This is a genomic window from Aeromonas simiae (assembly GCF_014892695.1).
GTDB classification, from domain to species: Bacteria; Pseudomonadota; Gammaproteobacteria; order Enterobacterales; family Aeromonadaceae; genus Aeromonas; species Aeromonas simiae.
The window spans coordinates 643285-700955 of sequence record NZ_CP040449.1 but is presented as its reverse complement, the minus strand read 5'-3'; the positions used below and the strand labels follow the sequence as shown (position 1 = coordinate 700955).

Below are 57671 nucleotides of genomic sequence, written 5' to 3'. Positions count from 1 at the left end.
TCGCCGGCCGTGCTGGCTGCCTTGACCACCACCAGCTCACGCTGGTTGTCATGGTCATAGCTGGAGATGCACAGGGTCTCTACGTTGCGAATGCCCAGCTCGCGGGCCATCAGGGCGGCCGGAACCAGACCGCCGCGGCTAACCGCGATGATCCCTTTCCACTGGCTGGCTGGCATTTGACGACGGGCAAGGCGGCGCGCTTCGCGCTGCAAGTTGTCCCATGAGACGTAGAACTTCTTCGGCATGATGACCTCGGGGGGCGGCAAAAGCGCTCATGGCGCGTAATACAGACTCCTGCGGATACGAAAAAAATCCGGCACTGACAAGCAGGCTGGTTTTCATCGAACAACGGCAGGGGAAAAGTTGTGGCGCAATATTATAGTGACCGTCCCCCATATTGCCAGCCCGATATCTCTCCTCCCCATACAAAAACAGCAGGCTGGTAGCCTGCTGTTACGATCCCGGCGCCGATGGCACCTACCGTCAACGACGGTTGAAGGGATTGGGGTACTGGAAGCCCTGGGTATACAGGGAGTGGGCAAACCAGTATTGAGCGTTGCTGCTAACCATCATCGACTCCTTAATGCATCACAAGTAACGGACCTTAGGTGGCGGGCTTTTCCTTAAGCAGTAACTCGGTTCCTTGGAGGCGCGCACTTGTCTGGCGATAGCGATTGAGGCTTTGATCCTGCCTCAATGTGTGACATTTATCACACTGGGTACTCTAAATCGTCCCGAGTCCCTAGCACAAGAGGTGCCACGAAATGCAATTCGTTTGCGCATAAAAAAAACGTCACTAATTCGGCTTTACGCCCACGTTCGGCACGAATGAGCCGCGATGACTCACGTTTTTGCCGCACTGGCTGTATTATCGTTAGCTCTGCGCATAACCTCTTCCCGCCGTAAGGAGTCCGACGTGGCACAACTAAGTTCCCTCTCTCCCTCCCTGGTGTGGCACTTCTTTGACAAGATCTGCTCCATCCCCCACCCCTCTAAGCACGAGCAGGCCCTCGCTAGCTGGATCACCGAATGGGCCCGCTCCGAAGGGCTGGCGGTGAAGCAGGACCAGGTCGGCAACCTCTTCATCAAAAAGCCGGCCACGCCGGGCATGGAGCAGCGCAAGCCGGTGGTGCTGCAAGCCCACCTCGACATGGTGCCCCAGGCCAACGCCGACACGGCGCACGACTTTACCAAAGACCCCATCGATGCTTACGTCGACGGTGAATGGGTCACCGCCCGCGGCACCACCCTGGGCGCCGACAACGGCATCGGCATGGCGGCTTGCCTCGCCGTACTGGCCGACAAGAGCCTCAAGCACGGCCCGCTCGAGGTACTGCTCACCTCCGACGAAGAGACCGGTATGACCGGCGCCTTCGGCTTGGAAGCCGGCTGGCTGGAGGGGGAGATCCTCATCAACACCGACTCGGAAGAGGACGGAGAGGTCTACATGGGCTGCGCCGGCGGCGTCGACGCCAATATCCGCTTCCCGCTCGAGCTGAGCGCCGCACCGGCGGGCGAGGCGTTCGAGTTGCAGGTGAAGGGGCTGGTCGGTGGCCACTCCGGTGGCGATATCCACCGTGGCCGCGGCAACGCCAACAAACTGCTGGTGCGCCTGCTCAAGGCGACCCAATCCCTGAACGTGGAGCTCGCTGCGATCCACGGCGGCACCCTGCGTAACGCCATCCCGCGCGAGGCGCGCGCCACCTTGTTGGTGCCAACGGCCAACGTCGCCGAGTTCAAGGCCCTGGTCGATCGCTTCACCAGCATCTACCAAACCGAGCTGGCCGCCACCGAGCCGCACCTGACCGTGCTGCTGAGCGCCACCGAGACTCCGGCCCAGGTGATGGCGGCCTCCCTGCGCGATCGCCTGCTCGATGCTCTGATGGCCTGCCCCAACGGGGTGATGCGCATGAGCGACAGCATGAGCGGCGTGGTCGAGACCTCCACCAACCTCGGCGTCATCAAGACTCTGGATGGCGAAGTCTACGTCCAGTGCCTGATCCGCTCCCTCATCGACTCGGGCCGCGATCAGATTGAGCAGATGACCCGCTCCCTGTTCACCCTGGCCGGCGCCAGCTGCGAGTTTACCGGCGCCTATCCGGGCTGGGCTCCGGACGTCAACTCCCCGGTGATGGAGCTGGTGCGCAGCACCTATCAGGAGCTCTTTGGCAGCCGCCCCAACATCATGGTGATCCACGCCGGCCTTGAGTGCGGTCTGTTCAAGAGCGCCTACCCGCAGTGGGACATGGTCTCCTTCGGCCCGACCATTCGCGGCGCCCACTCCCCGGATGAGAAGGTGCACATTGTGGCGGTCGAGCGCTTCTGGCAGTTGCTGACCCGTGTGCTGGAGCAAATCCCGGCCAAATAAGGGATGACAGACATAAAAAAACCGGGCTGTAGCCCGGTTTTTTTATGTCCCGCCTTGTCAAACGTCGTCATCGAGGCGAAAGCGGTGGATGATCTGGTTGCTGCTGCCGCGCCACACCAGACCGGGATCGGCCAGCGCCTGCTCGAAGCGGCCATCGATCAGGGCATCAATCAGGCTCACCACCTCCTGCTGGGCGGGGCTCAGCTCCTCCAGACGGTAACCCGTCCAGCACCAGATGTCCTTGCCAGGACACTCGGCGCGTACCCGCTTAACCAGCGCCAGCACGTCGGCCAGGTTGGCCGGATGCAGCGGATCGCCGCCGGAGAGCGAAAGGCCGCGCCGCTTGATACGGGGGTCATTGAGATCGGCGATCACCCGGTCGCTCATCGCCTGATCGAACGGGTGCCCGCTGTCGAGGCGCCAAGTGGACTGGTTGTAGCAGCCGCGGCACTGGTGCTCGCAGCCCGACACGAACAAGGTGGCGCGGGTGCCGGGGCCGTTCACCACATCGACCGGGTAGTATTGGTGATAATGCACGGCGCACTCCTCTCTTAACCGCTGCATGAAAAAGGCCCCTTTCCGTCGCGGTCAGGGGCCCTCGGGTCACTTACCGCCGCTTACAGATGCTTGACGCGGCGCTTGACCTCTTCCTGCTTGCCGGCATTGAAGGGGCGCGCATCCGGGCTGCCGAGGTAGCCGCACACCCGGCGGGTCACCGACACCTTGGCCGGATCGTGGTTGCCACAGCGCGGGCAGGTGAACCCCTTAGAGGTGCACTCAAATTCACCAGTAAAACCGCACTCGTAGCACTCGTCGATCGGGGTGTTAGTGCCATAGTAGGGCACCTTGTCATAGCTGTAGTCCCACACATTCTCCAGCGCCTCCAGGTTATGCTGGATGTTGGGGTACTCGCCGTAGCAGATGAAGCCACCGCTGGCGATAGGCGGATAGGGGGCTTCGAAGTCGAGCTTGTCGTAGGGGTTCACCTTCTTCTCCACGTCGAGGTGGAAGCTGTTGGTGTAATAGCCCTTGTCGGTGACGCCAGCGACCACGCCAAACTCCTTGGCGTCGAGGCGGCAGAAGCGCGAGCAGAGGTTCTCACTCGGGGTGGAATAGAGGCTAAAACCGTAGCCAGTCTCGTGTTTCCACTCATCCACGGCATCGCGCAGGCGCTGTACGATGGCCACCGCCTTCTGGCGCAGGGTCTCTTCATCGAACACATGGGTGCCATCACCAAACAAGGCCTTGATGGTCTCATGCACGCCGATGTAACCCAGTGAGATAGAGGCGCGGCCGTTTTTGAAGATCTCGCTGATGTTGTCGTCAGCCTTGAGTCGAACCCCGCACGCCCCTTCCATATAGAGGATGGGGGCAACCCGCGCCTTGACGCCGTTGAGGCGATCGATGCGGTACATCAGCGCCTTCTTGGCGACGCGCAGCATGGCGTCGAGGCGATCGTAAAAATCGGCTTCGTCACGCGATTGCAGGGCAATGCGCGGCAGGTTGAGGCTCACCACACCCAGGTTGTTGCGCCCCTCGTGGATCAGCTCGCCGTTCTCCTCGAATGCGCCGAGGAAGGAGCGACAGCCCATGGGGGTCTTGAACGAACCGGTCACCTTGACCACCTGGTCATAGTTGAGGATATCCGGATACATCCGCTTGGAGGCACACTCCAGCGCCAGTCGCTTGATGTCGTAGTTAGGATCGCCCTGCTTGTGGTTGAGGCCATCCTTGATGGCGAACACCAGCTTGGGGAAGACCGCCGTCTTCTTGTTTTTGCCCAGCCCCGCGATGCGGTTTTCCAAAATGGCGCGCTGGATCATGCGCGACTCCCAGCTCTCGCCAAGGCCAAAGCCGAAGGTGACAAACGGCGTCTGTCCGTTGGCGGTGTGCAGGGTGTTGACCTCGTACTCGAGGGACTGGAAGGCATCAAAGCACTCCTTCTCGGTACGGGACATGGCATAGGCCTCCACATCCGCAATGCCCCACTCCTCGGCCACCTGGCGGTGCTTGTGCCAACTGATGGTGACATAGGGGGCCAGCACCTCATCGATGCGGTTGATGGTGGTGCCGCCATAGATGTGGCTCGCCACCTGAGCGATGATCTGGGCCGTCACGGCCGTGGCGGTACTGATGGATTTGGGGGTGTCAATCTCGGCATTCCCCATCTTAAAACCGTGGGTCAGCATGCCCTTCAGGTCGATCAACATGCAGTTGAACATGGGGAAGAAGGGGGAGTAGTCGAGATCGTGGAAATGCATCGCACCGCTGTCGTGGGCCTGTACCACGTCGCGCGGCAGCATGTAGGTGGTGGCATAGTGTTTGGCCACGATACCCGCCAGCAGGTCACGCTGGGTCGGGATCACCTTGGAATCCTTGTTAGCATTCTCGTTGAGCAGGGCCGCGTTGGTCTGCTCGACCAGACCACGGATCTCGCGGGCCAGGTTGCCACGGGTTTCGCGCTCGCGATCCCTGTCGTGACGGTATTCGATGTAGATACGGGCGATCTCCTTGTGATCGGAGCTCATCAGGTGATTCTCAACCCGGGTCTGGATCTCGTGGATATCGACTTCGCCACGCCCCTCGAGTTCAACGCTCACCTGCGCGGCGATGTTGTCCGCCAGACCGCGCTGGGGCATGCCCACCGCTTCGCTGGCACGATAGACCGCCTCGGCAATCAGATGGGCATCGAACGGTGCGCGGCAGCCGTCACGCTTGATCACAACCGGTTTCATGAGTCACTCCCCGTAAAAAGCCGGCCCACAAGGCCGGCATTACCCTGAAATAAGCTCCCGCCATCTTCCTTGACGCTGGACGCAGGCCAACCGCACCCGTCGATGTCGATCCCAGGTACAGCAAGGGCAGGAGACGTTTATACACAACTTATAAACACAAGATATAGGAGTAAATTTGAATGCAGCACCTATATGTTGTGGCCTATTAGGCCCCAAAGCGCAATGCTGAATATTGATCCAGAACAGGTTTTCGCGACCCTGGCGCCCCCTTAATCAGACTCAATAAGAGCCAAATCCCATGGAGCCCGCGCCACACGCCATGGCAAGGGAAATGTCGAGCAAGAGGTCAGTCCCTGACGCGAGGATAAACCGTTATGCTGTCATAAACCGACCATGGAGGGACGCATGCTGATCCGACTGTTATTAATGCTGTTGCCGACTCCCCTGTATGCGGGAACCCTGCTCATCATCAGCAGCTACCATCCGCAATACCTGTGGGATATCAGCTACAACCAGAGCTTGCAGAGCCATCTAGCAGGCCACCCCGACGTGCATTACTTCTACCTCGACACCAAGCGATTACCCCGTGAGGCCTTCGACAGCCGGGCCAATGAGGCGCTGCGGGTCTATAACCGGCTCAAGCCGGACTGGGTGCTGCTGTCCGACGACAATGCCATCAACTACCTGGCCCACCCCATCGCCGATGCGGGGACACCCGTGGTGTTTCTCGGCATGAATGAGAACCCGCGCTACAAGGGTCTGATTGGCCATCGTAATGTCACCGGCGTATTGGAGCGCCCCCTGCTCAAACGCAACATCCAGGAGATGGCGCGCATGATGGGGGGGCTGGATCGGGCACTGGTGCTGTTTGACTCGAGCAACGTGTCGCTGGCGGCCATTGAGGATGAGTTCGATGCCCAGACCGAGCTGCGGATAGGTCGAACCCGGGTCACCAGCGAGCTTTATGAGGATTACAGCCTATGGCAGGAGGCGGTACTCAAGGCCAAACAGAACGGCTACCGGGCACTGTTTATCGGCCTCTACCACACCCTGAAAAATAGCGCCGGCGAGCACGTCGACGAGAAAGAGGTGCTGGCATGGACCGCGCGTAACAGCCCGGTGCCGGTCTTCTGCTTCTGGGAGTTCGCCGTCGGCCAGGGGCAGGCCATCGGAGGTTTGGTGCTCGATGGTCACGAACAAGGAGTGCGCGCCGCCGAACTGCTCAACGCCATCATGGCCGGCGCCCGGCCCGAGAGCATGGCGCCACGGGCCGCAGAGCGGGGCAAGTACAGCTTCAGTCGCAGCGAGCTGGCGCGCTGGCATCTCCAGCCCCTGCCCCAGTGGCAGGAGAAAATTGAGTGGCGCCCATAGTGAAAGGCCCCGCAAGCGGGGCCTTTCACTGTTTATGGAACGCGGTCACTGCTGCCCGGCTAGCGCCTGTTGCAGCTCATCTTCGCTCCAGACTGTGATGCCCAGCTCCTGAGCCTTGGCAAGCTTTGAGCCCGCCGCCTCACCCGCCACCACAACATCGGTCTTGGCCGATACCGAGCCCGCCACCTTGGCCCCGAGGGCCTGCAACGCCGCCTTGGCATCGCTGCGCGACAAGCTGGTGAGGGTGCCGGTCAGCACAAAGGTCTTACCGGCAAAGGGCTGATCGCTTACCTCTCTCTTCTCGATGGCCGGCCAGTGGATCCCGGCGGCCAGCAGGGCCTCCAGCACCTCGATGTTGTGGGGCTGGCGCAGGAAGTAGTAGACATGCTTGGCCACCACCTCGCCCACATCCGGCACCACCAATAACTGCTCAACCGAGGCGGCGCGCAGGGCCTCCAGGGTGAGGAAGTGGTTGGCCAGGTTCAGGGCCGTGGCCTCCCCCACCTCGCGGATGCCGAGGGCAAACAGGAAGCGTGGCAAGGTGGTGCTGCGCGCCTTGTCGATGGCCTCGACCAGATTCTGCGCCGATTTCGGCCCCATCCGCTCCAGGGCAGCCAGGGTATCGGCCTCGAGGGCAAACAGATCGGCCGGGGTCTGCACCAGCTCTTTTTCCACCAGTTGATCGACGATCTTGTCCCCCAGCCCCTCGATATCCATGGCGCGGCGCGCGGCAAAGTGCTTGAGGGCGGCGGCGCGCTGGGCGCCGCAGAACAGACCGCCTGAGCAGCGGGCCACCGCCTCCCCCTCGATGCGCTCAATGGCCGAGCCGCACACCGGGCAGGCATCCGGGAACAAGATAGGGCGTACATCCGCCGGACGTTTGGCCTCGACCACCGAGACCACCTGCGGGATCACGTCACCGGCGCGGCGCACGATCACCGTGTCGCCGATCATCACGCCAAGGCGTTCAATCTCATCGGCATTGTGCAAGGTGGCGTTGGAGACGGTGACGCCGCCAACAAAGATGGGCCTGAGCTTAGCCACCGGCGTGATGGCGCCGGTACGTCCCACCTGGAACTCGACGTTCTCCAGCTCGGTCATCTCTTCCTGGGCTGGGAACTTATGGGCGGTCGCCCAGCGCGGGGCCCGTGCCACGAAGCCAAGCTGCTGCTGCAAGGCGATGTCATCGACCTTGTAAACCACGCCGTCGATCTCGTAGGGCAGCGCCTCGCGCCGCGCCAAGATCTCATCGTGGAAGGCCTGACACCCCGCCGCCCCTTCGGCCAGTTTCACCTCGGGGCAGATCGGCAGCCCCCACAATCCCAACTGCATCAAGCGGCCATGGTGGGAGCCCCCCAGCTCGTCGCCCCCCACCCCGACGCCATAGGCATAGAAAGCGAGCGGGCGGGAGGCGGTGATGCGCGAGTCGAGCTGGCGCAGGCTGCCGGCAGCGGCGTTGCGCGGGTTAACAAACACCTTCTCTCCCTTCTCGAGGGCACGGGCATTGAGCTTCTCAAAGCCGGCTTTGGGCATGAACACCTCGCCACGCACCTCGAGACGCTCAGGCCAGCCCGCCCCCTTGAGGCGCAGTGGAATGGCGTGGATGGTGCGCACGTTCTCGGTGATCTCCTCCCCCGTGGTGCCGTCTCCTCGGGTGGCGGCCCGCGTCAGCAGGCCGTTCACATAGAGCAGGCTGACGGCCAACCCATCGAGTTTGGGCTCGCAGCAGAAGGTAAAGGTCTGCGCTTGCTTGAGCCTGTCTTGCATGCGCTGGTCGAAGGCTTGCAGCTCCTCATCGCTGAACACGTTGTCGAGGCTCAGCATGGGAAGCTCGTGGGTCACCTGGGCGAACGCAGAGAGCGGCATGCCCCCTACCCGCTGGCTCGGAGAGTCGGGGGTACGCAGCTCGGGGTGCTCAGCCTCAAGCGCCAGCAGCTCGCGCATCAGGCGATCATATTCAGAGTCGGTGACGGTGGGGTTATCTAGCACATAGTACTGATAGCCATAGTCGCTCAGTTGCTGACACAGGGTCTGGTGACGGGATTGGTATTCGCTCATGGGGCTCTTGTCCGAGATCCAGAAATGACGATGCGGTACCAGGTACCGCATCGTAGGGGGTGAGTAGGAGGAAGCGGCTTAGTCGCGGCTCGCCTCGTAGGCAGCCAGCTCGCGGCGATAGCGAGTGATCGTATCTTCACACAGCGGGCTGCGCTCCATATCGGTCAGCATGGCATCCAAATCGCTGGCCAGTTGATCGGCGGTGCGCAGCATCTCTTCAAACGCCAGGGCCGTGTTGCTGCGCAGCGGCAACTGCATGAAGAGCGACACGCCGGGGGTGGAGAACTGCTCCATCCGGTACGGGTTGAAGGTGCCGGGTTTGACCATGTTGATGATGGAAAACAGGATCTCGCCGTGGCCATCGCGATCTTCGTGGCGATGGAAGATATCCATCTCACCAAACTTGAAGCCGGTGGCCAGTAAGGAGGAGAGCAGCGTCGCCCCTTCCAGCTCACGACCGGGGCGCGCCATCAGGTTCAGCACATAAACATCCTGCCACACCTTCTCAACCGGGGCGCGGCGCGGCTCAGGAATCGGTTCCGGAATCGGCTCGTAACGGGGCTCGGTACGCAGGACCGGCTCCTCACGATAAACAGGCTCAGGCTCATAGGCCGGCTCGGGCTGCGGCTCATAGGCGGGCACCTGCGGCTCGTCATCGAGCGGGGCAGTCATGATCGGCTCACGCTGGGAGCGGGTACGCGGCTGCACCGGGGTGCGGCGGATCACCGGAGAGGGCTTGCGAACCGGCTGCGGCTCCTCTTCTTCTTCCGCGGCAAAGACGATGGGCTCGGCCACTCGAGGGGCCGGCTGGACATAATCAGGCTCGGGAGCATAGGCCGGCTCGGCATGCGGCAACGGCAGATCGTCATCCGCATCGTCTTCCTGGCGGCGATAGATGGGGGCCGAGGAGCGGCGCATCGCCTTGGGCTCTTCCGGCTGGATCTTAGGCTCGGCGCGACGATTGCTGACCACACGCACCTGACCGATGCCATCGTCGTCGAAACTGTCGTCACCTCGGGAACGGGTCTCGACCCGGCCAAGTGGCTTCTCCTTGATGGGAGTCTTGCGGTTCTTTCTGTTGGTCCACAGACCGTGAATGAGCAATGCCGCAATGGCAATTCCGCCCAAGGCAACCAAGATGTAACGCAATTCCTGCATTAGCTGCTTCTCTTTCTAGTTTTGCTCAGCCAGAGCGACGGCTTCACCAATATCAACCGAGACGATGCGGGAAACCCCGGGCTCTTGCATCGTCACGCCGACCAGCTGCTCAGCCATCTCCATGGAGACCTTATTATGACTGATGTAGACGAACTGTACTGTGCCCGACATCTCTTTGACAAGAGCGCAGAAGCGACCCACGTTCACTTCATCGAGCGGTGCATCCACCTCATCCAGCATACAAAAAGGTGCCGGATTGAGTCTAAAGATGGCGAAGACCAGTGCCAAGGCAGTCAAGGCCTTCTCCCCCCCAGACAGCAGGGCGATGGTAGCATTCTTTTTACCGGGAGGTCTCGCCATGATGGTGACCCCCGCCTCCAAAAGATCGTCAGAGGTGAGTTCAAGCCATGCATTCCCCCCTCCAAATACTTTTGGAAACAGGGATTTTAAATCTTCATTGACCTTATCGAAAGTGTCTCGGAAGCGGATTTGTGTCTCCCGATCGATTCTTTTTATCGCCTGCTCGAGGGTCTCCAGTGCCTGCTCGAGATCCTGACACTGGTTTTCCATATAAGTGGCTCGGGTTCGCGCCTCCTCAAACTCCTCCAGCGCAGCCAGGTTGATGGCACCGAGTGCCGCCACCTGCTCCTCCAACGCCTGGATCTCCTGCCTCAGCTTACTGCGGTCGGCCTGTAGCAGCGCCCCCTGGTCAAGCTCGGCGAAACGCACGCCGAGTTCCTCAAGCTGCTCGTGTAGCGCCTGCCTTCGCGTAAGCAAACGCTCACGTTCAAGCCGCAGTTGTGCCAGCGTCTCCTGTAGGGCCACCAGATGCTTATGATCGCCCTGGCGCCGCTTTTCCAGCTCACCCAGCTCACTTTCAAGCTGGCTGAGTACCTGGTGAGTGGCCAGTTGCTCCGCCTCTAGGCGGCGCTGGGTCTCGAGCAGCGGCGCTAAATCGACGGCCTCAGTGGCATCCGGCGCCTTGAGCTGCATCAGCTCACCACGCACCCGCTCTAGTTCGGTGCGATGCAGCTCCCCCAGTTGCCGGCGCTGCTCCTGCTCCAACTGCCCGCGCTGGCGCTCGGCGCGGGCTAGCTCACTGCCGTTGCGGGCGGCGGCCACTGCGGCCTCCAGCGCCTGTTGCCGCTCTTGCGCCTCACGCAGGCGCTCATCGTGCTCACCCCCCAGCGCCTGCCAGTGAGCAAGCTGCTCTTCGAGCTCAAGGATCAGCGCCTCACGATCTTCAAGGCGGGTCTGCTCCTCGGCAAGCTGCGCCCCCAAGCGCGCCAGCTCGGCTACGATCTCGGCCTGACGCTGCCCCCGCTCGGTCAGCCTGCCCTCCTGCAACCGCCACGCCTCACGCGCTTGCTGCAAGGCAAGCTCTGCCTGTTGCAACTGGGCCAGGGCCCCCTCCTGCTCTTCAAGGAGAGTAATTCGTGTCTCTTCACGTTCGGCCAATGACCGTGATAGCGCCTGTTCCTGTCGCGACAGGGTGGCGATGGCCTCACGCAGATGCTCCTGCTCCGCCAGCATCGCCAGGGTGCCAAGCCGTTTGCCATCGGCACGATCCACCCAGTTCACCCCAAACCAGTCACCCGCCGGCGTGATCACCGACTCGCCCGGCCCCAGCGTTGTGGCGCGTTGCCGCGCCGCCTCGAGATCCGGCGCGGTAAAGATGGCGTTGAGAAACGCGGGCAGATGCGCCCCTTGTACCCAGCAGGCCAGCGTGCCTGTCACGGCGCGGCCCGCAGGCCCCACCACCCGGCCACTTTCGACCTGCTGCCAGCGATCGTCCCCTCGGGCGGTGAGCCAGTGGCCAAGCACCTTGTCGAGCGCCGGCGCCCACTGCGCATCCAGCGTCAACTGCTCCCCCAATACGCCCTCCTGCCGCTCGCCTAACAGCTCGGTCAACGCTTGCAGACGAGCCTGCCGTTCACGTAGGGCCGTTTGTGCTTGATGCCACTGCGCACGCAGGGCCGGCAGGGCCGCCTCCAGCGCCTCATGTCGCTGGCGCAGCGACCCCTGATGCTCGGATGCGGCCGCACGGGCGTGTTCGAGCGGGGCAAGATCGGGCAAGGGCGGCTCATCCCCACGCGACTCTCGTTCATCTTCCAGCTTGAGGCGAGCCAGACGGGTGCGGGCCAGCAGCTCATGCTGGTGCTGTCGCTCGCCCCTTGCCTGAGCCAGCGCACCTTGCTGCATGGCCAATTGCTGTTGCCACTGTTCGCGGGCCGCGCGCCACTGCTCCACCTGTTGCCCGCCCTCCTGTTGACGGGCCAGGCCCTCCTCTTGGCGCGCTTCGGCCAGCTCGAGGCGCACCTCGGCCTGCTCCAGCGCTAGGGTGGCCTCAGCCAGCGCCCGCTCTTCGCTCTCCAACTGCAACTGCAACGCCGCCATCCGCTCGCCCAGCGCCGCACGCCGGCTCTGCCACTCGCGTCCCTGCTCGGCCTGGTGCAGCCCCTGCTGCTCTAACCGAGCGATAGCTTGGCCACCGAGGAACAATTGCTGCTGACGATCCGCCTGTTCCGCCTGCCGCTCCTGACGTGTGGTGGCGAGGATGAGGCTCCTGGCCTCATCCTGAGTGCGCCGGGCATCAAGCTCGGCCAATGCCCGCTCGTGTTCACTCAGCGCCCCCTTGATCTCAACCAGCCGGCTCTCAATGCCCCATAGCTCGGAGCCGACCAGCTCACTGCGCGCCGCCCGACTGCGCGCCTTGAGCTGGCGATAGCGCTCGGCAGTCTCGGCCTGTTGGCGCAGGTGCTCCAGTCGCTCCCCCAGCTCGCCGCGAATGTCGCCAAGGCGTTCGAGGTTGTCACGGGTGTGGCGGATGCGCTGCTCGGTCTCACGCCGACGCTCCTTGTAGCGCGATACCCCTGCGGCCTCCTCGAGAAACAGCTTGAGGTCGGCTGGGCGCGACTCCACCAGCCGACTGACGGTGCCTTGCTCGATGATGGCGTAGCTGCGCGGGCCGAGGCCAGTGCCAAGGAAGAGATCGGTTACGTCCTTGCGCCGGCACTTCTGGCCGTTGATGAAGTAGTGGTTGCTGCCGTCACGAAAGACTTCGCGACGCACCGCTATCTCGGTGAAACGCCCGAATTCGCCCGGCACCCGGTTGTGGGGATTGTCGAACACCAGCTCAACCGACGCGCGCGAATGGGGCGGCCGGTTGGTCGAGCCGTTAAAGATGACATCGGTCATGTTCTCGCCGCGCAGATGGCGCGCCGAGCTCTCTCCCAATACCCAGCGCACCGCATCGATGACGTTGGACTTACCACAGCCGTTGGGGCCGACCACGGCCGTCATATCCGCAGAAAGGCTGATTTTGGTCGGCTCCACAAACGACTTGAAACCGGCAAGCTTGATCAATTTCAGGCGCATGGGAGGGGGAGGTGATCTCGATAGGTGTGGCCGGCAACTTTACCAAATCAAGGGCTTGTTTGTAATATGCGGCTATCTTCGCTCATTTGATGGACACCCCATGACACAACCACTGATGAAGGACTCGGTTGGCGGCGCCGACTATTTTCTGCGCGGCTTCGCCCTGATCCGGCGCCCAGGGATCCGCGCCTTCGTGCTGATCCCCCTACTGGTCAACTTCGTGTTGTTCGCCGGGGCCTTCTATGCCCTGCTGCTGCAACTCGACAAGCTGTTTGCCTGGCTGCATGGCATGATCCCCGAGTGGCTCTCCTGGCTCGACTATCTACTCTGGCCTCTGGCGCTGATCACCGTGCTGGTGCTCTTCTCCTTCTTGTTCAGCTCGGTCGCCAACTGGATTGCCGCCCCCTTCAACGGCCTGCTGGCCGAGAAGGTCGAACAGGTACTGACCGGGGAGAGTGCCGCGGACACCGGGATGCTGGACGTGGTCAAGGATATTCCGCGCACCCTGAGCCGTGAGTGGATCAAGCTCAAATACTACCTGCCCAAGGCCATCGGCTGCCTGATCCTGTTTCTCATCCCCGTGGTCGGACAGACGGTGGCTCCCGTGCTCTGGTTCCTGTTCAGCGCCTGGATGATGGCGATCCAGTATGTCGACTACCCCTTCGACAACCACAAGATCGACTTCATCACCATGCGTGAGGCTCTCAAACAACGCCGTGGTAAATGCTTAAGCTTCGGCGCGCTGGTCACGCTGTTTGCCTCCATTCCGGTGGTGAACCTGTTCGTCATGCCAGTCGCCATTTGTGGTGCTACGGCCATGTGGGTCGATCACTACCGCCCGGCCTACCGAAACACAGGAACCCCCTGACAGCCGAGCATGAAAAGGGGCGTAATACGCCCCTTATTCATTAGAAAAACTAACATGAATTTTTTAACGTTGTCCCGTCATTCCTTGGTTGATAGCATTCGCGCTTTCTATTAACCCTGGGATTCCTCATGCTTTACGCCCTCTTTATCATCGGCCTCGTCGCCGAAGGCATGACCGGTGCCCTGGCGGCCGGTCGCCGGCGCATGGACCTGTTCGGCGTCATCATCATCGCCTCGGCCACCGCGATCGGCGGTGGTACCATCCGTGATGTGCTGCTCGGCCACTACCCGCTCTTGTGGGTGGAGCATCCCGAATACGTGGTTCTGGTAGCGGCCGCCGCCATGGTCAGCGTCGCCTTCGCCCCCCTGATGCGCTACCTCACCAAATTGTTCCTGGCGCTGGATGCTCTGGGGTTGGCGGTCTTCTCCATCTTCGGGGCGGCGCGAGCACTGGATATGGGGCACGGCATGGGGATCGCCTGCATCATGGCGGTGGTGACGGGGGCCTTCGGCGGGGTACTGCGGGATCTGCTCTGCCAACGCTTGCCGCTGGTGTTTCGCCGCGAGCTGTATGCCGCCGTTTCGCTCATCACCGGCATGCTCTACTGCGTCGCGCTGGATCAAGGTCTGCCGAAGGATTGGGCCACTTTTGGCGCGATCGGGATCGGCTTCGTCTTGCGTCTGCTGGCGGTACGCTTCAAATGGGGCTTACCCACCTTCCACTACCAGTTCGTGACCCATTGAGATCAAAAAAGCGCCCCACAGGGCGCTTTTTTCATGTTGTTTCGCTCAGTTGATCCCTTCCGAGCTAAACAGGGCCGCCTTGCCGGCGATAAATTTGACCTGGATGTTCTTCTTCTCCTTGCCCCAGATGCAGCTGGAGGTGCCGAGCACATCGTCACAACGATCGGCTTTACCCAAAATGGTGGCCACCTCGTCATAGGTCATGCCCATCTTGAGCTGCTCGTAGTGCTCACGATCCAGCTTGCCGCAGCCGGCAAGCAACAGGGCCAGCATGGCGGCCAGTGCGATACGCATTATTCAACTCCTACTGAGTACGAAAGTACCGATAGGGTAATGGCAGAAGAGGGGGATAGCCAGTGCGCAAGAGCCCTTTGACTACCAGCGGCGCACCGGACCGGTATCGAGGTGAACAAAATTGTCGTTCGGGTAGTAACCTACCCCACCCACGCTCAGTTGGAGTGCCGCCTGACGCAGATGAGTCAGCTGCACACCCGGCATGCGGATATCCACCGCCTGCCCCAGTGTGTGGTAGCTGCGCTTGGCCACACCACGGCTGTGGCGACGTTTCTGGTTATTGGTAGCCAGTGAGCGGTAACCGGAGATGAGCTCGATCTGCCCCTTGCGCCCTAGCTTGTGCTGCAACAGAAAGAGTTGATCGAACAGCTTGCGATCGATGTCGAACACTTCGTTGCGACGGTGATCGCGCAGGATGTGGTTGAGCTCGGCCAAGCCATCCGGCAGATAACGACCATTTTCCCAGTAACTAGCCCTGACTTTTTCGCCGGTGTTGAGGTTATGGATAACCAACTCGCGGCTAGTGGTGCTGCGGCTAGCCTGGGCAGTCTGCGGCAGCAGGCCGGCGGTGAGCAGCAGGCCGCTCCCGAGCAGCAGTTGTCGACGGCTGATCCCTTTGTCCAACATGGCGATTTTTTACCCTAAAAGATGTAACAACCGTCCGACACTACCCGCCAGAGCGGTGAACTGTCAAACCCGAGGCTCAAAAAATGACACCCGGCAGCGGCCGGGTGTCACAAACGTGATAATGGTCACGACGTCTTTCGTCACAACACGCTCTTAAAGCTGCCCTTGTCGAAGCCGTAGATATCGTTACGGAAGTGCTGCTTGCCCTCACCGTCGATCCAACTGCTCCAGTAGACGGTGAACACCGGCACCGGCGTCGAGAGCGGCATCCAACGGGTGGTGGTCTGCTTGAGCAGGCCATTGATCTCCTGCTGTTTGCGCGGGGTCGGTGCCAGCAGCAGTTGCGCCAGATTCTCCGCCTTCTCGACCCGCACACAACCGGAGCTCAGTGCCCGCGCTCCCTGCTCAAACAACCCCTTCTTCGGGGTCGAGTGCAAATAAATGGCATCGTTGTTTGGCAGGTAGAACTTGTAGCGGCCGAGGGCATTGTGATCGCCCGGCTTCTGGCGCAGGCGATAGGGGAAACCGGAGGCAAGCGCGTGGCTCCACCCCTCAGGGGAGAACTGCACCGGATTGCCTTGGCCGTCGATCACCTCGATCTGCTGACGGGAGAGGTAACCGGGATCGCGCGCCAGCTTAGGCAGAATGTCTTTGCGCATGATGGAGGTCGGCACATTCCAAGAGGGGTTGATCACCACGGAGCGGATCTCGCTGGCCAGGATAGGGGTGGCCCGCAGTTGCTGGCCGACGATGACACGGCTGGTGAAGATCTCGCGCCCCTGCTCGACCACGCTCAGGTGGTAATCGGGAATGTTGACCAGTACGTAGCGCTGCTCAGGCAGGCGGTCGACCACATCACGCCGCCACAAGTTGCGCAGCAGCAGGCGGGCACGCGCCTCCGGGCCGGTGCTGAGCCAGCTCTGGGTCTGCCGGCCTATGATGCCATCGGCAGTCAGGCCATGACGGGACTGAAACGCCTTGATGGCGCTCAGGGTCTCACCGTCATAGATGCCCTCGCTGTCATGATCCTGCTGCATGTCACCGAGCACCACCAAGATCCTGCGGATCTCGGCCAGAGAGGGGGAGCTCTCCCCCTCACGCAGGGTCGGAATGGAGAGAGCAGGCCAGCGATCAGCCATTGGCAATGCCAGTAGCTTTTGCACCTCGTTGCGCACGATGGCGTATTCGGACACCGAGGGGCGCAGCGCCGTCACCGCATCGAGCAAGCCCTTGGCCTCGATGCTGGGGGCCGCCTTGGAGAGATCCACCGTCATACTGCCGATCTGTTCACGCGAGACGAAATCGAGCCCGCGCCAGATATGCTGGAAGCGGCTCAACTTGCGAAATGCCTCATCATAGAGGGGGCCACGCTGCTCTTCAGGCGTGGTTTGCAGCGATTTCCACAAATGGACGAAATCGGGATGGAACTGGGCCAGCGCGGCCTCAAACAGCTGTTGCTGTAACTCTTCGCGGGCCGCGACCTCGCTTCCCCAGTCATGGGAAACCCTGTCAGTAGCCGCAACCACGGCAGACACCTCATTGGCCTGCACCGCGGTAACCGGCCAGCATCCCAACCAGATCAGATTGGCCAATGCCAGCCATAACCTCATACCCATATCTACCTCAAACCCTACATGGCGGCAGACCAGCTGCCTTCGCAAAAGCCGAAAAACGAAGTATCCCCATATTACGGGCGCACCCCTACCGGCGCGTAGCGGCGCAGAAGCGCATCATACTCTCGGTCAGCCTGAAAGGCAGCCAGGGCTTGATTGAATTGTGCCACGAAGGCAGGGTCAAACCGCCGTTTGGATAGCATGAATCGGGTCGGAATAGCGATGACCCTGGCTTGGTGCGGTACAATGTTCGGCAGCAGCCCCGACTGCTCCAGCATCCAGCGAGTAGCAAACGCATCCCCGAGAAATCCATCGATACGCCGCAACTGCAACTTGCCGTAGTTGCGCTCCTCCTCAAGCAAAGGGGTCACCTGATTGGCATGGTTCGCCAATAACCCCATGATGGGCTCACCATAGTTAAATTCACGCGTCGTACCCAGACGCTTCCCTTCTTCGAGCCACGCCTCCAGAGTCACTGCGCCATTTTGCTCCCCCCGGCGCACCCACAGCAGGATCACCCCAGGACTATAGGGGACAGAGAAATAGGCATAGCGGCGACGAGCCTCACTCTCCGTCGCCTCCATCGCAATATCGAGATCGCCGCTAGCCACCTCTAACAAGGTGCGCTTCCAGGGGCGCTCGCGAAACACCTCGTAGCAGTCCATTCGCTTGGCAACGGCCTCCAGTACCTCTACGGCAAAACCGGTGAGCACCTGCTCCTGATTACGGTAGTGGTAGGGAGGCCAGTCGTCATAACCAGCCCGCCATGGACGCTCACAGCCCGCCTCGGCCACGCCACTTAACAGCATCACGATCCATATCCAGCATTTCATGCTCACCATCCCTGTTCACCAGGCTGCTCAAATCGGACTCAAAGTAGCACGTTCATCACCCGTTTTACCGCCCAATTTTTGAGAGATTGACCGCATCCTGCTGTTTTGCAGGATGGTCTGAGCGGCGTTTAAATTCCGAACAAAATTTATTTTTGTGACCCACTAGGCTTTTCTGGCAAATTGATTAGCATGTGCGCTTGAAAGCCCCTTCTGTTCTATGAGAGAGCGAGAGTCTAGATGTTCAAGAAAGCCGGTTTCGCATCAGCCATTCTGGCCCTGAGCGGATTCTATCTTTATACCCTTTACCTGGCGGCCCACCCCCAGGTCAGCCTCTCTTATCGCCTCTATTACATGGAGGGTAAGACCCAGTTCTGGGAGCACAACTCAGACCTGGTTTACCACACCGGTAATCAGCTCGATTTGGCCAAGCCAAGCCGCTTCCTCTCCAGCGAGGGGTGGGCCAGCAAGCCGACCGCGCAGGGAACCCAGCTACAGGGGGAAGGCGGACTCTACTTCGTGCTGTCCAAGCAGCCCGACGCCCTGACCGTGCTGGCCAAGGTGGATAGCCCCAAGGCAGGCACCCTGCTCAAGGTGGCCCTCGGCCACAACTGGACCACCACCATCAAACTGGCCAAGCAGGGACTTAACGAGGTCAAACTCAACCTGCCGGGCAACCTGCTCAAGGCGGACCCGAGCCAACCTAACTTCCTGGCCATCTCGACCCCCGAGCCGTTGAATTTTCACACCGTGCAGATGAAAGTCGCACAATAGAACACGTCGCTGCCTTCACAATAAGGATGTCACTCCATGTCGAATACTTCTTTCCGACTCTCGTTGGTCGTCCCTGTCTATAACGAGGAAGAAAGTATCGATGCCTTCATCGCCGCCATCGACGATGAACTTGCCCCACTCAAGGATCAGCTCGAGATCGTCTTCGTCAACGACGGCAGCCGTGACCGCACCTGCGAGGTGGTCGAGCAGGCCATTGCCCGCGATCCGCGCGTGACCCTGGTCAATCTGGCGCGCAACTTCGGCAAGGAGGCGGCCCTGACCGCTGGCCTGCACCAGGCTCAAGGGGATGCCGTGGTGCCGATGGATGTGGACTTGCAAGATCCGCCGGCCCTGATCCTGGAGTTCGTCAAGCTGTGGCAAAGCGGCGACTATGACACCGTCTACGGCATCCGGGTCGATCGCAGCGCCGACACCCCGATGAAGCGCCTCACCGCCGGCGGCTTCTACCGTTTCTTCAACGCCCTCTCGAGCCAGACCAAGCTGCCGGAGAACGCCGGTGACTTCCGTCTCATCGACCGCCGCGTGGTCGAGGCCATCAAGCAGCTGCCCGAGCGCAACCGCTTCATGAAGGGGCTGTTTGCCTGGGCGGGCTTTCGCTCGGTCGGCGTTCCCTATGAGCGTCCGGCGCGCCACGCCGGTGAGACCAAGTTCAACTACTGGAAGCTGTGGAACTTCGCCCTCGATGGGCTGCTGAGCTTCTCCAGCTGGCCGCTGCGGGTGTGGAGCTACGTGGGCGTCGGCGTCTCTGCCGTGGCCTTCCTCTACATCCTCAAGATCATCACCCAGGTGATCTTCTTTGGTATCGACGTGCCCGGTTATGCCTCGCTGATGTCGGTGGTGCTGTTTCTCGGCGGGATCCAGCTCATCTCCCTCGGCATCATCGGCGAGTACATCGGCCGCATGTTTGTCGAGGTGAAGCAGCGCCCCGTTTACCTGATTGAAGGGGTCTATGGCGAATATGCCCGCCGCACCGAGCCGCAGGCTCAAGGCAAGGAGCAGGGCGAGGCATGATCTCCCGCGATGAGTTTTGGCGTCTGGTGCGCTTCGGCTTCGTCGGCGGCGGCGCCACCTTGGTGGATCTGGGCACCTCGTTTGCCCTGTTCCACCTGTGGCCCGGCATCTCGGAGCACCTGGTTACCACCTTGGCGTTTGCCGTGGCCTTCTGGTTCTCCTTCTTCGGCCACCGCTACATCACCTTCCAAAAGCAAGGCGCCGCCAGCAAGTTCCTGCTGGTTGCCCTGTTCTCACTGTTGGTACGCAACCTGATCCTAAGCGCTCTGCTGTGGGGGGGGCTGGCCGGCCTGCTGCCGGTGGTGATCGCCACCCTGACGGTGACCATACTGACCTATCTTCTGTCTCGTATCTGGGTATTTGCCTGATGAGTGAATCTGCACTGACGGGGCCTTACCGCCCCTCCCTGCGTCTGAGCCGCCAAGACTGGTGGCTGGTCATTGCGGCATTTTTGCTAAGCCGCATCGCCCTCTATGGTTTTGGCTATGCCGGCGTCCACCTCTATGGCAACCCGCAGCTCGGCCCCTTCCAGGCCTATTGCCAGTTCGACTGCGTCTGGTTTATGCGCATCATCGAGAACGGCTATGACCTCTACCCGCGCTGGCTGAGCAAGGGCAACGCCGCCAACTGGGCCTTCATGCCGCTCTACCCCATGCTAAGCGGCGGCCTCTCCAAGCTGATCGGCGGCGACACCCTGACCGCCTTGATGCTGGTGGCCAACACCGCCTTCTTCTTCGCCCTGCCAGCCATGCTGTTGGTGATGCGCCAGATCAAGATGGACGAGGAGACCGCCCGCTTCGGGGTCTGGCTGCTGGCCTTCTCCCCCTTCTCGGCCTACTTCGTCTCGGGTTATGGCGAGTCCATGTTCATGCTCTTCATGCTGCTCATGTTCCTGTTCGCCTACCGCCAGCAGTGGCTGCTGGTCGGCCTCATCGGCATCCTGATCTCGAGCACCCGCAACCTCGGGGTCATGATGGTGTTCCCGGTGCTGATCCTGGCGTTGCAGGCCTATGGCTGGCGCGAGTTCTTCCGCTTCACCGAAAATGCCTTCAAGGTGGTGCTGACCCTGTGGCTGATCCCGCTTGGCCTCTTCTCCTACATGTTCTACCTCTATCACCTGACCGGCGATGCGCTGGCCTTCAAACACATCCAAGTAGCATGGGGCCGGGCAATGGATAGCCCGCTCGACTGGTGGATCAGCGGCTTTGAGCTGGGGGGGCGTAAGATGTACCTCTCCATCATGGTGATGTTCGGCTGGGCGCTGAACCTGTGGTTATTTAGCCAAAAGCGCTGGGCCGAAGCGACCCTGATGGTCATCTGCTGCACCATACCGCTGATGACCGGCCTCAACGCCATGCCACGCTACATGTTCGGCCTCTACCCCACCCTGCTGGCGATCATCCTCTTCAGCCGGCGCTGGCCGGCGCTGCGACCCGCGATATTGTGCCTGAGCGGCATGGTGGCCTCCTTCATTGCGGTGGCCTTCGTCAACGCCAAGTTCTTCACCGTCTGACAGACGAAAAGGGGCCTTCCGGGGCCCCTTTTTTATTCCATCTCATTGAAACCGTTGTCATTTCAAAGCAGTTCACAGTTCCGGGCCAAGCCTGTCCCCCTTTCCCTCCCCCGGCGCCTAGAATGGGGACAACTCGTTTACCCCGTGTCAAAGGATTGCCCATGTACCGCTCGCTCACGCCACTGTGCTTCGCCCTGCTGACCGCCCTGCCGACCCTGGGTCAGGCAGCCGCGCCCCTCTATCTCACCGTCGACGGCAAGCCGATTGCAGCCCCCTTCGATGGCGGCAAGGTGATTCATCCCCTGACCAAGGGCAGTTACCAGATCCAGATCACCGATGACGGCCGCCTCTGCGGCCCGGCCGAGGCGGCCCCGCTGCCGTTTGGCAAGGCCCTGCCACTGGCCGAGTGCGGCAAGGCGAAGGCCTACCAACTGCGGGTCATGCTGCCCGGCGACTATGAGTTCTCTTTCGATGAGCAACGCACCACCCTCAAGGTGCTGCGCGCCACCAAGAAGGGGGTGGTCACTCGCACCCCACCCGAGGTGGAGTGTGCCCGCTGGGACGGTGGCCCGGTCACCGCCTCCGTCAAGGGGGTATGGCCGGACGGCACCCGGCTGCGCGACGCTTACTCGGGGCAGGAGGGCGTCGTCAAGGGCGGCAAGCTGACCCTGACCCCCTCAGCCAGCAGCGGTGGCCTGCTGCTGCTCGAGCCGGTCAACGCCGCCAAGCGCGCCCCCTTCGATTGGGATCAGGCCAGCGTCTACTTCCTGCTGACCGACCGCTTCAACAATGGCGATCCCAGCAATGACAACAGCTTCGGCCGTCAGAAAGATGGCAAGGATGAGGTGGCCACCTGGCACGGCGGCGACTTTAAGGGATTGACCGAGAAGCTCGACTACATCAAGGCGCTCGGCATGAACGCCATCTGGATCACCCCCATGGTGGAGCAGATCCACGGTTTTATCGGCGGAGGTGAGCAAGGTAGCTTCCCCTTCTATGGCTATCACGGCTATTGGGCGCTCGATTTCACCAAAATAGACCCCAACTACGGGGATGAAGAGAGCCTGCGTACCCTGGTCGATGAGGCCCACAAGCGCGGTCTGCGGGTGCTGCTCGATGTGGTGATGAACCACGCCGGCTACGCCACGCTGGCAGATTTGCAGGATCTTGGCCTCACCTCGCTGGCCCAGAACACCGGCAAGCTGCCCGAGCACTGGAACAGCTGGACCCCGAGTGGCGGCCTCGACTGGCATGGCTACAACCAGTTCATCAACTACCAGTCCAATGACTGGAGCAAGTGGTGGGGCAAGGATTGGGTTCGCGCCGGTCTGCCCGGCTATCCGCAACCCGGCGTTGATGACGTCACCGGCAGTATCGCCGGCATGCCCGACTTCCTGACCGAATCGAGCAAATCGGTCGACTTGCCCGAGTTCCTCAAGCGCAAGGCCGATACCCGCGCCACACCGATCCCGGGCGCCAGCGTCAGCGACTATCTGGTGGCATGGCACACCGACTGGGTGCGCCGCTTCGGCATCGACGGCTTCCGCGCCGATACCGTCAAACACCTCGAGCCGGCCGTCTGGGCCAAGCTCAAGGCCGCCGGCAATGCCGCGCTCAAGGAGTGGAAGAGCGCCAACCCGGACAAGAAGCTCGACGATCTCCCCTTCTACATGGTGGGTGAGGTGTGGGATCACGGGGTGAGCAAGGACTTCTGGTACCAAAACGGCTTCGACTCGCTGATCAACTTCGACTATCAGCGCGAAGGGGCACTCACTCACGCCCAGTGCATGAGCCAGGCTGAGCCGACCTATGCCTCCTACGCCCAGCGCCTCAACACCGACCCCAACTTCAACGTGATGAGCTACATCTCCTCTCACGACACCAAGCTCTTCTTTGGTGACTATCAGGACGTGGCGCTGCAAAAGCGGGTCGCCAACAGCTTCCTGATGCTGCCGGGCGGCGTGCAGGTCTACTACGGTGACGAATCCGGCCGTGGACTGGCCAAAGATGGCGGGGTGTTTGACCAGGCGCTGCGCAGCGATATGAACTGGAGCGAGCTTGGTAGCGGCGACAAGGCCGGCCTGCTGCGTCACTGGCAGAAGATCGGCCAGTTCCGCGCCAGCCACCCCGCCATCGCCAGCGGCAGCCACAAGAAGCTCTCCGACGCGCCCTACAGCTTTGTGCGCGAGAAAGATGGCGACAAGGTGGTGGTGGTGTTCGCCGGTCGCAACTGAGCCGCATGAAGACACGAAGGGCCCTCACGGGCCCTTTTTTCGTTTATGCCTTGCAGTGACCGGAAAACAGCCTAGCATGGGGGCCTCCCTTGGTTTTTCTGGACAATAAGGACATGTCTCGCCTCAAAAAAGAGCTGGGTCTGTGGCAGGGAATGGGGTTGCTCGCCACCTCGTTGCTCGGTACCGGCATCTTCGTCGTACCGGCCACCGCCGCCGCGCTCGCCGGCAGCGCCTCCCTCTGGGCCTGGCTGCTGCTCATCACTTTGGTGCTGCCTATCGCCTTCACCTTCGCCCGCCTCGGGCGCCGCTACCCCCATGCGGGCGGTGCACCGCACCTGATCGGCCTGGCCTTCGGCAACGGCGCCGAACGCTTCTCCGCCTTCCTGTTTCTGGCCGTGCTACCGGTCGGCTTGCCGGCGGCGCTCTCCATGGCGGCCGGCTTCTGGCACGCCCTGTTCGAGATGAACGCCGTGACGCTCTGGCTGGTGCAACTCGCCACCCTGCTCGGGGTCTATCTGCTCGGCCTGCGCGGTGCGCGCTCCTCGGGCAACCTGCAACTGCTGATCGCACTGGCAATCCTGGCGCTCACCCTGCTGGTGTGGTTCAAAGGCGATCTCGCCATCAGTGACGGCGTCCGAGCGCTGCCGACCCAGGCCGAGTGGCCCGCCATGAGCACAGCGCTGGCGGTAATGTTCTGGTGCTATGTGGGACTCGAGGCCTTCGCCCATCTCGGCGAGGAGTTCAAGCGGCCGGAGCGGGACTACCCGCTGGCCCTGCTCGGCGGCGTGCTGCTGGCCGGCGTCATCTACTGGGCCAACTCGGTGGCGGTGCTCAAGTTCGGCCACTACGGCAGCGAGGCGCAGAACACCACCGCCATCCCGGCCCTGCTGGCCGATCTGTTCGGGCCCGAGGCCAAGGTGCTGGCCGCCCTGCTCGGCTACCTCTCCTGCTTTGCCAGCATCAACATCTACCTGCAAGGGTTTGCCCGCCTGATCTGGAGCATGGCCAGAGAGGGTAAGCTGCCGGCGCCGCTGGCCCGCCTCACCGCCCGTGGCTCACCGCTCAACGCCCTGAGCTTGGTGCTCGGCGTCTGCCTGCTCTCCATCACCCTGATCCTGTGGTGGCAGTTGCCCCTCGACAAGCTGATCCGCTACGCCAACGGCAACTTCATCCTGGTCTACCTGCTGTCGATGGCGGCCGGTTTCGTGCTGCTGCCGCGCATCGGCAAGTGGCTGGCCGGGCTCAGCGCCCTGCTCTGCCTGGCGGTGTTCGTGGCGCTGGCCGAGGAGTCGGCCTATGTGCTGCTGCTCGCCATCGGCTATGGCCTGTGGCGCTGGGGGCGCCGCTGGTTAGCCACGCGCACCACCTCGAGCGCATCCCACTGACTCCGATGACAGGCCCAGCAACGGGCCTGTCATATCTGACAAGCCCTCCCGCCGGATTGTTGATTGACATATCACAAAGCCCCTTCCCTTCACCTGGGATGCGCCATCCCCCGCCACCACCGCCCATTTTTTTCACTATATCGCCCACATAAAGGGGTCATTTATTCGATTAAAGCGCCATATTGTTTCGCCAATATCCCCATGTTGTACTAGCCGCCGTTCTCATTTGTTACCGGCTTGTCACACGGCGTCACACTCATGGCTCGCATATTGATCATCGACTCCACCACGGAGCAGCACTTCCCCCTCCCTCAGGTCGAGCAGGCGTTCCTGCCGGGTCACCCGATTGAGCTGTGCCACATCGCTCACAGCGATGAGCTATCCGACGCGCTGCTGGCCAGCCAGGATGACCTGTTCCGGCCTGAACAAAAGGAGAGAGCATGAAGACCTTCATCGTCCTGCAAAACATCGTCACCTTTCGCGCCGACTGGCAGCGGCTGGCCGCCCCCGGCCAGTACGCGCTCTGCCTGCTCACCGGCGAGCAGGGGTGGGCCAACCTGAGCGATGCCCAGAAGGCCTGCTTCGATCGCATCGACATCTGCCACCCCTATGATCAGACCCGCCTCGAGCAGGCCTGCCGTACCCTGTTGCAAGAGCGCCACCTCAGCGACATGGACGAGGTGCGCATCCTCACCAACGACGAGTACTTCCTCGGCCACGCCGCGCTGCTGCGCGAGCGCTTCTCCATTCCGGGCCCGGATCACGCCGCCACCCTCCCCTTTATCAACAAGCTGCGCATGAAGGAGGTGATGAGTAAGGGCGAAGTGCCGGTGCCGCGCGCCGTCCCGTTCCTGCCCGAGCGCCTTAAGCAGGAGGGGGAGGATTACTGCCGCGAGCTGGCCGAGCACCTCGGCTTTCCCATCTTCGCCAAGCAGGTCGATTCGGCCGGCAGCGAGCGGATCGCCAAGCTGACCGATGCGACGGCCCTCGCCCTTTGGTGCCGGCAACACGCCGGGGTGAGCAACTACGAGCTCGACGAGTTTCTCGACGGGGATCTCTACCATGTCGATGCCTTGGTCTATCGGGGGGAGGTGCGCTCGCTCTACCTGTGCCGCTACAGCCACCCCAATGCCGAGTTCATCAACGGCAAGCCGGTGGGCAGCCTGCCCCTCTCCCCGGAGGACCCCCTGCACGCCCGGCTGGTGGCGTTCAACCATCAGGTGTTTCGCGCCCTCGGCCAGGTGCCTGACGGCGCCACCCACCTCGAGCTGTTCCACACCCGCGATGACCGGCTGGTCTTTCTCGAGATCGCCGCCAGGGCGCCGGGGGGCTGGATCCCGCAGATGCATGCCCGCTGCTCGGGGCGCAACATCGAGGAGCAGCACTTTCTGGCCCAGATGGGCCGCCTGCCCCCGCCCGACCTCGAGACCGGCGAAGTGGCCGCCTGGGTCTGGTATCCCCAGCGCCCCGGCCAGCACGCCCACACCCGCCATCCCTTGCCGCTACAGAGCCAGCATCAGGCGAGCTGGGAAGTCGCCCACGGCGCACCGCTCATCCAGCCCCAGAGCGTGCGCGACCGCATCGGCGGCGTCCTGCTGTGGAGCCGCTCACGCGCCCTGCTGGAGGCCGACTTCCGCTGGCTGGTCGAGGAGTTTTGCCCCTATCAGGCCGCCAAGGAGCAGGAGACGCAGCCGTGACCCTGGGTGCCATGCTCAGGCTCTGGCTACCCAGTGCCATCAGCGTCAGCCTGCTCAACCTCGAGTTGCCGGTCATCTCGCTGATCCTGGCCGCCAGCAACCTGGCGGCCAGTGCCGACTATGGGTTGGCGCTCAGTACCTTCATGTTCGCCAACGCCTTTGTCTTCCCGCTCTGCACCCTGGTCGTCAAGGAGCGCAAGCGGCGCGAGGTGCTGGTCGCGGCGGCGCTGCTGGCCCTGACCACCTTCCTGCTCTTCAACGCCGCCATCGCCGGGTGGGATGCCGGCCGCGGCGGCCACCTCGCCACCTTGCTGCATCTTTTCTCCTTCTCGCTGCTGGCGGTGGCCCTGCGCCGCTACCTGCAGGGGTGCTGCATCCTGGCTGGCGAGACCAGACCGATGAGCCGCGCCTCCTTGCTGCGGGTGCTGATCTCAACCCTCGGTTGCTATCTGCTGGTGCAGCAGGGGTGGCCGGTCGATCTGGCCGCCATCACGGCGCTGGTGGCGGCGGCATGGCTGGAGTCACTGCTGCTGGCCCTGCTGCTGTGGCGGCGCGCCATTCCCTGGCATGCGGGTCATGGCGCCGGCTACCGCTCCCTGCTGGCCCCCTACGGGGCGGCTTTCCTGATGACCGCCTCAGCCCTGATGAGCAACCTGGTGGTGGTGCTCTGTCTGGGGCGAGTGGAGGGGGGGGAGGTGCTGCTGGCCTACTGGCCGCTCACCTTTGGCCTGCTCTGCGTGGCCATCGGCACCGTGCTCGATCTCGAGGGGATCCTGCTCAAGATCCTCGACCAGTCGCCGCCGCAGGCACTGCGCACCTTCCTGCTGTTGCAGGCGGGGCTGCCCGCCTGCCTGTTCTTGTTGCTTGGGCTGTTGTTGGATCACTACGCGCTGTGGCCCGCCGGCAGCCGCGACCTCTACCTCACCTGGCCCTTCATTCTCGGCGTCGCTCTGGTGGCCGTGCTCTGGGTGTGGCGGGGCGAGCGCAGGGCCAGATTGCTGCGCGCCAACCGGCTCGGCCCCATTCACCTGAGCGTGCCGCTGGCCCTGCTCACGCCGCTGCTGCTGTTTCACCTGCTGGTCATCCCAAATCCAGGCATGCTGATCTCGCTGCTGATCTTCGCCCTTCCCATCGCCTTGGAGCTGGGCGGCTACCTGCTGACACCCCGCTATCCCCTCCCATGGCAGGAAAAAACCGAAGGGGCCTGAGGGCCCCCATTTGCTCTCCTGACATGGTGCTGTCATCTTGGCCTCCTATCTTGCAGCCACTCCCTTTCCGTTGTCTTCAAGGATGAACATGTTGCAACACGCTCCTCTCACTCTCTCCGTCACGCTGGCCCTGCTGCTCTCTGGCTGTAATAGCTCGTCAAACGACTCCAGCGCGCCGCCGCAATCCGGTGAATATCAATACAGTACCAAGACGGTCTATCAGCCGCGTCAGGCTGGAGCCAGCTACCACGCCGCGCCGGCCGGCTTCCAGCCGGTCTTCACCGAGCTGGTGGCACGCCACGGCTCGCGCTCGCTCTCAAGCCCCAAGTACGACGTGCTGACCAAGTTGGTGTGGGAGGCCGCCGCCAAGCAGGGGGCGCTGACCGAGCTGGGTCAGGGGCTCGGCGCCAAGGTGGATGCGGTCACCGCCGCCAACCAAACACTCGGCTATGGCCTGCTCAGTGAGCTGGGAAAAGAGGAGCACGCCAACCTGGCCACCCGACTGGCCGAGCGGCTGCCCACCCTGCTGACCCAGGGGGCAAGCCCCTTGTGCCTCAAGGTCGAAACCTCGGGTAAGGATCGCGCCAACGAAAGCGCCTACTACTTCATGCAGAGCCTGGCCAAGCGGGTCAATCTGGTGGCCGATAGCAGCGACTGTTATGTCAGTCAGGAGAACCCCTCCGAGATCGACAAGGGGCTGCGTAACAAGGCCGAGCTCTACTTCCACAAGACCGAGCCCGAGGAGGCGAAATACCTGCCCGCCTTCCAGGCCTACCAGGCCTTCATCGGTGACGAGGATAACGGGGTGGCCCCCGCCCCCGAGCTGACCGCCGCCCTCGATGCGCTCAAGGCGCTGCCCCAGACCAAAGTGATGGCCCGCGAGATGCTCGAGCGCCTCTACAGCAAGCCCTTCGTCGATGAGCTGGCCGGCGGGGTGGAGTATGTGGCAGTCAATCCGGAAGATGGCGGCAAGACCTATGTGCGCGACGAGGTGGATGCCGCCCTGATGCTCTACAACCTGTTCATCATTGGCCCCGGCATGATTCGTGAGGCGCAGGCGCAAGGGGCGCCGTGGGATCTCGAGCAGTTCATCACCCCGGAGGAGTCGGCCTGGTTCTCTTATCTTTCCGATGCCGAGGATTTCTACGAGAAGGGGCCGAGCCTGAGCAGCCAGAGCGCCACCTATGCGGTGGCCCAACCCCTGCTCGATGGTCTGTTCAACGAGGTGCAGCGTCAGGTGGTGGAAGGGGCCGGCGAGCATGTGGCCAAACTGCGCTTCGCCCATGCCGAGACCATGATCCCGCTGGCCGCCCTGATGAAACTCGAAGGCAGCCGCCAGAGCGCCACACCGGGCGAGCTGATGAGCCAGGCCAACAACGAGTGGCGCGGCGGCTGGGTCTCCCCCTATGCGGCCAACATCCAGTGGGACGTCTATCGCAACCAGGCGGGCACCGTGCTGGTCAAGCAGCTCTACAACGAAAAAGAGCTGGCCTTCAAGCGCGACTGCACCCCCATCGAGGCCGGCAGCCTCTTCTATGAGTTCGGCGAACTCAAGCGCTGCTACGGCTATCAGCCCTAACCCCACCTCGTGCACGAAACAGGCCGGCTATCGCCGGCCCTACCAAGAGTGTGAATCTATCGGACAAACAGGGACACCACAGCGATAGGCTGCGGCGTCCCCCTCATGCTCCTGCCAACTCCTCAGCGGTCAGGGGGCGCAATACCCGGCAGGGGTTGCCGGCCGCCACCACGTTGGGGGGGATATCACGGGTCACCACAGAGCCTGCGCCAATCACGCTGTTCTCCCCTATGGTGACACCGGGGCAGATGACGCTGGCCCCACCGATCCAGACGTTATCCCCGATGCGCACCGGCTTGCCAAACTCCACCCCTGCCACCCGTGGCGCCACTGCCACCGGGTGGGTAGCGGTATAAATCTGCACATGGGGCGCCAGCAGCACATTGTCACCGATGTGCACCTCGCACACGTCGAGGATGGTGCAGCCAAAGTTTGCGTAGAAGTTCTCGCCCACATGGATGTTGCTGCCGTAGTCGCAAAAGAAGGGGGGCGTGATAAAACAGCGCGCGCCACGTCCTCCCAGGAGGGCGGTTAGCCGCCCCTCCCATTCGGCCGAGGTGGTGCTGTCACGGTTCATCTCCCCGAGCAGGGCCCGGCAACGCTCCCGCTTGGCCACCAGCTCCGGATCACCCGCATCATAGGGTTCACCCGCCACCATCTTGTGCCACTCAGCCCCCGGCATCCCGCTCATGCTCACTCCTTGATAAGCCACATCAGCGATTCATAGGGGCGCAACCGGCACGACTGAGGCCGCGACGGGCTCCCCTCGTAGTTGGAGATCAGCAGCTCGCCACGCCCTTGAGAGATCCCCTCGGGCAGGGCGAAATCCACCGACTCGCCGTAGAAGTTGCTCACCACCAGCAGGGTCTGCCCCTCGGCACGGCGGGCATAGGCCCAGACTTGCGCATGCCCCGCCAGCAACTCCTGATAGTCCCCCACCGTGAGGATGGGGTACGCCTTGCGCAGACGGACCAGATCCCGGTAGTGCCAGAACACCGAGTCCGGGTCGGCCAGGGCCGCCGTCGCGTTGAGCGTGGTGTAGTTGCCGGCAGGCGCCAGCCAGGGGGTGCCTTGGGTAAAACCGGCATTGGGGGCGGCATTCCACTGCATGGGGGCTCGCGAGTTATCACGCGACTTAGCGGCCAAAATGGCGAGGATCTCGGCCTCACTCATCCCCTCGTCACGCTTGATGGCGTAGATGTTACGGCTCTCCACATCCTGATAATCGTCGATGCACTGATAGCCGGGGTTGGTCATGCCGATCTCCTCCCCCTGATAGATGTAGGGAGTGCCCTGCAACCCGTGCAAGGTCGTGGCCAGCATCTTGGCGGCCACCACCCTGTGTTCACCCTCGTCGCCAAAACGCGAGACGATGCGTGGCTGGTCGTGGTTGCACCAGAACAGCGCCGACCACGCCTGGCCGTGCATGCCACTTTGCCAGTGGTTAAAGATGCGCTTGAGCTCGAGGAAGTCAAACGGGGCGCGCGTCCACTTGTCACCGTTCGGGTAATCCACCTTGAGGTGGTGGAAGTTGAACACCATGGAGAGCTCGGAGCCGTCCAGCGCACCGTAGCGGCGGCAGTGCTCGAGGGTGGTCGAGGACATCTCACCCACCGTCATCGCCCCCACAGGGGCAAACACGTCGCGGCTCACGTCCTGCAAGAACTCGTGGATGCGCGGCCCGTCGGTGTAGAAACGGCGGCCGTCGCCGCTCTCATCGCTCGGGAAGGCCTGATCCTTGGAGATGAGGTTGATAACGTCGAGCCGAAAGCCATCGACCCCCTTGCCAGCCCAGAAGTGGATGATCTTCTTCACCTCGGCGCGCACCGCCGGGTTTTCCCAGTTGAGATCGGCCTGCTCGCGGGCAAACAGATGCAGGTAGTACTGATCGGTGGCGGCATCGCGCTCCCAGGCACTGCCGCCGAACTTAGATTGCCAGTTATTCGGCACACCGCCATCGACCGGATCGCGCCAAATGTAGTAATCGCGGTAAGGGCTGCTCTTGTCACCCAACGCGGCCTTGAACCAGGGGTGCGCGGTGGAGGTGTGGTTGACGACGATATCCATGATGATGCGGATGCCGCGAGCATGGGCCGCCGCCAGCAGCGCCTCGAAATCAGCCATGGTGCCGTAGGCAGGATCGATGGCGTAGTAGTCGGCGATGTCATAGCCATTGTCCACCTGCGGCGAGACATAGACTGGGGTCAGCCAGATGGCATCAATTTCAAGGGTCTTGAGGTAATCGAGGCGCGCCATGATCCCCTTGAGATCGCCAGTACCGCGTGCACCGCTGTCCTGAAAACTCTTGGGGTAGATCTGGTAAATCACGGCACTCTGCCACCAGGGCGTTTGACTCATGGGGGGTCTCTCTTGTGTTGCAATCAAACGAAGTCAGGCGCGGCCAATGCCGCGCCTTGTCATATCAGATAGTGGCCAGCTTGCCGGCCGCCTGTTGGCGCTTGTAAACCAGCACGGTCAGAGCCATGGGGATGACAATCGCCACCAGCATGGCCAGGGCATAGATGGCCCAAAACTGCGGCTGGATGGAGAGGATGCCGGGCAGGCCCCCCACGCCGATACCGTTGGCCAGCACCCCCGAAAAACCGCACAGGATGGCTGCCAAGCACGAGCCCACCATGGCGCACAGCATGGGGAACTTGTAGCGCAGGTTAATGCCGTACATGGCCGGCTCGGTCACCCCGAGGTAGGCGGAGATGGCGGCAGGCACCGAGATCTCCCGCTCGTTCTCGCGGCGACTGATCAGGATGATCCCCACCACGGCTGATGCTTGGGCGATGTTGGAGAGCGCAATCAGCGGCCAGATCGGGGTGCCACCCATGCTCTGCATCAGTTGCAGATCCACGGCGTTGGTGGTGTGGTGGATACCCGTGATGACCAGCGGCGCATAGAGAAAGCCAAACAGAGCGGCACCGATCGGGGCAAACGAGCCGGTCATGGCGGCCTTGGCAGCCCAGGCCACCCCGTCACCAATCCAGCGGCCGAACGGGCCAATCAGGGTATGGGCCAGGATCACCGCCAGCAGCAAGGAGACAAAGGGTACCACCACCAGATAGAGATAGGCGGGGATGATGCGCTTCATGTTGGTCTCAATCCAGGCCAGCGCCACACCGGCCAGCAGAGCCGGGATCACCTGGGCCTGATAGCCCACCTTCTCGATGGCAAACAGGCCGAAGTCCCACACCTCGGGCACCTGTTGACCGATGAGATAGGCGTTCATCAGTTGGGGCGATACCAGGGTGATACCGAGCACAATCCCGAGGATCTCAGAGCCGCCCAATTTCTTGACCGCAGACCAGCAAACACCGACCGGCAGGAAGTGGAAGATGGCCTCGCCGAGCAGCCAAAGGAAGGCGTGAACCTGAGCCCAGAACTGGCTGGTTTCGGTGAGGGTCTTGCCATCGAACATCTTGATGTCGCCGATGACGTTGCGAAAACCGAGGATGAGGCCGCCAGTGATGATGGCCGGCAGCAGCGGCACGAAGATCTCGGCCAGATGGGAGATGCCGCGCTCCAACGGATTCATGTTCTGACGCGCCGCCTGCTTGGCGCTCTCCTTGCTACCGCCGCTCACGCCGATCTCCTCGGTCAGCGCCTTAAACCACTGATCGACCTCGTTGCCGATGACCACCTGGAATTGGCCGGCGTTGGTGAAGCAGCCCTTGACCGCAGGAATGGCCTCGATGGCCTTGGCGTCGGCCTTGGCCGGATCGTTGAGCACGAAGCGTAGCCGTGTCAGGCAGTGGCTGACGGTGGCGATGTTCTCTTTGCCGCCAATCTTCTCGATGAGCAGGGCAAGATGCTGGGTGTTGATCTTGGTCATGGGGTCGTCCCTCTGTGACGCGTGTGTGTCGTGTTCCCGTTTCTGCTTCATGCAGACAGGTTTTGGTATCGTTCCCATTCAAGATGAAACAAAGGGGAAACAGCAGCAATGGGAACGTTCCCAGATTGCTGCATTGGTCACAGAATAGTCAGGGTAAGTCGAAGAAAACTGCGATCGGGATCACAAGGTGACGCAGGGCGCGATGGTGGCGCACGGGGGCAAACCTTGCTCAATCTGGCCGAGCAACTGTGCGGCGGCCTGCACTCCGGCCCCCTTATAGCCCAGATCCAGACTGCGAGCATTGGTGAACAGGAAGGCGAGCAGCGGGTTATTGCCAAGGCCGGTCACCCGCACCTCACCACGTCCCTGCTCCTGCAAGTATTTGGCGGCGCCGATGGCCAGGGTGTCGCTGGCACAGACCAGCGCCTCGGTGGTCGGGGTCAGCAACGAGGCCGCGAGGCGATAGCCGCTCTGATGGGAGAGATCCCCGAACGCCACCCTCGGCGTCAGGCCATGTTCGGTGCAGCAGGCGAGGTAGGCATCGCGCCGGCGCGCCCCGGTGGTGAGATCGGCCGGATCGACGCCGAGGTAGGCGATATCACGTACCCCTTCAGCCAGCAGGCCTTGCACCATGGTATGGATCGCCCCCTCGTCATCGAAACAGACCGACGAGAAGCCCGGCGCCTCACGCGCCACCAGCACCAGCCGCTCACAGAAGGGGGTCATGGCGGCATAGTCGAGATCGTTAAAGGCAAACAGAATGATGCCATCCACCCCGCGCCGATCCAGCACCGTCAGGTGCTCAATCACCTTCTGGGGGGAGAACTTGCTCTCCATCAGCACCGCGTCATAGCCGCGCGGGTAGAGGGTCTCGAGCATGCCACGCACCGCCTGGTTCTCCGAGCTCGAATCGAGGCGCGAGACGATGATGCCGATCACCTTCTGGCTCTGGCTGCGCATGGCGCGCGCCGATTTGCTCGGGGTGAAGCCGTGCTGGGCGATCACCTGCTCGATACGCTGGCGGGTCTCCTCCTTGACCCTAGGGTCCTGATTGAGCACCCGCGAGACGGTCGACTTGCCGACCCCGGCAAGGCGGGCGATATCGAGGATGGTGAGCTTCTTTTCCATGGCACGGCATCAAAAATGGGGGGAAGAGGCCGTATTGTTGTAATTCGCTCCGGCAAATACAAGCCGATGGCGCTAGAATGGCCCCCCGTCTTCAACGAAGGAGAGGACGATGGATCTCCTCGCCAGCCTGCACTTCTCACTCTCGATCACCGGCCCCATCTGTCTGGTGCTGCTGCTCGGCATCGCCCTCAAGCGCCTCGGCCTGCTCCCCGACAGCTTCGTCGAATCGGCCTCACGACTGGTGTTCCAAGTGACCCTGCCGGCCCTCTTGTTTCTCAGCATGGTGCGCACCGACTTCTCGACCATGCCAAGCCCTTGGCTGATCCTCTACGGCCTGCTCGCCACCCTCACCGCCTTTGTGCTGCTCGAGCTGACGGCGACACGCTGCATCGGCGAGCGGCGCCTGCGCGGCATCTTCGTGCAGGGGAGCTTTCGCGGCAACATGGGGATCATGGGGCTGGCCTATGTGCAGAATGCCTACGGCCCTGAGGGGATCGGGGCCGCCGCCCTCTACGTGGGGGCGGTCACCGTGCTCTATAACATCCTCGCGGTGATCACCCTGACCCGCAGCCTGGGCGGGGGCCATGGCCTGCGGCCCATCGTGAAGGGGGTGGCCAAAAATCCCCTCATCATCGCCATCGTCTCGGCGCTGCCGTTTAGCCTGTTCGGAGTGGCGCTGCCCGAGCTGCTGCTCACCACCGGCAACTACTTTGCCCACATGACCCTGCCGCTCGCCCTGCTCTGTACCGGTGCCAGCCTCAACCTCAGGGTGCTGCGCGGTGGCGTCGCCCTCACCGGCTGGGCCACCGCCAACCGCCTGCTGCTGATCCCGCTGCTGCTGGTGGTCGGGGCCTGGCTGCTCGGCTTTCGCGGTCAGGCGCTCGGCATCCTGTTTCTGGTCAGCTCGACCCCGACGGCGGCCGCCAGCTACGTGATGACCCGCGCCATGGGCGGCGACAGTGCCACGGCCGCCAATATCATCGCCACCACCACCCTCGGCTCCCTGCTCACCACCAGCCTGGGAGCGGCGCTGATGGGCTATCTCGGCCTGATGGCTTGACCTTGCCCCAGCCGGCAGGCGTAAGGTCTTGCCATCGTCACACAAGGAGTAGCACCATGATCGAACTACATGTCACCGGTATGTCCTGCGGCGGCTGCGCCGCCTCGCTGCAAAGGGCGCTGGCCAGCCAGCCCGGCGTAACCCATGTCGAAGTGGATTTCGCCAGCGCCACCGCCAGAGTCGAAGGGGAGATCGAGCGAGCGGCCCTGATCGCGTTGGTTGAGGCGCAGGGCTTCAACGCCAGTTGATACCTCCGGTTAATATCTCTATTTAGAGGTAAAAGGTAGGTAAAAATTCGGTATCAGTCTGTCTTTTGGTGAATCTTGTCACAAACCACCTAAAGAAAAGGCGCAAAATTGCTGCGATTTTTTAATCAACCAGAGAAGGAAGTCGCAGCATGTCCCTCCCCATTCGCAAGACCCTGATCGCCGCCGTCCTCGGCATGACCCTCTCCCCGCTCGCCTTTGCCCTGCCCAGTGTCCACATCCTGGCCACCGGCGGCACCATAGCCGGCGCAGGCCAATCGGCCACCCAATCTAACTACGAGGCCGGCAAGGTCGCCATCGACACCCTGATCGCCGCCGTGCCCGACATGAAGAAGATCGCCGAGGTACAAGGGGAGCAGGTGGTCAAAATTGGCTCCCAGGACATGAATGACGAGGTGTGGCTGACCCTCGCCAAGCGGGTCAACGAGCTGCTGGCCAAGGATGACGTGGACGGCGTGGTCATCACCCACGGCACCGACACCATGGAAGAGACCGCCTACTTCCTCAACCTCACCGTCAAGAGTGACAAACCGGTGGTGCTGGTCGGTGCCATGCGCCCCTCCACCGCCATGAGCGCCGATGGCCCGATGAACCTCTACAACGCCGTGGTGACCGCCTCCGATCCGGCTTCCAAGGGGCGTGGCGTGATGGTGGCGATGAACGACACCGTGCTCGATGCCCGTGACGTCACCAAGACCAACACCACAGGGGTGCAGACCTTCGCCGCCCCCAACTTCGGCCCGCTCGGCTACATCCACAATGGCAAGATCGACTACCAGCGCGCCCCGCAGTACAAGCACACCAGTGCCACCCCATTTGACGTGAGCAAGCTCGACAAGCTGCCCCAGGTTGGCATCGTCTACAGCTATGCCAACGCTTCGGATCTGCCGGCCAAGGCGCTGGTCGACGCCAAGTTTGACGGCATCGTCAGTGCCGGTGTCGGCAACGGCAACCTCTACCACACCCTGTTCGACACCCTGGCCAAGGCGAGCAAGGACGGCATCCGCGTCGTGCGTTCAAGCCGAGTGCCGACCGGCTCGACCACTCAGGATGCCGAGGTGGATGACGCCAAGTACGGCTTCGTCGCCGCCGAGACCCTCAACCCGCAGAAGGCGCGGGTGCTGCTGATGCTGGCCCTCACCAAGACCAAGGATCCCCAGCAGATCCAGCGCTACTTCCAGCAGTACTGATCCCAGCAGTACTGAACCACCGAGGCGAAAGGGGCGAACACTCGCCCCTTTTTTATTGGCACGTCCCTTGCTTTAGATCCTGCGCTTGCCCCTTTTACCGAGGAATAGACATGAAACGCTGGATCCAACACTTCCATCATCTGGCTCGCCTCAACTGGGTCATGGTCTGGTTGCTGCTGTGCTGCAGCCTGATCCTGCTGTTCCCCTCCACCCTGATGGGCGGAGCCGTCAGCCGCTGGACCGAGATCTATGGCGGCTGGCTGGGTGTCGGCATGCTGGTCGCCCTCTCTTACTTCGCCAGCCAGGGGCTGCTCATCGGTTGGGAGTGGCTGTGTGACGCATGGAGTGAACGTCGCCAGCACGACCAGATGGAGCAGACCCTCTCGTTTCTCGACTTCAACGAGAAGGCAGTGCTGCGCGAGTTCGTGCTGCAACGAAAAAGCGTCATAAATCTGCCGATCACCGAGCCTGCCGTCAAAAACCTGATGGATGCGGGCATCCTCACCTACGCCTATGGCCGCCCACACAGGGAGAAAGAGGACGAGAACCAGATCCGCGCCCTGATGATCGCCCTGCCGGCACGCCCCCTGCTCACCTACAAGGTGCTGGGGCTGTCGCGCGGCAAGATGAGCGACGAGCAGGTCGAGCAGATCATGAATGCTCGCCCCAAGTTCGCCCAGAAGGGGCTGTCGCGCTAAGAGCGGCAGGAACAAAAAAGCCGGACACGTGTCCGGCTTTTTTCATCGGCAAAGGGGGGCGCCTCAGGCGGTGCGCTCCTTGAGGTAACCGGCATAATCCGGGATCTCAACCGTGAACGGCTGGTTCATGTGCGGGCAGTCCATCAGGAAATCGGCGGTCGCCTCGTTGGTAGCCACCGGAATGTTCCACACCGCCGCCAGGCGCAGCAGGGCCTTGACGTCCGGGTCATGGGGCACGGCGTTGAGCGGGTCCCAAAAGAAGATGAGCACGTCGATCTTGCCCTCGGCGATCAGGGCGCCGAGCTGCTGATCGCCCCCCATGGGGCCGGAGAAGAGACAGGTGATGGGCAGGCCGGCGGACTTGCCAAGCAGGGTGCCCGTGGTGCCGGTGGCATAGAGGTGGTGCAGCTTGAGCGCCTCTTTGCGCTGCATGACCCAGCGTTGCAGGTTCTGCTTCATGTTGTCGTGGGCGACCAGGGCAACCCGCTTGTGGGCTGCCATTTCACGTGTCGTACTGCGCATGTTCCGATTCCGTATTGACTGCGAGAAGAAGCCGCCATGCTACCCGAAAAGGGCGACCATGGGCGCATCGGCGGCGATAAGTGTGATCGCGGCTAGAGGCCGAGGGCGTAGCGCAGGGCCAGCGCCTTGAGCGGGCCGGCCCGATCCGCCAGACCAAGGCCAAGGTTGCGCAGCACCGGCAGGGGGCCGAGGCGGTTGCTAAAGCTGGCGTAGAAGAGATCCATCCCCGACTGCATCAACTGATTGTCGGGGCGGCGCCGGCGCTCATAGCGCCCCGCCAGCGCGGCGTCGTGCCACTTTTCTCCGGCTTTTTGCAGCAGCTCGCACCAGCAGGCCACATCGCGAAAGCCGAGGTTGACCCCCTGCCCCGCCAGCGGATTGATGGTGTGGGCCGCATCCCCGAGCAGCACCACCCGGCCGGCGTGATAACGGTTGGCGTGACGGCGCACCAGCGGAAAACTGCCGCGCCCGGTGACCCGAAATCCGCCGAGGCGGCTGGGGAAGGCGGCGCGGATCTCCCGCTCCAGCGCGGCCGGCTCGAGGGCCATCAGGGCGCGGATACGCGCCGGGCTGTCGTACCACACCAGGGAGCCATGCTGGCCCGACAAGGGCAGGAAGGCGCGCGGGCCGCTCGGGGTGAACTGCTGCCAGGTGATATCCTGCTGCGCCGCATCGGTGTCGATGTTGATGAGCATGCAGTGCTGGCGATACTCGAAGCGCGACACACCGATCCCCGCCAACTGCCGGGTCACCGACTCGGCTCCGTCGCAGGCCAGTACCCAGCGGGCGCTCAGCTGAGTGCCATCGGTCAGGGTCAGGGTCACCCCTTGCGGCTCCTGCTCGAGCCGGGCGAGACGGGCCGGGGTCAGGGTACGCACATGGGGGTGTTGCTCCAGCGCCGCCAGCAGACCGAGCTGCACCAGGCGGTTCTCGACTATGTAGCCAAGCTGGGGCAGCCCCAGCTCATCGGCATGAAAACGGGTGGTAAACCCCTCCCACTCCCAGGTCTCGAGCGCCCGATAGGGGCAGGCGCGCATGGCGCGGGTATGCGCCCAGCCGCCGGCCTGCTCGAGCAGGGCGACCGAGGCGGCGCTGATGGCCGAGACCCGTAGATCAAACGGCTGCTCCGCGGCAAAGGGGGCCGGTAACTCGGCCTCGACCAGCACCACCTCACGCCCCTGCTGGGCCAGCAGGGCAGCCGCTGCGGCGCCGACCATGCCACCGCCTATGATGGCGATATCACAAGATTGCATCACGCTGAAATTCCAGTTGCAGGCCACTCGGGCCGCTGACGAGGGGGGCATTGTACCCGCCTTTGCCCTCCCCTGCAGTGACCGGGCGCCACAAAAAACCGCCATGAGGCAGGAGATGGCGCGGCTGGATATTAACTGGTCAGGGGCGGCATTGCGGAGTAAAATGCCCGGTCCTTTGACCATGCCGATTTCAACACCCGCAAGAGTAGCAATGAGCAAGAAACTTCATATCAAGACCTGGGGCTGCCAGATGAACGAGTACGACTCGTCCAAGATGGCCGACCTGCTCGACGCCAGCAACGGTTATCAGCTCACCGAAGAGCCGGAAGAGGCCGATGTCCTGCTGCTGAATACCTGTTCCATCCGCGAAAAAGCGCAGGAGAAGGTGTTCCACCAGTTGGGCCGCTGGAAATTGCTCAAGGAGAAGAACCCGGCGCTGGTGATCGGCGTGGGCGGCTGCGTCGCCTCCCAGGAAGGGGATGCCATCCGCAACCGCGCTCCCTATGTGGACATCGTGTTCGGCCCGCAGACCCTGCACCGGCTGCCCGCCATGATCCGCAGCGTCCAAGAGGGCCGTGGTGCCCAGGTGGACGTCAGCTTCCCCGAGATCGAGAAGTTCGACCGCCTGCCCGAGCCGCGCGCCGAAGGGGCGACCGCGTTTGTCTCCATCATGGAAGGGTGCTCCAAATACTGCTCCTTCTGCGTGGTACCCTACACCCGCGGCGAGGAGGTGAGCCGTCCGCTCGACGACGTGCTCTATGAAATTGCCCAGCTCGCCGAGCAGGGGGTGCGCGAGGTCAACCTGCTTGGCCAGAACGTCAACGCCTACCGCGGCGCCACCCACGAAGGGGGGATCTGCTCGTTCGCCGAGCTGCTGCGTCTGGTGGCCGCCATCGATGGCATCGATCGCATCCGCTACACCACCAGCCACCCGATCGAGTTCACCGACGACATCATCGAGGTCTACAAAGACACCCCTGAGCTGGTCAGCTTCCTGCACCTGCCGGTGCAAAGCGGCTCGGATCGCATCCTGACCCTGATGAAGCGCCCGCACACCGCGCTCGAGTACAAGTCAAAGCTCCGCCGCCTGCGTGCCGCCCGCCCCGACATCACCATCAGCTCCGACTTCATCGTCGGCTTCCCCGGCGAAACCGCCGAGGACTTCGCCGCCACCATGAAGCTCATCGAGGAGGTGGGGTTCGACATGAGCTTCAGCTTTATCTACAGCCCGCGTCCCGGCACCCCGGCCGCCGACCTGCCCGATGACGTGGACATGGAAGAGAAGAAAGAGCGCCTCTACCAGTTGCAGCACCTCATCAACCATCAGGCGATGCAGATCAGCCGCGCCATGCAGGGCAGCACCCAGCGCATCCTGGTGGAGGGCCCCTCCAAGCTCAACCCCATGGAGCTGCGCGGGCGTACCGAGAACAACCGGGTGGTGAACTTCGAAGGCCCGCACAGCCTCATCGGCCGTTTCGCCGACGTGGAGATCACCGAGGTGATGCCTCACTCACTGCGCGGCACCTTCCTGCGCGGCGAGGAGGAGATGGGACTGCGTGTCGCCATGGCCCCGAGCGAGATCCTCGCTCGCCGTCCGGACAACGTGCCGGACGAGCTGGGCGTCGCCGCCTTCACCCCCCACTGATTTGCCAGCCGCCTGCCCTCGGGCGGGCGGCCTCTTCTTCACGAGGCCTCTCTTGAGCAGAAACATCACCACCGTCAACCTGCACCTTGAGCCCGCCGATAACGCCCGGCTGGCCAGCCTGTGCGGGCCGTTTGACGACAACCTCAAGCAGATCGAGCGGCGCATGGGCGTCGAGATCAGCTATCGCAACAACCATATCCAGATCCTCGGTAACGCCACCCAGGCCGAGGCGGTGGCCGGGCTGCTCAAGCAGCTCTACGTCGAGACCGCCCCGGTGCGTGGCAATCAGATCCCGGACATCGAGCCGGATCAGGTGCACCTGGCGATCCAGGGCTGCCATGCCCTGGAGCAGGGGGAGAGTGAAGCGCGCGATCCAGCCATGAGCTGGGGCAAAGAGGTCAACATCAAGACCAAGCGCGGCATGATCAAGGCGCGCAGCCAGAACCAGTCCCAGTACATCGCCAACATAGTGCGCCACGACATCACCTTCGGCATCGGCCCGGCCGGCACCGGCAAGACCTACCTGGCCGTGGCTGCCGCCGTGGACGCCCTGGAGCGCCAAGAGATCCGCCGCATCCTGCTGACCCGTCCGGCGGTCGAAGCGGGCGAGAAGCTCGGTTTTCTGCCCGGCGATCTCTCCCAGAAGGTCGACCCCTACCTGCGCCCCCTCTACGATGCCCTGTTCGAGATGCTCGGCTTCGAGCGCGTGGAGAAGCTCATCGAGCGCAACGTCATCGAGGTGGCGCCGCTCGCCTACATGCGTGGCCGCACCCTCAACGACGCCTTCATCATCCTCGACGAGGCCCAGAACACCACCACAGAGCAGATGAAGATGTTCCTGACCCGCATCGGCTTCAACTCCAAGGCGGTGATCACCGGCGACATCACCCAGATCGACCTGCCGCGCGGCGCCAAATCGGGCCTGCGCCACGCCCTGGAGGTGTTGCAGGGGGTCGATGGCCTCTCCTTTAACTTCTTCCAGTCTCAGGACGTGGTGCGCCACCCCGTGGTGGCCCGCATCGTCCAGGCCTATGAGGCGTTTGACGCCACCCAAGCGCGCCAGAAGGCCGCCCAGGATGCCGAGCGCAACCATACCAAGGAGAATCAGGCATGAGCGTGATGCTGGACTTGCAACTGGCCTGCGCCAACGAACAGGGATTGCCGGGTGAAGCCGATTTTCAGCGCTGGCTGGATGGCGCCGTGCTCGGCTTCCAGCAGGAGGCCGAAGTCACCGTTCGTCTGGTCGATGAGGCCGAGAGTCACGAGCTCAACCTCACCTACCGTGGCAAGGACAAGCCGACCAACGTGCTCTCCTTCCCGTTTGAAGCACCGCCCGGCCTAGCGCTGCCGCTGCTCGGCGATCTGGTGATCTGCCGTCAGGTGGTGGAGCAGGAAGCCAACGAGCAGGGCAAACCGCTGGAGGCCCACTGGGCCCACATGGTTGTCCACGGCAGCCTGCATCTGCTAGGTTATGACCATATCGAGGACGACGAGGCCGAAGAGATGGAGCAGCTTGAACGCGACATCATGCGCGAGCTGGGCTACGCCGACCCGTACATGGATGACGAGCAGTAACTCCCTTGAAACAGTTGGGATTTAACCTCATATCTGCCGCATCGAATTTTCCGTAAACCATCAAGAGACAAGATGACCGACGATCACCCTAGTACCGGCTCGCCGAAGAAGAGCTGGCTCGACAAACTCAGCCAACTGTTCCAAGGCGAGCCCAAGGACCGCAACGATCTGGTGGAAGTGATTCAGGACGCCGAAGAGCGCGACCTGATCGACCAGGATACCAAGGACATGATAGAGGGGGTGCTCGAGATCGCCGAGCTGCGGGTGCGGGACATCATGATCCCCCGCTCCCAGATGGTGACCATCGAGAAGACCCAGCCGCTGCCGGAGTTCCTGCCCGTCATCATCGAGTCGGGTCACTCCCGCTTCCCGGTGATCAACGAGGACAAGGATCACGTGGAGGGCATCCTGCTCGCCAAGGATCTGCTGCGGGTCGGCCTCGGTCTGGAAGAGGAGCCGTTCGCCATCGAGCGCTTCCTGCGTCCTGCCGTGATCGTCCCCGAGAGCAAGCGAGTCGATCGCCTGCTCAAGGAGTTCCAAGCCGAGCGCTATCACATGGCCATGGTGGTCGACGAGTTCGGCGGCGTGTCGGGGCTGGTGACCATCGAGGACATCCTGGAGCTGATCGTCGGCGAGATCGACGACGAGTTCGATGACGACGACAACGAGCCTGACGAGATCCGCCGCATCAGCAAGCGGGTATTCTCAGTCAGTGCCCTGACCGAGATCGAAGACTTCAACGACTACTTCGGCAGCCTGTTCAGCGACGAAGAGGTCGACACGGTCGGCGGTCTGGTGATGCACGCCTTCGGCCACCTGCCGGAGAAGGGCGAAGAGGTCGAGATCGACGGTTATCTGTTCAAGGTAATGCACGCCGATCGTCGCCGACTGCAGCAGTTACAGGTTAAGATACCGGACGACCATGTTGCAGCCCAATCAGAGCCCCAATAATCCGTGAAATCGAGACTCCTGATCACTCTGTGCGCCCTGTTCTGCGGGGCGCTTTCCGTTCTGGCATTTGCCCCGTTCGGCTACTGGCCCCTGGTACTCCCCTCTCTGCTCGGCCTCTACGCCCTGCTCGACAAGGCAAGCCCGAAGCAGGCCGCCTGGCGCGGCTTTGGCTATGCCATGGGGATGTTCCTGCCGGGGCTGTGGTGGATCCACGTCAGCATGACCTACTTCGGTGGCATCCCACTGCCGGTCGCCTTTGTCCTGCTGGCCTGTCTCTCGGCCTATCTGGCGCTCTACCCGACGCTCGCCTGCTGGGCCTTCGCCCGCTTCTTTTATGAGCGTCACTGGAGCCGCTGGCTGCTCGCCTTCCCGGCCCTGTGGCTGGTGGCCGACTGGCTACGCGGCAGCGTGATGACCGGTTTCCCCTGGCTCTGGTTCGGCTATACCCAGATCGACGGCCCCCTCAAAGGGCTCGCCCCCCTGCTCGGCGTACAGGCCATCACCCTGGCCCTGCTGCTGACCGCCTCCAGCCTGTGGCTGGTGTGGCAGAGCCGCCGCCTGATCTGGCTGGCACTGCCGACGGCGCTCATCGCCGTGGCCATGCTCTCGATGCAGCACAGCTGGGTCAGCCGTGGGGAGCCGGTGAAGGTGGCTCTGGTGCAGGGCAATATCGAGCAGTCCCTCAAGTGGGACCCGGAGGCCCTGGTGCCGACGGTGCGCAAATACCAGGACTTGAGCCGCGCCAATCAGGATGCGGACATCATCATCTGGCCCGAGTCGGCCATTCCGGCCCTGGAAAAGGAGATGGTTCCCTACCTCGAGAACCTCGACAAGGCGATGAAGGTGAACGACACCGCCCTCATCAGCGGCATCATCAACTTCGACATGGATGAGCGGCGCTTCTACAACGTGGTGCTCGGCATGGGACTGACCGATCTCGATGGCAAGCAGAGCTATCACTACCAGCAGGCCAACCGTTACAACAAGGTGCACCTGCTGCCCATCGGCGAGTACGTGCCGCTCGGGGATCTGCTGCGCCCCATCGCCCCCTTCTTCAACCTGCCCATGTCAGACTTCAGCGAAGGGGCACCGGTGCAGGAGAACCTGCTGGCCAAGGGGCTACGTCTGGCCACGGCCATCTGCTACGAGATCATCTTCCCCGAGGAGGTGCGCCGCAACGTGAAGGCCGATACCGACTTCCTGCTGACCGTCTCCAACGACGCCTGGTTTGGCAAGAGCATAGGCCCGTGGCAGCACATGGAGATCGCCCGCATGCGTAGCCTGGAGCTGGCCCGTCCGCTACTGCGTGGCACCAACACCGGCATCACGGTGGCGACCGAGGTGGATGGCCACATCATAGGCCAACTGCCCCAGTTCGAGGACGGAGTGCTGCGCGTCGAGGTGCGTCCCGCCCGTGGCATGACCCCCTACCAGCGCCTCGGCTCCTGGCCTCTCTATGGCCTGACCGCGGTGCTGCTGCTGCTGGCTCTGTGGCTGCGCCCGCGCGCCCATCCCTGGAGCGAGCGGGGCTAATCCCTACGGTTTATCCATGAAAGAGGCGCCCTGAGGCGCCTCTTTTTCTATCCGATGACCGGCCTCTCAGGGGGAGAGTGGCTCGCGCGCGAACGCGCTGGCGCCGCACTCGATACACGCCCCGAGCTGCTCGGGGCGCAGCACCGTATGGCGATGACCGCACTGGCTGCATACCATGGTGCCAAGGCCAACCCAGTCACCGGCGTGATACTCCCCCTTGTGCTCCAGCTCGGCCGCCAGCTCCTGCCATTCGACCTGGGTGCGATCAGTCGCCTCGGCCAGCCAGCCCCAGATGGAGTCTTGCAGCAGCAGGGAGAACTCAGACTCCTCCTCCGGGCGCCCCTGGTCAAAGGTGTCCAGATCGCGCTTGACGTACTCGGCAATCAGGGCCCATTCATCACGGGTCAACTCACCCGCCGCCTCCAGATAGGCCTGCACCCTGGCAATCAACCGGTTCAGCCGCTCCTCATGAAATTGACCCGCCGCTTCCCACTGGGCCCGCAGCTCTTCGATGAAGGCCTCATAGCCCTTTTTCTGCTTGTCCATGGTCTCTCCTCCCTTCCACCGCCCCCGGCCGGTTGTTGCGGCCGTCGTTACTGGGTATTCTATGGCGATTTCCCAGCTGGATGTTTCAATCCAATTCACAGATCCGGATGTCACCAATGCAAGAACAGTACGTTCCCCAGACGATTGAACCCTCAGTGCAGCAGCGCTGGGATACCCAGAAAACCTTCAAGGCCGTGGAAAAGGTCGACAAGGAGAAGTTCTACTGCCTCTCCATGTTCCCCTACCCGTCGGGTCGTCTACACATGGGGCACGTTCGCAACTACACCATAGGCGACGTCATCTCCCGCTATCAACGGCTCAACGGCAAGAACGTGATGCAACCGATCGGTTGGGACGCCTTCGGCCTGCCGGCCGAGAACGCCGCCGTCAAGAACAAGACCGCGCCGGCGCCCTGGACCTACGAAAACATCGAATACATGAAGAACCAGCTCAAGATGCTGGGTCTTGGCTATGACTGGGACAGAGAGCTGGCCACCTGCAAGCCGGATTACTACCGCTGGGAGCAGTGGTTCTTCACCAAGCTCTACGAGAAGGGACTGGTCTACAAGAAGACCTCCTCGGTCAACTGGTGCCCGAACGACCAGACCGTGCTGGCCAACGAGCAGGTGGTCGACAACTGCTGCTGGCGCTGCGACACCCCGGTCGAGCAAAAAGAGATCCCCCAGTGGTTCATCAAGATCACCGACTATGCCGACGAGCTGCTGCGGGATCTGGATCACCTCGACGGCTGGCCCGACATGGTCAAGACCATGCAGCGCAACTGGATTGGCCGCTCCGAAGGGGTCAACATCAGCTTCGCCATCGAAGGGCAAGAGGAGCAGTTGGAGGTCTACACCACCCGTCCGGACACCTTCATGGGCGTGACCTATGTGGCCATCGCCGCCGGCCACCCGCTGGCCGCTCAGGCGGCAGCCGGTAATCCCGATCTGGTGGCCTTTATCGAAGAGTGCAAGCACACCAAGGTCGCCGAAGCCGACATGGCTACCATGGACAAGAAGGGGATGGCGACCGGTCTGTATGCCATCCACCCGCTCGACGGTCGCAAGGTGCCGGTGTGGGTCGCCAACTTCGTGCTGATGAACTACGGCACCGGCGCCGTGATGGCCGTACCGGCCCACGACCAGCGTGACTTCGAGTTCGCCAGCAAATACGGCCTCGACATCAAGGCGGTGATCAAGCCGGTCGACGGCGAGGCCGACATCTCCGAGGCGGCTTACACCGAGAAGGGGGTGCTGTTTAACTCCGGCGAGTTCGACGGCCTCGACTTCCAAGGCGCCTTCGACGCCATCGCCAGCAAGCTGGAGACGCTCGGCTGCGGCAAGCGCACCGTCAACTTCCGTCTGCGCGACTGGGGCGTCTCCCGCCAGCGCTACTGGGGTGCCCCTATCCCGATGCTGACCCTGGCAGACGGCACCGTGGTGCCGACCCCGGCCGATCAGCTGCCGGTGGTACTGCCCGAAGACGTGGTCATGGACGGCATCCAGAGCCCGATCAAGGCCGACCCCGAGTGGGCCAAGACCAGCTACAACGGTCAAGAGGCGTTTCGCGAGACCGACACCTTCGACACCTTCATGGAGTCCTCTTGGTACTACGCCCGCTACTGCTCCCCGGACTACGACAAGGGGATGCTGGACGTGGAGAAGGCCAACCACTGGCTGCCGGTGGATCAGTACATCGGCGGTATCGAGCACGCCTGTATGCACCTGCTCTACGCCCGCTTCTTCCACAAGCTGCTGCGCGACACCGGTCTGGTGAACAGCGATGAGCCGTTCAAGCGCCTGCTCTGCCAGGGCATGGTGCTGGCCGACGCCTTCTATTACCACGACGAGAAGGGTGGCCGGGTCTGGGTCAGCCCCCTTGACGTGACCGTCGAGCGCGACGAGAAGGGCCGCATCACCAAGGCGGTGGACAACGAGGGCCGCGAAGTGATCCACTCCGGCATGACCAAGATGTCCAAGTCCAAGAACAACGGCATCGACCCGCAACTGATGGTGGAGCGTTACGGCGCCGACACCGTGCGTCTGTTCATGATGTTCGCCTCCCCGGCTGAGATGACCCTCGAGTGGTCTGACGCCGGTGTGGAAGGGGCCCAGCGCTTCCTGCGCCGTCTGTGGCGGATGACCTTCGAGCACGTCAACGGTGGCGCCGTGGCGGCACTCGACGTGGCCAGCCTCAACAGTGACCAACAAGCCCTGCGCCGCGAGCTGCACAAGACCATCAAGAAGGTGAGCGATGACATCGGTCGCCGCCAGACCTTCAATACGGCCATCGCCGCCATCATGGAGCTGATGAACCACCTGGCCAAACTCGGCAACGAGGGTCAGGATCGCGCCCTGATGCAGGAGGCGCTCGAAGCCATCGCCGTCATGCTCTACCCCATCACCCCGCACATCTGCTGCGAGCTGTGGACCGCACTCGGCAAGCCGGGCAACGTTGACGAGGCCTGCTGGCCGGTCGTCGACGAAGCGGCCTTGGTCGAGAGCGAGAAGTTGGTGGTGTTGCAGGTAAACGGCAAGGTACGCGGCAAGATCACCGTACCGGCCGAGATCAACCAGCAGCAGATCGAAGAGCTCGCCATGACCGATGCCGGCGTGCAAAAGCACACCGAAGGCAAGACCATCCGCAAGGTGATCTATGTGCCGGGCAAGCTGCTCAATATCGTGGCGAACTAACAAATGAGGAACAGCATGACCCGCTTGATGCGTCATTGGCTGGTGATCCTGGTGGCAGGCCTGCTGGTGCAGGCCTGCGGCTTCCACCTGCGCGGCATGGCCATTCCCCCTGAGCTGGCCAGCATGAAGGTGGTCGGTGACAGCAAGAGCGACTTCTATCGCTTAGTCACCACCCGCCTCAAGGCAGCCGGGGTCGAACTGACCGATAAAGAGGGGATCCCTGTGCTCACCCTCGGCAACGTAAGCAGCAGCCAGAAGGTGGCCTCGGTCAACATTCTGGGGCAGGACACCGAGTATGTGCAGGGCTTTACCAGCCAGTTCACCATCGCGGTGCCGGGCAAGCCGAGCCAGGTCTTCCCCATCGCCTTCAACCGCAGCTTCCTGAACAAGAGTGACGAGGCGCTGGCCTCATCACGGGAGCAAGAGCAGCTGCGCCGCGAGATGGAAGAACAGGCCGCCGACCAGGTTATCCGGCAGTTGAGTCAGGTCAGCTTCTGATGCGGATCTTTCCCGAACAGTTGGATGACCACTTGAGAGCAGGGCTTAGGCCCTGCTATCTCGTTTTTGGCGACGAGCCTTTGCTCAAACTCGAGGCGATCGACGCCATCCGCCGGGTGGCCCGCGAGCGCGGTTTCGATGAACGCCACAGCTTCACCGTCGAGCCGGGGCTGGACTGGAATCAGGTCTATGACGCCTGTCAGGCCCTTTCGCTCTTCTCCAGCCGGCAGGTGATCGAGCTGGAGCTGCCCGCCAAGGTGGACAAGGATCTGGCCGGACGCATCACCGAGATCAGCCAGCAGCTCCACCCCGACCTGCTGCTGGTGCTGTCGGGGGCGCGCCTCACCGCGGCCCAGACCAAGGCCGTCTGGTTTAGCAAGCTGGAAAAGCAGGGCACCTGGGTTCCCACCAACCACCCCGAGCCGCGCTTCTTCCCGCGCTGGATGGCTGCGCGCTTTCAGCGCTTCGGTCTCAAGGCCCAACCCGACGCCGTCAACTTCATGTGCCACAGCTACGAGGGCAACCTGCTGGCCGCCAGCCAAGAGATCGAAAAGCTGACCTTGCTCTCGCCGCCCCAGCCCATCACGGTCGCCTACCTGCAAGAGACCATCACCCGCCACGCCCACTTCACCCCGTTCCAGCTCATCGACACCCTGCTGGAGGGCAAGGTGAACCGGGCCCAGCGCATCCTGGCCGCCCTGCGTGCCGAAGGCACCGAGCCGGGCCAGTTGGCCTGGACCTTGGCCCGCGAGCTGGAGCAGTTAGAGACTCTGGCGCTGGCCCGCCAGAGCGGGCAGCCGCTGGGGGAGCACTTCAGCCGGCTGCGAATCTGGCAGAGCCGCCAGCAACTCATCACCTTGGCGCTCAACCGCCTGCCGCTCGCCAAGATAGTGCAACTGTGGAGCCTGATGGCCGCACTCGACGAGAGCCTGCGCCGCTTCGATCACCCCAAGGCTTGGCAACAACTGGCCGCCCTCTGCCTCGGTTTTCGTGACGCCGCCCCATTGCCACTGCTGCCGGAGCCCCTATGCTAGCCCCCCCCATCGGCCTGCTTGGCGGCACCTTCGACCCCATCCATCTTGGGCATCTTCGCCCGGCACTGGCGGCGCGCGATGCCCTGCAACTGGCCGAGCTGCGCCTGCTGCCCAACCGGGTACCACCGCACCGGGCCAGCCCCTTCTGTACGGCCGAGCAACGTCTCGAGATGGTGAAACTGGCCGCCGCCGAGTTCAATCTGGTGGTGGATGAGCGGGAGCTGCGCCGGGATCAGCCCTCTTGGACCATCGACACCCTGGAGGAGCTGCGTCGCGAGCTGCCGCACACACCGGTCTGCTTTCTGATGGGGATGGACTCGCTGCTCGGTCTGCCCACCTGGCGCCGCTGGCAGGCGCTACTCGATGTTGCCCATCTGGTGGTGAGTGTGCGCCCCGGCTGGCATATCGATGAAGCCAATGCCGAGGTGCGCGCCCTGTTGCAGGCCCATGTCACCGAACGCCGGGAGGATCTGCACGAGCGCTTGGCCGGCTGCATCTGGCTGGCCCACAACGAGCCACTGCCCCTCTCATCGACCCAGGTGCGCGCGCTGCTGGCCGAGGGGAACGATCCGCGCGATCTGTTGCCAGAGTCTGTAGCGGATTACATTCGCCGCCAGGGGCTGTATGTAGGAAAGCAGCACGCCCATGATATAATCCGCCACCCTTGATAGCAGCGCGATAGCAACACAGGAGAAGGTCATTGCAAGGCACCGCACTTCACGCCTTTATCGTCGACAAGATCGATGACATGAAGGGCCGCGACATCGTCACTTTGGACGTGCGTGGCAAGTCCACCATCACCGACACCCTCATCATCTGCTCCGGCAACTCCAACCGTCATGTCCGCTCCATCGCCGACCATGTCGCCAGCGAGGCCCGGCATATGGGCAACGAGCCGCTCAGCGTCGAGGGGCAGGAGACCGGTGAGTGGGTGCTGGTGGATCTGGGCGAGGTGATCGTCCACGTGATGCAGGATGAATATCGCGACTTCTATCAACTGGAAAAGCTGTGGGGCGGTGCCCCAGTCGAAGCGGCCTGACCGATGAAGATCCAGTTGATTGCGGTGGGCACCAAGATGCCTGCCTGGGTCGAGCACGGCTTCGAGGAGTATCGACGCCGCTTCCCCAAAGACATGCCTTTTGAGCTGGTCGAAATCACGGCCGGCAAGCGCGGCAAAAACGCCGACATTCCCCGCATCCTGCAAAAAGAGGGAGAGGCCATGCTGGCGGCGGCGGGCCGCTCACGGCTCGTCACCCTCGACATCCCGGGCAAACCCTGGACCACAGAGCAGCTCGCCGGTCAGCTCGAGGCGTGGAAGCTCGATGGCCGTGACGTGGCGCTGCTGGTCGGTGGCCCGGAAGGGCTCTCCCCCGAGTGCAAACAGGCCGCTGAGCAGAGCTGGTCGCTCTCCCCGCTCACCCTGCCCCACCCACTGGTGCGGGTACTGGTGGCCGAGAGCCTATACCGGGCCTGGAGCATCACCACCAACCACCCCTACCACCGGGAATAGGGCCGTCATGAATTCGAGTTCCATGCGCAAGGAGCCCCGATGCTGAAACAACGGGTCCAGATGCGCGATCACAGCGCCGAGGGCGGTCTGTTCTTCCGCCGAACCCTGGTCGCCTACATCGGGATGGTCATCCTGATGCTGGTGCTGTTCGGCAATCTCTATTATCTGCAGGTGGAGGCTTACGACACCTACCAGACCCGCTCCAACGACAACCGCATCCGCGTGGTGCCGGTGGCTCCGACCCGTGGCCTCATCTATGACGCCAACGGTGTGCTGCTGGCCGAGAACCGCCCCGTCTATAGCCTCGAGATCATCCCCGAGGAGGCCGGCGACATCGACAAGATGGCCGACGAGCTGATCACCCTGCTCGAACTGCCGGAGGGCACCAAGGAGAAGTTTCTGGCCGAGACCAAGCGCCAGCGTCGCTTCAAGCCGGTGCCGCTCTATGAAAAACTCACTGAAAAACAGGTGGCCCTGTTTTCGGTCAACCAGCACCGCTATCCGGGCGCCAGCATCGAGGCCTACCTCAAGCGCTACTATCCGTTTGGCGATACCCTGACCCACGCCTTGGGCTATGTGGCCAAGATCAATGCCCGCGACGTGGAGCGCCTCGATGGCGAGGGCAAGCTCTCCAACTACGCCGCCACCAAGGACATCGGCAAGCAGGGGGTGGAGAAGTATTACGAAGAGGTCCTGCACGGGGTGGCCGGCTATCAGGAGGTCGAGGTCAACAACCGCGGCCGGGTGGTGCGCACCCTGAAATTCCAGCCCCCTGAGCCGGGCAAGGATATCTACCTCAATATCGACATCCGCCTGCAACTGCGCGCCCAGCAGCTGCTGGCCGGTCGGCGCGGAGCCATCGTCATGATGGAGCCCAAGACCGGTGCCATCCTGGCGATGGAGTCGAGCCCAAGCTATGACCCCAACCTGTTCGTGACCGGCATCTCCACTGCCAACTACTCGGGCCTGCTCAACGATCCGGCCCGCCCCCTGGTTAACCGAACCACCCAGGGGATCTACGCCCCGGCCTCCACGGTCAAACCGCTGATGTCGGTGATGGGGCTCAACGAGGGAGCCATCACGCCGGGTTACCGCTACTTCGGCGGCCCGACCTACTCCATCCCAGGCACCACCAAGAAGTTCCGCGACTGGAAGAAGTGGGGCCACGGCTGGCTCGATGTCTATCGCGCCATTGAGGTGTCGGCAGATACCTACTTCTACGATCTCGCCTACCGGGTCGGCATCGATCGCATCAACGAGTACATGACCAAGTTCGGCTTCGGCCAGTACAGCGGTGTCGATATCTATGAAGAGACCCGTGGCGTCATGCCGTCACGGGAGTGGAAACGCAAGCGCTGGCGCCAACCCTGGTATCAGGGGGACACCATCTCGATCGGCATCGGCCAGGGGTACTGGAGTGCCACGCCGATGCAGCTGGCACGCGCCATCAGTATCCTGACCCAGAACGGCCACGACGTGACCCCGCACCTGCTCAAGCGCACCACCACGGCGACCAGCAGCGAGGATGCACCACTCAACCCCAATATCGCCTTGCAGGTGAAAGATGCGAACTACTGGAAGGTGGCGCGCGAGGGGATGTGGCGCGTCATCAACGGCCACGAAGGCACGGGGCGCAAGGCCTTCGCCAAGACGCCCTATGTCGCGGCCGGTAAGTCCGGTACCGCCCAGGTGATCGGCATGAAGGAGAACCAGACCTACAACGCCAAGGCCCTGAAAGAGGAGCACCGTGACAACGCCCTGTTCGTCTCGTTCGCCCCCTACGAGGACCCCAAGGCAGTGATCGCCCTGGTGCTGGAAAACGCTGGCGGCGGCAGTACCAACGCCGCCCCGGTGGCGCGCGCCATGTTTGACGCCCTGCTGCTGCAACCGGACTCGCAGTTGCCTCCCATTCCTCCCCACCTCGTCAAGCCGGAGGCCCGCCATGAGTAATTCAGATCGCCGTACCAGCATCTGGTATCGCATGCACATCGACCTGCCATTGCTGCTCGGTCTGCTGGCCGTGATGGCCCTCTCCATGGTGGTGCTCTACTCGGCCTCCGGGCAGAGCATGGAAGAACTGCTGCGCCAGATGATGCGCGGCGCGCTCTCCCTGGTGGTGATGCTGGTCATGGCCCAGTTTACCCCCAGCTTCTATGCCCGCTGGGCCATGCCCCTGTTTGTGTTGGTGGTGCTGCTGCTAATCGCGGTGGACGTGTTCGGTCACATCGGCAAAGGGGCCCAGCGCTGGCTCGATCTCGGCTTCATGAAGTTCCAGCCCTCCGAGCTGATGAAGCTCTCCATGCCCATCATGGTGGCGGTCTGGCTCAGCCGGCATCCGCTGCCGCCCAAACTCGGCCACCTCATCATCGCCATCATGCTGGTGCTGGTTCCCACCCTGCTGATCGCTGCCCAGCCCGATCTTGGCACCTCGATCCTGGTGGCGGCATCAGGCTTTTTCGTCATCTTCCTCGCCGGCATCAGTTGGTGGCTCATCGGTTGTGCCGTGCTGCTCATCGCCGCGTTTCTGCCGGTCTTGTGGTTCTTCCTGATGCACGACTATCAGCGCCAGCGGGTGCTGATGCTGATCGACCCGGAGAAAGATCCCCTCGGCCGCGGCTATCACATCATCCAGTCCAAGATTGCCATCGGCTCCGGCGGCATCTTTGGCAAGGGGTGGCTACAGGGCACCCAATCCCAGCTCGAGTTCCTGCCCGAGCGTCACACCGACTTCATCTTCGCGGTCTACAGCGAGGAGTTCGGCCTCATCGGCGTGGCGATCCTGCTGCTGCTCTATCTCTATGTGATCAGCCGCAGCCTCTACATCTCGATGCAGGCGCAAAACAGCTTCGAGCGCCTGCTCGGCGGGGCGCTGACCCTCACCTTCTTCGTCTATGTGTTCGTCAACATGGGGATGGTGAGCGGCATCCTGCCGGTGGTAGGGGTACCGCTGCCACTGGTGAGCTATGGCGGCACCTCCATGGTGACCCTGATGGCGGGCTTTGGCATCTTGATGTCCATTCACACCCACAGGCGCCTGCTGGCATAGTCTGTCGCACGCCTTCCCGGCCAGGGGAGGCGTGCCCTTTGCCCCCATGTTAGGATGATTTTCGTCTGCCGCAGCCGGCACCGGTCAGCCACCGATAGGGAATCCATGATCCAGCTTCGCTCTCTTGCCTTTGGCCTGCTCGGCCTGTGGTTGGCCCTGTGTGGCCAGCCAGCCGTTGCCGCCAATGCGCAGCCGCCCCTCTATCAGTTGCTGGCCCAGGCGAACCAAGCCCCCGCGAACCCGCGCCACCACGCTACCCGCAGCAAGGGGCCGACCCGCCAGCCCGCGTCTCCCTCCCATTGGCAGCACAACGGCGGCTACCGCGCGACCGGCACCGCCTCCTGGCTCGCCACCTCCCTCGACGGGCGCCGCACCGCCAACGGCGAGATCATGAACAGCCACCGCTTCACCGCGGCGCACCGCACCCTGCCGCTCGGCAGCATGGTGCGGGTCACCAACCTAGCGAACGGTCGCCAGGTGATCGTCGAAGTCAACGATCGCGGCCCCTTCAACCGCCATCTGCTGATCGACGTGACCCGCGCAGCCGCCATCGAGCTTGGCATGCACCGCCGTGGTACCGCCCGCGTCAGGGTCGAGACGGTGAGCCGGGCCACCGCCCGAGCCGAACTGCCCCAGAGCGAGCGTCACGAGAGCGCCAGCCCTGTGCACCACCTCAAGACCGCCGCCGTCAAGGGTAAGCGGATCCAGGTGGCCAGCGGCGCTCACAAGCAGAAGCTGGTGATCGAAGGCCAGAAATTGCAGCGGCAGCTTGGTCTGCCCTACCAGGTACTGGGCAAGGGGCAGCACTACCGCTTGGTGCTGGGGCCGGTCGAGGCCTCCATGCAGAAGGCGCAACTACGCAAGGTGCAGCAGCACGGTCATCCCCAGGCCTTTTTCGTCAATTGAACGCCAGATAGCGCCCTTCGCCGCTGTGACGAAGGGTGCGATCTGGTATAGTGAAACCCGTTTTTTTGTTCCGGGGGCTCTCTTGGCCCCACTAGGCACGCAGGAAATCCAAGATGTCGAAATTCGTTAAATCGCTGCTTCTCACCACCCTGGCCGGGACTGCTGCCTTCGCCAGCGCCGAACCGGTCATGGTTCCTTCCGCTCCTGCCATCGCCGCCAAGGCGTATGTGCTGATGGACTACTACACCGGCCAACTGCTGGTGCAGGAGAATGCCGAAGAGCGCCTCCCCCCCGCCAGTTTGACCAAGATGATGACCTCCTACATCGTCGGCTATGAGCTGGCCAAGGGGAACATCAAGCGTGACGACATGGTCACCATCAGTCAGAACGCCTGGTCGAAGAACTACTCCGACTCCTCCAAGATGTTCATCGAGGTGGGCAAGCAGGTCTCTGTCGATGATCTCAACAAGGGGATCATCATCCAGTCCGGCAACGACGCCTGTGTCGCCATGGCCGAGCACATCGCCGGCAGCACCGACTCCTTCGCCAGCCTGATGAACACCTGGGCTGCCAAGCTCGGCATGAAGAACAGCCACTTCATGAACCCGCACGGCCTGCACGATCAAGAGCACTACTCCACCGCCCACGACATGGCGATCCTGGGTCAGGCGCTGATCCGCGATCTGCCCGAGGAGTACAAGATCTACTCCCAGAAGTCGTTCGTCTTCAACGGCATCACCCAGCACAACCGCAACCGCCTGCTGTGGGACAGCTCCCTCAACGTCGATGGCATCAAGACCGGCCACGTCAGCGAGATCGGCTACAACTTGGTAGCATCGGCCTCCAACAAGGAGGGGATGCGCCTCATCTCCGTGGTGATGGGCACCGATAGCGAGCGGATCCGTGCCGAGGAGAGCAAGAAGCTGCTGACCTACGGTTTCCGCTTCTTCCAGACCCTGACTCCGTACAAGGCCGGCTCCGAGCTGGTAACTCAGAAGATCTGGATGGGTGACAAGTCCACCGTCAAGCTGGGTGTCGACCAAGACGTGGCCGTGACCATCACCCGTGGCCAGGCCGACAAGCTCAAGGCTGACTTCCAGCTCGAGAATGAACTGAAGGCGCCGCTGGCCAAGGGTCAGCAAGTGGGCACCGTGTTCCTCAAGATCGGCGACAAGGAGGTGACTCAGGTGCCACTGGTTGCCTTGGAAGAAGTGCAGGAAGGCAACATGCTGAGCCGCATCTGGGATTACCTGATGATGCTGGTACAGAGCTTCTTCAAATAAGCTCCCTCTCGCATGCAAACGGCGCCCCGATGGGCGCCGTTTTTGTTTCTAGTGTAATAACCTTGTTGTTTGCCGGTTTCACCCTCCCCGAATTTGTGGTAAAAAGCAGCACCTCCGCCACTCTTGCCGGGTTGATGACAGGTTGAAACGTCGCCGGTTTGCCCTCATATAGAGTTTAATCCCCTCGGGGATGGCGCGAGACAATCCATGGGCCGGCGCCACGGCCCCAGAAAGGTGATGCAATGAATACCAAGTTTGATGAGCTGCTCGATTTCCCCTGCGACTTCCCCTTCAAGGTGCTGGGGATCGCCGATCCGGTACTGCCGGAGCGCGTGGTGGAAGTACTGCAACTGCATGCTCCCGGCACCTACACCCCGACCGTTCGACCGAGCACCAAGGGCAACTACCACTCCGTCAGCGTGACCGTGGTCGCCCAGAGCAAAGAACATATCGAGGCCATGTACACCGCCCTCGGTAATATCGAACAGGTACGTTACGTTCTGTAACCCCCCTCTTCGCCCCGTATCACGGGGCGATAGATTTTTCAGCCCTTCGAGGAAGCGATGTTGCTGGACTCTGCCCCCCCACTGATTGTCCGCCAGCTTGGCCGCCGTCCCTATCAGGCGGTGTGGGATGCCATGAAGGCCTTCACCGACAGCCGAACCCCCGACACCCCGGATGAGTTCTGGCTGGTCGAGCACGATCCGGTCTACACCCAAGGCCAAGCCGGCAAGGCGGAGCATCTGCTCGCCCCCGGCGATATTCCCGTGGTGCAAAGCGATCGGGGGGGCCAGATCACCTATCACGGCCCGGGTCAGCTGGTGCTTTACGTACTGGTCGACGTGCGCCGCAGCCATCTGTCGGTACGTGAGCTGGTCAGCGCGCTGGAGGAGGCGATCATCGCCACTTTGGCCCACTGGCGCATCGATGCCTATGCCAAGCCGGACGCCCCGGGCGTCTATGTCGACAACGCCAAGATAGCGTCGCTCGGCCTGCGTATCCGCAAGGGCTGCTCGTTCCACGGACTG

General features: G+C 62.6%; 52 protein-coding genes (2 of these 52 only partly in view). 35 read left to right on the top strand and 17 right to left on the bottom strand.

Annotation, left to right across the window (positions count from 1 at the left end):
* Window positions 1-245, bottom strand: partial view of a xanthine phosphoribosyltransferase gene (gene gpt, locus FE240_RS03305; protein ID WP_193003369.1) — the 5' portion only. 223 nt of this gene lie to the left of the window's left edge; the window shows 245 of its 468 coding nt (coding positions 1-245); the start codon lies at window positions 243-245; its stop codon lies beyond the left edge, outside the window.
* Window positions 246-916: 671 nt separating this feature from the next.
* Here gpt and FE240_RS03300 point away from each other — a divergent pair.
* Window positions 917-2368: an aminoacyl-histidine dipeptidase gene (locus FE240_RS03300; protein ID WP_193003368.1), complete on the top strand. Its 1452-nt coding sequence runs from the start codon at window positions 917-919 to the stop codon at window positions 2366-2368.
* A gap of 57 nt (window positions 2369-2425) precedes the next feature.
* Here FE240_RS03300 and nrdG read toward each other — a convergent pair whose 3' ends face one another.
* Together nrdG and nrdD are read right to left on the bottom strand one after the other, a co-directional pair.
* Window positions 2426-2905, bottom strand: a complete 480-nt coding sequence (gene nrdG / locus FE240_RS03295) for an anaerobic ribonucleoside-triphosphate reductase-activating protein (RefSeq protein WP_193003367.1) — start codon at window positions 2903-2905, stop codon at window positions 2426-2428.
* 80 nt (window positions 2906-2985) lie between these two features.
* Complete coding sequence (nrdD, locus tag FE240_RS03290) at window positions 2986-5103, bottom strand: anaerobic ribonucleoside-triphosphate reductase (protein WP_193003366.1); 2118 nt, start codon at window positions 5101-5103, stop codon at window positions 2986-2988.
* A 405-nt stretch (window positions 5104-5508) separates the two neighbouring features.
* Between nrdD and FE240_RS03285 the strand changes: the two genes are divergently transcribed.
* A complete protein-coding gene (locus FE240_RS03285) occupies window positions 5509-6474 on the top strand; it encodes an ABC transporter substrate-binding protein (protein WP_226798965.1) in 966 nt (321 codons plus the stop codon).
* Between the two features lie 45 nt (window positions 6475-6519).
* Here FE240_RS03285 and ligA read toward each other — a convergent pair whose 3' ends face one another.
* The 3 genes from ligA to FE240_RS03270 all read right to left on the bottom strand — a co-directional run bounded on the left by ligA (window position 6520) and on the right by FE240_RS03270 (window position 13068).
* A complete protein-coding gene (ligA, locus tag FE240_RS03280) occupies window positions 6520-8532 on the bottom strand; it encodes an NAD-dependent DNA ligase LigA (RefSeq protein WP_193003364.1) in 2013 nt (670 codons plus the stop codon).
* A gap of 78 nt (window positions 8533-8610) precedes the next feature.
* Window positions 8611-9690, bottom strand: a complete 1080-nt coding sequence (zipA, locus tag FE240_RS03275) for a cell division protein ZipA (protein ID WP_193003363.1) — start codon at window positions 9688-9690, stop codon at window positions 8611-8613.
* A 15-nt stretch (window positions 9691-9705) separates the two neighbouring features.
* The gene (locus FE240_RS03270; protein ID WP_193003362.1) at window positions 9706-13068 is read right to left on the bottom strand and encodes an AAA family ATPase; all 3363 of its coding nucleotides are present in this window, start codon (window positions 13066-13068) and stop codon (window positions 9706-9708) included.
* A gap of 100 nt (window positions 13069-13168) precedes the next feature.
* On the opposite strand from FE240_RS03270, the gene cysZ reads away from it, so the two are divergent.
* Together cysZ and FE240_RS03260 are read left to right on the top strand one after the other, a co-directional pair.
* Window positions 13169-13936 carry a sulfate transporter CysZ gene (cysZ, locus tag FE240_RS03265; protein ID WP_193003361.1) on the top strand — a complete coding sequence of 256 codons (768 nt, stop codon included), beginning with the start codon at window positions 13169-13171 and terminating at the stop codon, window positions 13934-13936.
* 128 nt (window positions 13937-14064) lie between these two features.
* The gene (locus FE240_RS03260) at window positions 14065-14679 is read left to right on the top strand and encodes a trimeric intracellular cation channel family protein (RefSeq protein ID WP_193003360.1); all 615 of its coding nucleotides are present in this window, start codon (window positions 14065-14067) and stop codon (window positions 14677-14679) included.
* Window positions 14680-14724: 45 nt separating this feature from the next.
* On the opposite strand, the gene FE240_RS03255 is transcribed toward FE240_RS03260, so the two are convergent.
* The 4 genes from FE240_RS03255 to FE240_RS03240 all read right to left on the bottom strand — a co-directional run bounded on the left by FE240_RS03255 (window position 14725) and on the right by FE240_RS03240 (window position 18046).
* Entirely contained in the window at window positions 14725-14973 is a 249-nt protein-coding gene (locus FE240_RS03255; protein WP_193003359.1) for a DUF3862 domain-containing protein, read from the bottom strand.
* Between the two features lie 81 nt (window positions 14974-15054).
* Window positions 15055-15600: a DUF882 domain-containing protein gene (locus FE240_RS03250; RefSeq protein WP_193003358.1), complete on the bottom strand. Its 546-nt coding sequence runs from the start codon at window positions 15598-15600 to the stop codon at window positions 15055-15057.
* 140 nt (window positions 15601-15740) lie between these two features.
* Window positions 15741-17216 (bottom strand): L,D-transpeptidase family protein, encoded by a 1476-nt coding sequence (locus tag FE240_RS03245; protein ID WP_193003357.1) that lies wholly within the window; start codon window positions 17214-17216, stop codon window positions 15741-15743.
* Between the two features lie 71 nt (window positions 17217-17287).
* The gene (locus tag FE240_RS03240) at window positions 17288-18046 is read right to left on the bottom strand and encodes a substrate-binding periplasmic protein (RefSeq protein WP_226798963.1); all 759 of its coding nucleotides are present in this window, start codon (window positions 18044-18046) and stop codon (window positions 17288-17290) included.
* Between the two features lie 237 nt (window positions 18047-18283).
* Here FE240_RS03240 and FE240_RS03235 point away from each other — a divergent pair, with 237 nt between their 5' ends.
* From FE240_RS03235 to FE240_RS03190, 10 genes are all read left to right on the top strand, one after another.
* Complete coding sequence (locus FE240_RS03235) at window positions 18284-18817, top strand: hypothetical protein (protein ID WP_193003356.1); 534 nt, start codon at window positions 18284-18286, stop codon at window positions 18815-18817.
* A 36-nt stretch (window positions 18818-18853) separates the two neighbouring features.
* Window positions 18854-19849 carry a glycosyltransferase family 2 protein gene (locus tag FE240_RS03230; RefSeq protein ID WP_193003355.1) on the top strand — a complete coding sequence of 332 codons (996 nt, stop codon included), beginning with the start codon at window positions 18854-18856 and terminating at the stop codon, window positions 19847-19849.
* Window positions 19846-20217, top strand: a complete 372-nt coding sequence (locus FE240_RS03225; RefSeq protein ID WP_042046878.1) for a GtrA family protein — start codon at window positions 19846-19848, stop codon at window positions 20215-20217. Before FE240_RS03230 ends, FE240_RS03225 begins: the two co-directional genes overlap by 4 nt.
* Window positions 20217-21362 (top strand): hypothetical protein, encoded by a 1146-nt coding sequence (locus FE240_RS03220; RefSeq protein WP_193003354.1) that lies wholly within the window; start codon window positions 20217-20219, stop codon window positions 21360-21362. Before FE240_RS03225 ends, FE240_RS03220 begins: the two co-directional genes overlap by 1 nt.
* A 161-nt stretch (window positions 21363-21523) precedes the next feature.
* Window positions 21524-23596 carry an alpha-amylase gene (locus tag FE240_RS03215; protein ID WP_193003353.1) on the top strand — a complete coding sequence of 691 codons (2073 nt, stop codon included), beginning with the start codon at window positions 21524-21526 and terminating at the stop codon, window positions 23594-23596.
* Between the two features lie 113 nt (window positions 23597-23709).
* Entirely contained in the window at window positions 23710-24981 is a 1272-nt protein-coding gene (gene yjeH / locus FE240_RS03210; RefSeq protein ID WP_193003352.1) for an L-methionine/branched-chain amino acid transporter, read from the top strand.
* 258 nt (window positions 24982-25239) lie between these two features.
* Entirely contained in the window at window positions 25240-25425 is a 186-nt protein-coding gene (locus FE240_RS03205; RefSeq protein ID WP_193003351.1) for a hypothetical protein, read from the top strand.
* Window positions 25422-26678, top strand: coding sequence for an ATP-grasp domain-containing protein (locus FE240_RS03200; RefSeq protein WP_193003350.1), 1257 nt, complete (start codon window positions 25422-25424; stop codon window positions 26676-26678). The genes FE240_RS03205 and FE240_RS03200 overlap by 4 nt, the downstream gene beginning before the upstream one ends.
* Entirely contained in the window at window positions 26675-27886 is a 1212-nt protein-coding gene (locus tag FE240_RS03195) for a hypothetical protein (protein ID WP_193003349.1), read from the top strand. Before FE240_RS03200 ends, FE240_RS03195 begins: the two co-directional genes overlap by 4 nt.
* A gap of 88 nt (window positions 27887-27974) precedes the next feature.
* Entirely contained in the window at window positions 27975-29465 is a 1491-nt protein-coding gene (locus FE240_RS03190) for a histidine-type phosphatase (RefSeq protein WP_226798961.1), read from the top strand.
* Between the two features lie 103 nt (window positions 29466-29568).
* Here the strand turns inward: FE240_RS03190 and FE240_RS03185 are convergent, their stop codons facing one another.
* From FE240_RS03185 to treR, 4 genes are all read right to left on the bottom strand, one after another.
* Window positions 29569-30156: a sugar O-acetyltransferase gene (locus tag FE240_RS03185; protein WP_319016745.1), complete on the bottom strand. Its 588-nt coding sequence runs from the start codon at window positions 30154-30156 to the stop codon at window positions 29569-29571.
* Between the two features lie 2 nt (window positions 30157-30158).
* Window positions 30159-31823 carry an alpha,alpha-phosphotrehalase gene (treC, locus tag FE240_RS03180; RefSeq protein ID WP_193003347.1) on the bottom strand — a complete coding sequence of 555 codons (1665 nt, stop codon included), beginning with the start codon at window positions 31821-31823 and terminating at the stop codon, window positions 30159-30161.
* A gap of 64 nt (window positions 31824-31887) precedes the next feature.
* Window positions 31888-33306, bottom strand: a complete 1419-nt coding sequence (gene treB, locus FE240_RS03175; RefSeq protein ID WP_193003346.1) for a PTS trehalose transporter subunit IIBC — start codon at window positions 33304-33306, stop codon at window positions 31888-31890.
* Between the two features lie 180 nt (window positions 33307-33486).
* On the bottom strand, window positions 33487-34434 hold the full coding sequence (treR, locus tag FE240_RS03170; protein ID WP_193003345.1) for a trehalose operon repressor TreR: 948 nt from the start codon (window positions 34432-34434) through the stop codon (window positions 33487-33489).
* Window positions 34435-34543: 109 nt separating this feature from the next.
* Here treR and FE240_RS03165 point away from each other — a divergent pair, with 109 nt between their 5' ends.
* The 4 genes from FE240_RS03165 (at window position 34544) to FE240_RS03150 (ending at window position 37648) form a co-directional block, all read left to right on the top strand.
* Window positions 34544-35494 (top strand): AEC family transporter, encoded by a 951-nt coding sequence (locus FE240_RS03165; protein WP_193003344.1) that lies wholly within the window; start codon window positions 34544-34546, stop codon window positions 35492-35494.
* Between the two features lie 56 nt (window positions 35495-35550).
* The gene (locus FE240_RS03160; RefSeq protein ID WP_193003343.1) at window positions 35551-35742 is read left to right on the top strand and encodes a heavy-metal-associated domain-containing protein; all 192 of its coding nucleotides are present in this window, start codon (window positions 35551-35553) and stop codon (window positions 35740-35742) included.
* A 149-nt stretch (window positions 35743-35891) separates the two neighbouring features.
* Window positions 35892-36950 (top strand): L-asparaginase 2, encoded by a 1059-nt coding sequence (gene ansB, locus FE240_RS03155; RefSeq protein ID WP_193003342.1) that lies wholly within the window; start codon window positions 35892-35894, stop codon window positions 36948-36950.
* Window positions 36951-37060: 110 nt separating this feature from the next.
* A complete protein-coding gene (locus tag FE240_RS03150) occupies window positions 37061-37648 on the top strand; it encodes a superinfection exclusion B family protein (protein ID WP_193003341.1) in 588 nt (195 codons plus the stop codon).
* Between the two features lie 63 nt (window positions 37649-37711).
* On the opposite strand, the gene FE240_RS03145 is transcribed toward FE240_RS03150, so the two are convergent.
* Together FE240_RS03145 and FE240_RS03140 are read right to left on the bottom strand one after the other, a co-directional pair.
* Window positions 37712-38170, bottom strand: a complete 459-nt coding sequence (locus FE240_RS03145; protein WP_042046856.1) for a methylglyoxal synthase — start codon at window positions 38168-38170, stop codon at window positions 37712-37714.
* A 92-nt stretch (window positions 38171-38262) separates the two neighbouring features.
* Complete coding sequence (locus tag FE240_RS03140; protein WP_193004425.1) at window positions 38263-39423, bottom strand: FAD-dependent oxidoreductase; 1161 nt, start codon at window positions 39421-39423, stop codon at window positions 38263-38265.
* A gap of 211 nt (window positions 39424-39634) precedes the next feature.
* Between FE240_RS03140 and miaB the strand changes: the two genes are divergently transcribed.
* From miaB to lnt, 5 genes are all read left to right on the top strand, one after another.
* Complete coding sequence (miaB, locus tag FE240_RS03135; protein WP_042046853.1) at window positions 39635-41068, top strand: tRNA (N6-isopentenyl adenosine(37)-C2)-methylthiotransferase MiaB; 1434 nt, start codon at window positions 39635-39637, stop codon at window positions 41066-41068.
* A gap of 52 nt (window positions 41069-41120) precedes the next feature.
* The gene (locus FE240_RS03130) at window positions 41121-42182 is read left to right on the top strand and encodes a PhoH family protein (RefSeq protein ID WP_193003340.1); all 1062 of its coding nucleotides are present in this window, start codon (window positions 41121-41123) and stop codon (window positions 42180-42182) included.
* Entirely contained in the window at window positions 42179-42643 is a 465-nt protein-coding gene (gene ybeY / locus FE240_RS03125; protein ID WP_193003339.1) for an rRNA maturation RNase YbeY, read from the top strand. The genes FE240_RS03130 and ybeY overlap by 4 nt, the downstream gene beginning before the upstream one ends.
* Before the next feature lie 72 nt (window positions 42644-42715).
* Entirely contained in the window at window positions 42716-43594 is an 879-nt protein-coding gene (corC, locus tag FE240_RS03120; protein WP_042046849.1) for a CNNM family magnesium/cobalt transport protein CorC, read from the top strand.
* 3 nt (window positions 43595-43597) lie between these two features.
* Complete coding sequence (gene lnt, locus FE240_RS03115) at window positions 43598-45127, top strand: apolipoprotein N-acyltransferase (protein WP_193003338.1); 1530 nt, start codon at window positions 43598-43600, stop codon at window positions 45125-45127.
* 66 nt (window positions 45128-45193) lie between these two features.
* On the opposite strand, the gene FE240_RS03110 is transcribed toward lnt, so the two are convergent.
* Complete coding sequence (locus FE240_RS03110) at window positions 45194-45673, bottom strand: zinc ribbon-containing protein (RefSeq protein WP_193003337.1); 480 nt, start codon at window positions 45671-45673, stop codon at window positions 45194-45196.
* Between the two features lie 116 nt (window positions 45674-45789).
* Between FE240_RS03110 and leuS the strand changes: the two genes are divergently transcribed.
* From leuS to lipB, 12 genes are all read left to right on the top strand, one after another.
* Complete coding sequence (gene leuS, locus FE240_RS03105; RefSeq protein WP_193003336.1) at window positions 45790-48366, top strand: leucine--tRNA ligase; 2577 nt, start codon at window positions 45790-45792, stop codon at window positions 48364-48366.
* Window positions 48367-48381: 15 nt separating this feature from the next.
* The gene (locus FE240_RS03100) at window positions 48382-48864 is read left to right on the top strand and encodes an LPS-assembly lipoprotein LptE (RefSeq protein ID WP_042046843.1); all 483 of its coding nucleotides are present in this window, start codon (window positions 48382-48384) and stop codon (window positions 48862-48864) included.
* Entirely contained in the window at window positions 48864-49898 is a 1035-nt protein-coding gene (gene holA / locus FE240_RS03095; protein ID WP_193003335.1) for a DNA polymerase III subunit delta, read from the top strand. The genes FE240_RS03100 and holA overlap by 1 nt, the downstream gene beginning before the upstream one ends.
* Window positions 49892-50566, top strand: coding sequence for a nicotinate-nucleotide adenylyltransferase (gene nadD, locus FE240_RS03090; protein ID WP_193003334.1), 675 nt, complete (start codon window positions 49892-49894; stop codon window positions 50564-50566). The genes holA and nadD overlap by 7 nt, the downstream gene beginning before the upstream one ends.
* Before the next feature lie 32 nt (window positions 50567-50598).
* On the top strand, window positions 50599-50937 hold the full coding sequence (gene rsfS / locus FE240_RS03085; protein ID WP_042046839.1) for a ribosome silencing factor: 339 nt from the start codon (window positions 50599-50601) through the stop codon (window positions 50935-50937).
* Between the two features lie 3 nt (window positions 50938-50940).
* The gene (gene rlmH, locus FE240_RS03080; protein ID WP_042046838.1) at window positions 50941-51408 is read left to right on the top strand and encodes a 23S rRNA (pseudouridine(1915)-N(3))-methyltransferase RlmH; all 468 of its coding nucleotides are present in this window, start codon (window positions 50941-50943) and stop codon (window positions 51406-51408) included.
* 39 nt (window positions 51409-51447) lie between these two features.
* Window positions 51448-53358 (top strand): penicillin-binding protein 2, encoded by a 1911-nt coding sequence (gene mrdA / locus FE240_RS03075; protein WP_193003333.1) that lies wholly within the window; start codon window positions 51448-51450, stop codon window positions 53356-53358.
* On the top strand, window positions 53351-54454 hold the full coding sequence (rodA, locus tag FE240_RS03070; protein WP_193003332.1) for a rod shape-determining protein RodA: 1104 nt from the start codon (window positions 53351-53353) through the stop codon (window positions 54452-54454). The genes mrdA and rodA overlap by 8 nt, the downstream gene beginning before the upstream one ends.
* Before the next feature lie 105 nt (window positions 54455-54559).
* Entirely contained in the window at window positions 54560-55360 is an 801-nt protein-coding gene (locus FE240_RS03065) for a septal ring lytic transglycosylase RlpA family protein (RefSeq protein WP_193003331.1), read from the top strand.
* A gap of 113 nt (window positions 55361-55473) precedes the next feature.
* Window positions 55474-56643 (top strand): D-alanyl-D-alanine carboxypeptidase family protein, encoded by a 1170-nt coding sequence (locus FE240_RS03060; protein WP_193003330.1) that lies wholly within the window; start codon window positions 55474-55476, stop codon window positions 56641-56643.
* A gap of 242 nt (window positions 56644-56885) precedes the next feature.
* Window positions 56886-57149 carry a DUF493 family protein YbeD gene (gene ybeD / locus FE240_RS03055; RefSeq protein ID WP_042046834.1) on the top strand — a complete coding sequence of 88 codons (264 nt, stop codon included), beginning with the start codon at window positions 56886-56888 and terminating at the stop codon, window positions 57147-57149.
* A gap of 57 nt (window positions 57150-57206) precedes the next feature.
* A protein-coding gene (gene lipB / locus FE240_RS03050; protein ID WP_193003329.1) for a lipoyl(octanoyl) transferase LipB crosses the window boundary here: on the top strand, window positions 57207-57671 show its 5' portion. It continues 192 nt past the right edge of the window; the window shows 465 of its 657 coding nt (coding positions 1-465); it begins with the start codon at window positions 57207-57209; its stop codon lies off the right edge, out of view.

Bases quoted from the DNA above. Each gene is read 5' to 3' on its own strand.
- nrdD (WP_193003366.1), bottom strand. From the start codon at position 5,103: ATGAAACCGGTTGTGATCAAGCGTGACGGCTGCCGCGCACCGTTCGAT.
- FE240_RS03285 (WP_226798965.1), top strand. From the start codon at position 5,509: ATGCTGATCCGACTGTTATTAATGCTGTTGCCGACTCCCCTGTATGCG.
- ligA (WP_193003364.1), bottom strand. From the start codon at position 8,532: ATGAGCGAATACCAATCCCGTCACCAGACCCTGTGTCAGCAACTGAGC.
- zipA (WP_193003363.1), bottom strand. From the start codon at position 9,690: ATGCAGGAATTGCGTTACATCTTGGTTGCCTTGGGCGGAATTGCCATT.
- FE240_RS03270 (WP_193003362.1), bottom strand. From the start codon at position 13,068: ATGCGCCTGAAATTGATCAAGCTTGCCGGTTTCAAGTCGTTTGTGGAG.
- cysZ (WP_193003361.1), top strand. From the start codon at position 13,169: ATGACACAACCACTGATGAAGGACTCGGTTGGCGGCGCCGACTATTTT.
- FE240_RS03260 (WP_193003360.1), top strand. From the start codon at position 14,065: ATGCTTTACGCCCTCTTTATCATCGGCCTCGTCGCCGAAGGCATGACC.
- FE240_RS03255 (WP_193003359.1), bottom strand. From the start codon at position 14,973: ATGCGTATCGCACTGGCCGCCATGCTGGCCCTGTTGCTTGCCGGCTGC.
- FE240_RS03250 (WP_193003358.1), bottom strand. From the start codon at position 15,600: ATGTTGGACAAAGGGATCAGCCGTCGACAACTGCTGCTCGGGAGCGGC.
- FE240_RS03245 (WP_193003357.1), bottom strand. From the start codon at position 17,216: ATGGGTATGAGGTTATGGCTGGCATTGGCCAATCTGATCTGGTTGGGA.
- FE240_RS03240 (WP_226798963.1), bottom strand. From the start codon at position 18,046: ATGAAATGCTGGATATGGATCGTGATGCTGTTAAGTGGCGTGGCCGAG.
- FE240_RS03235 (WP_193003356.1), top strand. From the start codon at position 18,284: ATGTTCAAGAAAGCCGGTTTCGCATCAGCCATTCTGGCCCTGAGCGGA.
- FE240_RS03230 (WP_193003355.1), top strand. From the start codon at position 18,854: ATGTCGAATACTTCTTTCCGACTCTCGTTGGTCGTCCCTGTCTATAAC.
- FE240_RS03225 (WP_042046878.1), top strand. From the start codon at position 19,846: ATGATCTCCCGCGATGAGTTTTGGCGTCTGGTGCGCTTCGGCTTCGTC.
- FE240_RS03220 (WP_193003354.1), top strand. From the start codon at position 20,217: ATGAGTGAATCTGCACTGACGGGGCCTTACCGCCCCTCCCTGCGTCTG.
- FE240_RS03215 (WP_193003353.1), top strand. From the start codon at position 21,524: ATGTACCGCTCGCTCACGCCACTGTGCTTCGCCCTGCTGACCGCCCTG.
- yjeH (WP_193003352.1), top strand. From the start codon at position 23,710: ATGTCTCGCCTCAAAAAAGAGCTGGGTCTGTGGCAGGGAATGGGGTTG.
- FE240_RS03205 (WP_193003351.1), top strand. From the start codon at position 25,240: ATGGCTCGCATATTGATCATCGACTCCACCACGGAGCAGCACTTCCCC.
- FE240_RS03200 (WP_193003350.1), top strand. From the start codon at position 25,422: ATGAAGACCTTCATCGTCCTGCAAAACATCGTCACCTTTCGCGCCGAC.
- FE240_RS03190 (WP_226798961.1), top strand. From the start codon at position 27,975: ATGTTGCAACACGCTCCTCTCACTCTCTCCGTCACGCTGGCCCTGCTG.
- FE240_RS03185 (WP_319016745.1), bottom strand. From the start codon at position 30,156: ATGAGCGGGATGCCGGGGGCTGAGTGGCACAAGATGGTGGCGGGTGAA.
- treC (WP_193003347.1), bottom strand. From the start codon at position 31,823: ATGAGTCAAACGCCCTGGTGGCAGAGTGCCGTGATTTACCAGATCTAC.
- treB (WP_193003346.1), bottom strand. From the start codon at position 33,306: ATGACCAAGATCAACACCCAGCATCTTGCCCTGCTCATCGAGAAGATT.
- treR (WP_193003345.1), bottom strand. From the start codon at position 34,434: ATGGAAAAGAAGCTCACCATCCTCGATATCGCCCGCCTTGCCGGGGTC.
- FE240_RS03165 (WP_193003344.1), top strand. From the start codon at position 34,544: ATGGATCTCCTCGCCAGCCTGCACTTCTCACTCTCGATCACCGGCCCC.
- FE240_RS03160 (WP_193003343.1), top strand. From the start codon at position 35,551: ATGATCGAACTACATGTCACCGGTATGTCCTGCGGCGGCTGCGCCGCC.
- ansB (WP_193003342.1), top strand. From the start codon at position 35,892: ATGTCCCTCCCCATTCGCAAGACCCTGATCGCCGCCGTCCTCGGCATG.
- FE240_RS03150 (WP_193003341.1), top strand. From the start codon at position 37,061: ATGAAACGCTGGATCCAACACTTCCATCATCTGGCTCGCCTCAACTGG.
- FE240_RS03145 (WP_042046856.1), bottom strand. From the start codon at position 38,170: ATGCGCAGTACGACACGTGAAATGGCAGCCCACAAGCGGGTTGCCCTG.
- FE240_RS03140 (WP_193004425.1), bottom strand. From the start codon at position 39,423: ATGCAATCTTGTGATATCGCCATCATAGGCGGTGGCATGGTCGGCGCC.
- miaB (WP_042046853.1), top strand. From the start codon at position 39,635: ATGAGCAAGAAACTTCATATCAAGACCTGGGGCTGCCAGATGAACGAG.
- ybeY (WP_193003339.1), top strand. From the start codon at position 42,179: ATGAGCGTGATGCTGGACTTGCAACTGGCCTGCGCCAACGAACAGGGA.
- corC (WP_042046849.1), top strand. From the start codon at position 42,716: ATGACCGACGATCACCCTAGTACCGGCTCGCCGAAGAAGAGCTGGCTC.
- FE240_RS03110 (WP_193003337.1), bottom strand. From the start codon at position 45,673: ATGGACAAGCAGAAAAAGGGCTATGAGGCCTTCATCGAAGAGCTGCGG.
- leuS (WP_193003336.1), top strand. From the start codon at position 45,790: ATGCAAGAACAGTACGTTCCCCAGACGATTGAACCCTCAGTGCAGCAG.
- FE240_RS03100 (WP_042046843.1), top strand. From the start codon at position 48,382: ATGACCCGCTTGATGCGTCATTGGCTGGTGATCCTGGTGGCAGGCCTG.
- holA (WP_193003335.1), top strand. From the start codon at position 48,864: ATGCGGATCTTTCCCGAACAGTTGGATGACCACTTGAGAGCAGGGCTT.
- nadD (WP_193003334.1), top strand. From the start codon at position 49,892: ATGCTAGCCCCCCCCATCGGCCTGCTTGGCGGCACCTTCGACCCCATC.
- rlmH (WP_042046838.1), top strand. From the start codon at position 50,941: ATGAAGATCCAGTTGATTGCGGTGGGCACCAAGATGCCTGCCTGGGTC.
- mrdA (WP_193003333.1), top strand. From the start codon at position 51,448: ATGCTGAAACAACGGGTCCAGATGCGCGATCACAGCGCCGAGGGCGGT.
- rodA (WP_193003332.1), top strand. From the start codon at position 53,351: ATGAGTAATTCAGATCGCCGTACCAGCATCTGGTATCGCATGCACATC.
- FE240_RS03065 (WP_193003331.1), top strand. From the start codon at position 54,560: ATGATCCAGCTTCGCTCTCTTGCCTTTGGCCTGCTCGGCCTGTGGTTG.
- FE240_RS03060 (WP_193003330.1), top strand. From the start codon at position 55,474: ATGTCGAAATTCGTTAAATCGCTGCTTCTCACCACCCTGGCCGGGACT.
- ybeD (WP_042046834.1), top strand. From the start codon at position 56,886: ATGAATACCAAGTTTGATGAGCTGCTCGATTTCCCCTGCGACTTCCCC.